42 protein-coding genes, 6 tRNA genes and 3 pseudogenes are annotated in these 57,671 nt (G+C 51.0%); 20 read left to right on the top strand and 31 right to left on the bottom strand.

Annotated features, from left to right (window positions below):
• The first annotated feature begins 263 nt into the window (after positions 1–263).
• The 3 genes from GGR07_RS09300 to GGR07_RS09290 all read left to right on the top strand — a co-directional run bounded on the left by GGR07_RS09300 (position 264) and on the right by GGR07_RS09290 (position 2,145).
• The gene (locus GGR07_RS09300) at positions 264–701 is read left to right on the top strand and encodes a hypothetical protein (RefSeq protein ID WP_147298145.1); all 438 of its coding nucleotides are present in this window, start codon (positions 264–266) and stop codon (positions 699–701) included.
• Between the two features lie 80 nt (positions 702–781).
• Positions 782–1,474 (top strand): HesA/MoeB/ThiF family protein, encoded by a 693-nt coding sequence (locus GGR07_RS09295; protein WP_034543853.1) that lies wholly within the window; start codon positions 782–784, stop codon positions 1,472–1,474.
• Positions 1,475–1,536: 62 nt separating this feature from the next.
• A complete protein-coding gene (locus tag GGR07_RS09290; protein ID WP_021646502.1) occupies positions 1,537–2,145 on the top strand; it encodes a thiamine phosphate synthase in 609 nt (202 codons plus the stop codon).
• A 955-nt stretch (positions 2,146–3,100) separates the two neighbouring features.
• Here GGR07_RS09290 and GGR07_RS09285 read toward each other — a convergent pair.
• From GGR07_RS09285 to ppdK, 3 genes are all read right to left on the bottom strand, one after another.
• The gene (locus GGR07_RS09285; protein ID WP_021646504.1) at positions 3,101–3,814 is read right to left on the bottom strand and encodes a porin family protein; all 714 of its coding nucleotides are present in this window, start codon (positions 3,812–3,814) and stop codon (positions 3,101–3,103) included.
• A gap of 279 nt (positions 3,815–4,093) precedes the next feature.
• Complete coding sequence (locus GGR07_RS09280) at positions 4,094–4,618, bottom strand: outer membrane beta-barrel protein (protein ID WP_021646505.1); 525 nt, start codon at positions 4,616–4,618, stop codon at positions 4,094–4,096.
• A gap of 678 nt (positions 4,619–5,296) precedes the next feature.
• A complete protein-coding gene (gene ppdK / locus GGR07_RS09275; RefSeq protein ID WP_122056580.1) occupies positions 5,297–8,017 on the bottom strand; it encodes a pyruvate, phosphate dikinase in 2,721 nt (906 codons plus the stop codon).
• A 198-nt stretch (positions 8,018–8,215) separates the two neighbouring features.
• Here ppdK and rlmD point away from each other — a divergent pair, with 198 nt between their 5' ends.
• Positions 8,216–9,634, top strand: a complete 1,419-nt coding sequence (gene rlmD / locus GGR07_RS09270) for a 23S rRNA (uracil(1939)-C(5))-methyltransferase RlmD (protein ID WP_122056579.1) — start codon at positions 8,216–8,218, stop codon at positions 9,632–9,634.
• 62 nt (positions 9,635–9,696) lie between these two features.
• Positions 9,697–10,620 carry an RluA family pseudouridine synthase gene (locus GGR07_RS09265; protein ID WP_034543851.1) on the top strand — a complete coding sequence of 308 codons (924 nt, stop codon included), beginning with the start codon at positions 9,697–9,699 and terminating at the stop codon, positions 10,618–10,620.
• Between the two features lie 291 nt (positions 10,621–10,911).
• On the opposite strand, the gene GGR07_RS09260 is transcribed toward GGR07_RS09265, so the two are convergent.
• A complete protein-coding gene (locus GGR07_RS09260) occupies positions 10,912–11,757 on the bottom strand; it encodes a mechanosensitive ion channel family protein (protein WP_021646513.1) in 846 nt (281 codons plus the stop codon).
• A gap of 97 nt (positions 11,758–11,854) precedes the next feature.
• On the opposite strand from GGR07_RS09260, the gene GGR07_RS09255 reads away from it, so the two are divergent.
• Both GGR07_RS09255 and GGR07_RS09250 read left to right on the top strand, forming a co-directional pair.
• Entirely contained in the window at positions 11,855–13,510 is a 1,656-nt protein-coding gene (locus GGR07_RS09255) for a B12-binding domain-containing radical SAM protein (RefSeq protein WP_034543838.1), read from the top strand.
• Between the two features lie 367 nt (positions 13,511–13,877).
• Entirely contained in the window at positions 13,878–15,137 is a 1,260-nt protein-coding gene (locus GGR07_RS09250; protein ID WP_034543849.1) for a clostripain-related cysteine peptidase, read from the top strand.
• Positions 15,138–16,190: 1,053 nt separating this feature from the next.
• Here the strand turns inward: GGR07_RS09250 and GGR07_RS09245 are convergent.
• From GGR07_RS09245 to GGR07_RS09230, 4 genes are all read right to left on the bottom strand, one after another.
• The gene (locus GGR07_RS09245) at positions 16,191–17,072 is read right to left on the bottom strand and encodes a DUF3078 domain-containing protein (RefSeq protein WP_034543847.1); all 882 of its coding nucleotides are present in this window, start codon (positions 17,070–17,072) and stop codon (positions 16,191–16,193) included.
• Between the two features lie 366 nt (positions 17,073–17,438).
• Complete coding sequence (locus GGR07_RS09240; RefSeq protein ID WP_122056578.1) at positions 17,439–18,785, bottom strand: methylated-DNA--[protein]-cysteine S-methyltransferase; 1,347 nt, start codon at positions 18,783–18,785, stop codon at positions 17,439–17,441.
• Between the two features lie 82 nt (positions 18,786–18,867).
• Positions 18,868–20,106 carry an acyloxyacyl hydrolase gene (locus tag GGR07_RS09235; RefSeq protein WP_034543739.1) on the bottom strand — a complete coding sequence of 413 codons (1,239 nt, stop codon included), beginning with the start codon at positions 20,104–20,106 and terminating at the stop codon, positions 18,868–18,870.
• A gap of 14 nt (positions 20,107–20,120) precedes the next feature.
• Positions 20,121–21,638 carry a DUF4301 family protein gene (locus GGR07_RS09230; RefSeq protein ID WP_122056577.1) on the bottom strand — a complete coding sequence of 506 codons (1,518 nt, stop codon included), beginning with the start codon at positions 21,636–21,638 and terminating at the stop codon, positions 20,121–20,123.
• 116 nt (positions 21,639–21,754) lie between these two features.
• On the opposite strand from GGR07_RS09230, the gene GGR07_RS09225 reads away from it, so the two are divergent.
• Complete coding sequence (locus tag GGR07_RS09225) at positions 21,755–23,971, top strand: RelA/SpoT family protein (protein ID WP_034543738.1); 2,217 nt, start codon at positions 21,755–21,757, stop codon at positions 23,969–23,971.
• 30 nt (positions 23,972–24,001) lie between these two features.
• Here GGR07_RS09225 and GGR07_RS09220 read toward each other — a convergent pair whose 3' ends face one another.
• The 4 genes from GGR07_RS09220 to GGR07_RS09205 all read right to left on the bottom strand — a co-directional run bounded on the left by GGR07_RS09220 (position 24,002) and on the right by GGR07_RS09205 (position 27,036).
• Entirely contained in the window at positions 24,002–24,139 is a 138-nt protein-coding gene (locus tag GGR07_RS09220; RefSeq protein ID WP_183200487.1) for a hypothetical protein, read from the bottom strand.
• A complete protein-coding gene (locus tag GGR07_RS09215; protein WP_034543737.1) occupies positions 24,140–25,291 on the bottom strand; it encodes an MFS transporter in 1,152 nt (383 codons plus the stop codon). It lies immediately after the preceding gene.
• 8 nt (positions 25,292–25,299) lie between these two features.
• Positions 25,300–26,121, bottom strand: coding sequence for a 3-methyl-2-oxobutanoate hydroxymethyltransferase (panB, locus tag GGR07_RS09210; protein ID WP_021646523.1), 822 nt, complete (start codon positions 26,119–26,121; stop codon positions 25,300–25,302).
• 108 nt (positions 26,122–26,229) lie between these two features.
• On the bottom strand, positions 26,230–27,036 hold the full coding sequence (locus tag GGR07_RS09205) for an HAD family hydrolase (protein ID WP_081724056.1): 807 nt from the start codon (positions 27,034–27,036) through the stop codon (positions 26,230–26,232).
• Positions 27,037–27,185: 149 nt separating this feature from the next.
• Here GGR07_RS09205 and GGR07_RS09200 point away from each other — a divergent pair, with 149 nt between their 5' ends.
• Entirely contained in the window at positions 27,186–28,550 is a 1,365-nt protein-coding gene (locus tag GGR07_RS09200) for an MATE family efflux transporter (RefSeq protein ID WP_122056576.1), read from the top strand.
• A 23-nt stretch (positions 28,551–28,573) separates the two neighbouring features.
• Here GGR07_RS09200 and GGR07_RS09195 read toward each other — a convergent pair whose 3' ends face one another.
• From GGR07_RS09195 to GGR07_RS09175, 5 genes are all read right to left on the bottom strand, one after another.
• Positions 28,574–30,889, bottom strand: a complete 2,316-nt coding sequence (locus GGR07_RS09195; RefSeq protein WP_034543736.1) for an ABC transporter permease — start codon at positions 30,887–30,889, stop codon at positions 28,574–28,576.
• Between the two features lie 13 nt (positions 30,890–30,902).
• Positions 30,903–31,577, bottom strand: a complete 675-nt coding sequence (locus GGR07_RS09190) for an ABC transporter ATP-binding protein (RefSeq protein WP_034543735.1) — start codon at positions 31,575–31,577, stop codon at positions 30,903–30,905.
• 56 nt (positions 31,578–31,633) lie between these two features.
• The gene (locus tag GGR07_RS09185; RefSeq protein WP_122056707.1) at positions 31,634–33,940 is read right to left on the bottom strand and encodes an FtsX-like permease family protein; all 2,307 of its coding nucleotides are present in this window, start codon (positions 33,938–33,940) and stop codon (positions 31,634–31,636) included.
• A 139-nt stretch (positions 33,941–34,079) separates the two neighbouring features.
• Positions 34,080–34,322 carry a hypothetical protein gene (locus GGR07_RS09180; RefSeq protein ID WP_147298144.1) on the bottom strand — a complete coding sequence of 81 codons (243 nt, stop codon included), beginning with the start codon at positions 34,320–34,322 and terminating at the stop codon, positions 34,080–34,082.
• Positions 34,323–34,493: 171 nt separating this feature from the next.
• Positions 34,494–35,393 (bottom strand): Abi family protein, encoded by a 900-nt coding sequence (locus tag GGR07_RS09175; RefSeq protein WP_034543743.1) that lies wholly within the window; start codon positions 35,391–35,393, stop codon positions 34,494–34,496.
• Positions 35,394–36,565: 1,172 nt separating this feature from the next.
• Between GGR07_RS09175 and GGR07_RS09170 the strand changes: the two genes are divergently transcribed.
• Positions 36,566–37,354: a metallophosphoesterase family protein gene (locus GGR07_RS09170; RefSeq protein ID WP_034543742.1), complete on the top strand. Its 789-nt coding sequence runs from the start codon at positions 36,566–36,568 to the stop codon at positions 37,352–37,354.
• 34 nt (positions 37,355–37,388) lie between these two features.
• On the opposite strand, the gene GGR07_RS14170 is transcribed toward GGR07_RS09170, so the two are convergent.
• Positions 37,389–38,009 (bottom strand): hypothetical protein, encoded by a 621-nt coding sequence (locus GGR07_RS14170; RefSeq protein WP_183200488.1) that lies wholly within the window; start codon positions 38,007–38,009, stop codon positions 37,389–37,391.
• Here GGR07_RS14170 and GGR07_RS09160 point away from each other — a divergent pair.
• The 5 genes and pseudogenes from GGR07_RS09160 to hcp form a co-directional block, all read left to right on the top strand.
• A pseudogene (locus tag GGR07_RS09160) lies at positions 37,947–38,510 on the top strand (hypothetical protein); the annotation flags it as partial. The gene GGR07_RS14170 and the pseudogene GGR07_RS09160 overlap by 63 nt on opposite strands.
• A 43-nt stretch (positions 38,511–38,553) precedes the next feature.
• The gene (locus GGR07_RS09155; RefSeq protein WP_122056575.1) at positions 38,554–39,900 is read left to right on the top strand and encodes a sigma-54-dependent transcriptional regulator; all 1,347 of its coding nucleotides are present in this window, start codon (positions 38,554–38,556) and stop codon (positions 39,898–39,900) included.
• Positions 39,897–41,210, top strand: coding sequence for a sensor histidine kinase (locus tag GGR07_RS09150; RefSeq protein ID WP_122056574.1), 1,314 nt, complete (start codon positions 39,897–39,899; stop codon positions 41,208–41,210). The genes GGR07_RS09155 and GGR07_RS09150 overlap by 4 nt, the downstream gene beginning before the upstream one ends.
• A 19-nt stretch (positions 41,211–41,229) precedes the next feature.
• Positions 41,230–41,898 carry a Crp/Fnr family transcriptional regulator gene (locus tag GGR07_RS09145; RefSeq protein ID WP_021646538.1) on the top strand — a complete coding sequence of 223 codons (669 nt, stop codon included), beginning with the start codon at positions 41,230–41,232 and terminating at the stop codon, positions 41,896–41,898.
• Positions 41,899–42,112: 214 nt separating this feature from the next.
• The gene (gene hcp, locus GGR07_RS09140) at positions 42,113–43,744 is read left to right on the top strand and encodes a hydroxylamine reductase (RefSeq protein WP_172545189.1); all 1,632 of its coding nucleotides are present in this window, start codon (positions 42,113–42,115) and stop codon (positions 43,742–43,744) included.
• Positions 43,745–44,016: 272 nt separating this feature from the next.
• Here hcp and GGR07_RS09135 read toward each other — a convergent pair whose 3' ends face one another.
• Positions 44,017–45,201: a uracil-xanthine permease family protein gene (locus GGR07_RS09135; RefSeq protein WP_034543732.1), complete on the bottom strand. Its 1,185-nt coding sequence runs from the start codon at positions 45,199–45,201 to the stop codon at positions 44,017–44,019.
• 440 nt (positions 45,202–45,641) lie between these two features.
• On the opposite strand from GGR07_RS09135, the gene GGR07_RS09130 reads away from it, so the two are divergent.
• Both GGR07_RS09130 and GGR07_RS09125 read left to right on the top strand, forming a co-directional pair.
• A complete protein-coding gene (locus GGR07_RS09130; protein ID WP_034543731.1) occupies positions 45,642–47,105 on the top strand; it encodes a potassium/proton antiporter in 1,464 nt (487 codons plus the stop codon).
• 462 nt (positions 47,106–47,567) lie between these two features.
• Complete coding sequence (locus GGR07_RS09125) at positions 47,568–49,232, top strand: long-chain fatty acid--CoA ligase (RefSeq protein ID WP_122056572.1); 1,665 nt, start codon at positions 47,568–47,570, stop codon at positions 49,230–49,232.
• Positions 49,233–49,459: 227 nt separating this feature from the next.
• On the opposite strand, the gene GGR07_RS09120 is transcribed toward GGR07_RS09125, so the two are convergent.
• Positions 49,460–49,855, bottom strand: coding sequence for a hypothetical protein (locus tag GGR07_RS09120; RefSeq protein WP_034543730.1), 396 nt, complete (start codon positions 49,853–49,855; stop codon positions 49,460–49,462).
• Positions 49,856–49,992: 137 nt separating this feature from the next.
• Between GGR07_RS09120 and GGR07_RS09115 the strand changes: the two genes are divergently transcribed.
• Positions 49,993–50,355 (top strand): thioredoxin family protein, encoded by a 363-nt coding sequence (locus GGR07_RS09115; RefSeq protein WP_021646545.1) that lies wholly within the window; start codon positions 49,993–49,995, stop codon positions 50,353–50,355.
• A 289-nt stretch (positions 50,356–50,644) separates the two neighbouring features.
• On the opposite strand, the gene GGR07_RS09110 is transcribed toward GGR07_RS09115, so the two are convergent.
• The 7 genes from GGR07_RS09110 to nspC all read right to left on the bottom strand — a co-directional run bounded on the left by GGR07_RS09110 (position 50,645) and on the right by nspC (position 52,539).
• Positions 50,645–50,717: transfer RNA gene (locus GGR07_RS09110), tRNA-Gly, on the bottom strand.
• 69 nt (positions 50,718–50,786) lie between these two features.
• Positions 50,787–50,868 (bottom strand) — tRNA-Leu (locus GGR07_RS09105).
• Positions 50,869–50,898: 30 nt separating this feature from the next.
• Positions 50,899–50,974 (bottom strand) — tRNA-Gly (locus GGR07_RS09100).
• 18 nt (positions 50,975–50,992) lie between these two features.
• Positions 50,993–51,076: transfer RNA gene (locus tag GGR07_RS09095), tRNA-Leu, on the bottom strand.
• Between the two features lie 25 nt (positions 51,077–51,101).
• Positions 51,102–51,183: transfer RNA gene (locus GGR07_RS09090), tRNA-Leu, on the bottom strand.
• A 30-nt stretch (positions 51,184–51,213) separates the two neighbouring features.
• A tRNA-Gly gene (locus GGR07_RS09085) sits at positions 51,214–51,289 on the bottom strand.
• Between the two features lie 110 nt (positions 51,290–51,399).
• The gene (gene nspC, locus GGR07_RS09080; RefSeq protein ID WP_034544031.1) at positions 51,400–52,539 is read right to left on the bottom strand and encodes a carboxynorspermidine decarboxylase; all 1,140 of its coding nucleotides are present in this window, start codon (positions 52,537–52,539) and stop codon (positions 51,400–51,402) included.
• A 455-nt stretch (positions 52,540–52,994) separates the two neighbouring features.
• On the opposite strand from nspC, the gene GGR07_RS09075 reads away from it, so the two are divergent.
• On the top strand, positions 52,995–53,402 hold the full coding sequence (locus tag GGR07_RS09075; protein ID WP_021646551.1) for a hypothetical protein: 408 nt from the start codon (positions 52,995–52,997) through the stop codon (positions 53,400–53,402).
• On the opposite strand, the gene GGR07_RS09070 is transcribed toward GGR07_RS09075, so the two are convergent.
• The 3 genes and pseudogenes from GGR07_RS09070 to GGR07_RS09065 form a co-directional block, all read right to left on the bottom strand.
• Complete coding sequence (locus tag GGR07_RS09070) at positions 53,399–54,067, bottom strand: glycine zipper domain-containing protein (protein ID WP_034544034.1); 669 nt, start codon at positions 54,065–54,067, stop codon at positions 53,399–53,401. The two genes, GGR07_RS09075 and GGR07_RS09070, sit on opposite strands and share 4 nt — an antisense overlap.
• Before the next feature lie 22 nt (positions 54,068–54,089).
• A pseudogene (locus tag GGR07_RS14165) lies at positions 54,090–54,251 on the bottom strand (hypothetical protein); the annotation flags it as partial.
• 212 nt (positions 54,252–54,463) lie between these two features.
• A pseudogene (locus GGR07_RS09065) lies at positions 54,464–56,426 on the bottom strand (ATP-dependent helicase); the annotation flags it as partial.
• Positions 56,427–56,623: 197 nt separating this feature from the next.
• Here GGR07_RS09065 and GGR07_RS09060 point away from each other — a divergent pair.
• A complete protein-coding gene (locus GGR07_RS09060; RefSeq protein ID WP_021646554.1) occupies positions 56,624–57,241 on the top strand; it encodes a superoxide dismutase in 618 nt (205 codons plus the stop codon).
• 231 nt (positions 57,242–57,472) lie between these two features.
• Here the strand turns inward: GGR07_RS09060 and GGR07_RS09055 are convergent.
• Positions 57,473–57,671 (bottom strand): hypothetical protein (locus GGR07_RS09055; RefSeq protein WP_183200484.1); only part of this gene is annotated, 199 nt, incomplete at its 5' end.

Below are 57,671 nucleotides of genomic sequence, written 5' to 3'. Positions count from 1 at the left end.
TTTTCTATTTATTTAAAGGCTATTTCACTAATTATCCGAAAAAAGCGAGGCCGCTTATCTCAGTGCACTAACACCGGAAACTGCCTCAAAAGAAGTTCCGCCGGAGTATTTTCCGGTTCACAGTCGCACGGCAACCCCCTGCTCCGCCGAGCGAAAACATCGCACTGCCACGAAGATGCGGACAGCGTGCCTGCGTCTCCTTTCTTCCTCTGTGGTGAAACAGAGACTCTGTCGCAAGGAAACGAAAGCTTCGTTCCGACCGGATGGAAGCTCCGTTTCGACCGCACAAAGGCTCTGTTCCGGACAGTCGAAAGTCCTGTGGCGATGAAGCTCCCAAAACGTTTTACAACGTAGAGCCGCCGCAGCGACAAGACAGCAAGCCTACACCGGAAAACCAAAAACCCGGCGTTGATGAAGCCAAGCCCCGCCTCTGTGAAACGGAGCCGCAGCAGCGACAGGACAACAAGCCTACACCGGAAAACCAAAAACCCGGCGTTGATGAAGCCAAGCCCCGCCTCTGTGAAACGGAGCCGCAGCAGCGACAGGACAACAAGCCTACACCGGAAAACCAAAAACCCGGCGTTGATGAAGCCAAGCCCCGCCTCTGTGAAACGAGGCCGTCGCAGCGACAAAAGAGGTACTGCCGGCAGGCTTCCCGACTCTGCATACATCCGGCATTAAGCAATGCTTCATTTGGGTGATGAACGATATTTCCTTATATTTGCGCACCGGACGGGACGGCGCCAGAATAAGCGCACCCCCTGCGGAAAACAGAACAATTATGCGATACGACAGACAAATCATCCTCCCCGAGATAGGAGAAGCGGGGCAAGAAAGAATCGGAAAAGCGAAAGTGCTCATCGTGGGTGTGGGAGGGTTGGGCTCTCCCATCTCATTATATCTTGCGGGAGCGGGCGTAGGAACCATCGGACTGGCAGACGACGACACGGTGGGCATCAGCAATCTGCAACGCCAGATTCTCTATACGGAACACGATGAGGGAAAACCGAAAGCGGTCTGTGCCGCCGAACGGCTGTCGCAACTGAACAGCGAATCGGTTTTCCGTCCCCACCCCGTGCGGCTTACGCAAGAAAATGCCGAAGAGATGATCCGCCCATACGACATCGTGGTAGACGGATGCGATAACTTCGCCACCCGCTACCTCATAGACGATGTTTGCAAAAAACAGGGAAAGCCGTACGTGTACGGAGCCATTTGCGGGTTCGAAGGGCAAGTTTCGGTGTTTCATTACGGAGAGGCGAAACGGAGCTACCGCGACCTCTATCCCGACGAAGAGGAGATGAGACGCATGCCTTCCCCATTCAAAGGAGTGATGGGAGTCACCCCCGCCATAGTGGGAAGTGCGGAAGCAAATGAGGCGCTGAAAATCATTTGCGGATTCGGCGAAGTGCTGGCAGGCAAGTTATGGTGCATCGACCTGCGCACGTTGGAAACTAACAAATTTTCACTATAAACACTCGTTTGCGGAACGGTTAATTATTAATTTTACCGCACAGTATCATTCAACCCGAAAAGATGAAACTAATCGTAGTCACCCCTCCGGCCTTCTTTGTAGAAGAAGATCAGATCCTTACCGCCCTTTTCGAAGAGGGACTGGACATTCTCCACCTTCGGAAACCCGAAACTCCCGCCATGTATTCGGAACGTTTGCTGACACTGATTCCCGAAAAATACCGCAAGCGCATCGTCACACACGAGCATTTCTACCTCAAGGAAGAGTTCGGACTGATGGGCATTCACCTCAACAAACGCAATCCGGACGAACCTCACGACTACGACGGGCATGTGAGTTGTTCGTGCCACTCCATAGAAGAGGTGAAGAACAAGAAGCACTTCTACGACTACGTATTCATGAGCCCCATCTACAACAGCATCTCCAAAGAGAATTACTGCTCGGCATACACAGCCGAAGAGTTGCGGGAAGCGCAACGGGAGAGGATTATCGACTCGAAAGTAATGGCTCTGGGAGGCGTCACTGCCGACAATCTGCTGGAGATAAAAGACTTCGGATTCGGAGGCGCTGCGGTTCTGGGCGATCTCTGGACCAAATTCGACCCTTGCACCGACCTCGATTATCTCTCCATAATCCGCCATTTCAAAAGGCTCAAAGATTTGGCAGACTAAGCGGAAAATCAGCTCTGCAAGCCTCTATCGAAAGAAAACATCCGATGGAAAATGCAAAAGAAGTTCGGCAGCCGCAAGATTTGTAAGCTCCTCTCATCGCGCTCCCTTATCGCATGACGGAAACATCTACATTTCACGAAGCGTCTTTCAAATGCATCTGTCATCGGCTTCATTATTGCATGGCGGAGCCATCGACATTTTGCGAAGCGTCTTTCAAATGAACTTGCCTTCGGGAGCATTACTGCATGGCGGAGCCATCAGTATTTTGCGAAGCGTCTTTCAAATGAACTTGCCTTCGGGAGCATTACTGCATGGCGGAGTCATCAGCTTTCTCAACTTTAAACTTCGGTTGCTCCGCCCCACCTTATCTTATAACGCACGAAACGTTAATCGGCAGTCCGCCGCTACTCTTTACTTCCTCATGCCATGCTTGGGTTATAACGAAGACAACATCCAACGGAAGTCTGCTGTTACTCTTTACTTACCCAGGTCATGCTTGTGCTATAACGAAGACAACACCCAACGGAAGTCCGCCGTTACTCTTTACTTACCCAGGTCACCCTTGTGCTATAACGAAGACAACACCCAACGGAAGTCCGCCGTTACTCTTTACTTACCCAGGCCATGCTTGGGTTATAAAGGGAAAACAACTTTTACAATCGCTGTGAAACTTGTATCTCTTCAGGAACCTCTCTCTCCGGAAAGAATCCCGCTTTGCGAAATAAAACCAAAAGCAGAGGAAAGACCGGATAGAGAACAGAAAAACAAAGAGATCTTACTTATACTTTGCCGATTGGAAAATGGGAATCCCCTTGTTCCGACTCTCGTTTGCAACGATGCAAAGCCGGAATAAGGGAACTTATATTAAAGAACTTTCAATCGGCAAGAATTTCAATCATCAAAAAACGCTTTAAGACACTTGCCTCGCCGCATCAGTCCTGCCGAAATTTTCTATTTAGAATTTATATCCTACGCTAACCGCATAATTCAGATTCTTAGGTCCTTCATTACCCAATTCCGTCAACCCGAATTGTCCGTCGAAGCCGACAATGAAGCGATTGAACTCCAGCGCAAGACCGACTCCCAAGCCAAAATCGAAACGGTTTAAGAACTTGTTATCCTTTTTATCAAGTTCGATATCGCCGAAATTACCGATAAGCTCGCTCAAACGCACGTCCTGAGTCTTACCGCCTTGCTCGATGGTTACTTTATCAACCTTGCCGAAAGAGTTGAATTTCATTTTAGCCTTTTCGTCATTCACTCTCAGATCAATCTTCGTTTTGCCGCCAATACCGTATCCCGCATAAGGACCTGCCGTAACAACCAGATTGGTTTTGTCAGCTACATTGAAACGGGCTGCCAGCATCACGGGCAGTTCCAGATACATCTGATTCACTGTCACCTTAGCTTTTCCCCTTACATCCTCCAGTTCACCTTCGCTATCCGCCTTACATCCTTTAAGCGAAAAGAACAAAGAAGGCTGCAATGACAAAATATTGCTGAACATATATTCTGTTCCCACACCGGCTCTGAAACCAAGTTTGGTGTCCACCTCATCTTGAGTCCAAGTGCTCAGGTTCATGCCGACTTTGGCATTCCAGCCGTTAAACTGAGAGAAACCTGCAACCGAAAACATTGCAAACAGAACAAACAAAATACTCTTCTTCATATTTTTAAAAGTTTTAATTTATAGATAAGGAGGCCCGAAAAGACTGTTTTTATATCTTTATCCCGCCGTAAATAGACTATGGAAGAGGTAAACTCTATTTACTTCGGCTTCCGGAGCAACCTTTTTTATTATACTCGGCAAATGTATCATCGTTCTCCGAACGGAACAAATTTTTCATCAAGAAATCTTTAAAAAATAGGAATTGTACATAAAAAAAGGGAATTCCCTATTTAAAGAAATTCCCTTGATTTATTTATAATGATGTCTATCGCTCTCCGGTTAGAATGTGTAGTAAACACCGAACGCCAAATCTTCACCGCTCAACGAGAACCCATAGCCGTCCATACCGTAGGCGTAATCGTCTCTATACCCCAAAAATCCGCATTTGGCAACCAGGCTGAAACGCTTGTTCAGATTGATGGCAATTCCCGGTTTGAAGCCCAATTCAAAACCGCCTTCGGAATCATGGTGTTTCACTTTTGTCGACGACAAACCGATCGTCCCGTCTACAAAAAGGCGGACCACCTTATTTTCATAGAAAGAGTAACGGACGTAGGGAGCAAAGAACGCAGTCCGCCGATAGAGCGACAAATCCTCTTTATCCCAACTGCGACGTGCAAAACCGAACGCTGCGCCGACAGTCCATTCATTGTTCAGGTTGTAACCGATTTCGGGAGCAATCGCATAATACGTTTCATCGGCATCGTCATTGTGCCACAACGAAGTCGTTCCGCCGACATAGACCTGTGCTTTTACCGATAAGGCAGCAGCAACCATAAAGAATAAAATTAGAATCTTTTTCATACATTTTCAGTTTTAGTTAAACAATACGGATGTATCACATCCGGCTATATTTCATTTTACAAGCGACAAAAGTATGCACATTTATCGAAAACAACAACAAATAAGTTGATTTGTTTGAAATCGGCAAAAGGACGGCATTGTTCTAAACAACCTTTTTCGAATGAAAAAAAAACAAGCCAAACGGTCGTACGACTTGCCGCCATGGCAGAATAAAGAATATTCTATTTCAATCCTACTCAAGCAAAAGCTATCGGTTTTTACGTTGTTACAAAAGAAAAAAACTCTATTATTCCAGCTCTATATTAAGCGAAGGATGCCGATTTTGCGTTGTTATAAAAAAAAGAAATCCTCCTATTTTACCTTCTTGTTGAATGCAGCAGGCCGACCGACCTCTGTTATCATTAAAAAAACTCCCTCTATCTCAGCTATTTACAACATGTAGGGATCGGACCATCCACCGTTATGACAAAAGAAATCCCCTCATTTCAGTCTTGTTCCATGAATAGGAAAGGAGAAATAAGGGGATTCTATGGAATCAGGTTTCCGCCTTACAGGGTCTTCGTCCCGACTCTATCAATCCGAACGTATTCCTCGAATGCTCTCTGTCCGGCATTTATGATCCGATTGCAGCTGCATCGTAAAATGCGTAGTGATAATCAAACCGTCCTCTACCGACATTTATTCCTCGATCGCTGCCTGCGCCGCCGCTAACCGTGCAATAGGAACTCTGAACGGAGAACAGCTTACGTAGTTCAATCCGACCCTGTGGCAGAATTTCACGGATGAAGGTTCACCGCCATGCTCTCCACAGATTCCGCACTTAAGATCTGGGCGAATGGCGCGTCCTTTCTCAGTAGCCATACTTACAAGTTGGCCTACGCCTTTCTGATCGAGTACCTGGAACGGGTCTACCTTCAAAATTTTCTTTTCCAGATAAACCGGCAAGAAAGAGGCGATGTCATCGCGGGAATAACCGAAAGTCATCTGCGTCAAGTCGTTCGTTCCGAATGAGAAGAACTCGGCGGAAGAAGCGATTCGGTCGGCAGTCAAAGCTGCACGCGGAATCTCGATCATCGTACCTACCTTGAAATCGATTCTGTCACCCATTTCGGCAAACAGTTCTTCAGCCTCTTCGCGGATGACTTTCTCCTGTTCTTTAAACTCATACAGAATACCTGTGAGTGGAACCATGATTTCAGGATGCGTTTCCACTCCTTCTTTCTTCAATTCCAAAGCTGCGCCCAGAATAGCGCGCGTCTGCATCTGGGTAATTTCGGGGTACGTATTTCCCAAACGGCAACCACGGTGACCCAACATCGGGTTATGTTCACACAGCGATTCTACCCTTTGCTGGATATATTGCAGGCTTACGCCCATTGTATCGGCCATCTCCTGTTGCCCCTTCATATCGTGCGGAACGAACTCATGCAAAGGAGGGTCGAGCAGACGCACCGTAACCGGGAATCCCGCCATGGCCTTGAAAATTCCTTTGAAGTCTGCCTGCTGGTAAGGAAGTATCTTTGCCAGTGCTTTACGACGCCCTTCGGAGTTTTCCGACAAAATCATTTCTCGCATCGCCTTAATCTTTTCTCCTTCGAAGAACATATGTTCCGTGCGGCAAAGACCGATTCCCACAGCACCGAAGTTACGAGCTACGGCAGCATCGTGAGGGGTATCGGCATTTGTACGCACTTGTAAGCGGGTATATTTGTCGGCCAGTTTCATCAAGTCGGAAAAATCGCCTGAAAGTTCGGCCGCTTTCGTTTGCACTTGTCCCTTATACACTTCTCCCGTACTTCCGTTCAAAGAGATATAATCGCCTTCTTTCAGAACGATGCCATCCACTTCTACCGTACGTGCCTTATAGTCGATATTCAATGCGCCGGCGCCCGACACACAGCATTTTCCCATACCGCGGGCAACCACAGCCGCATGCGAAGTCATACCGCCGCGAGCCGTAAGAATACCTTGTGCCACAGCCATACCTGCCAAGTCCTCAGGAGAAGTTTCAATACGAACCATCACGACTTTCTTTCCTGCGGCATCCCATTCGGCAGCATCTTCAGCAAAGAACACGATCTGTCCGGAAGCGGCGCCCGGAGAGGCCGGCAAACCACGGGTCAAAACTTTGGCTTGTTTCAAAGCATCTTTATCGAATACGGGATGAAGCAATTCGTCCAATTTGTTGGGTTCTACACGGAGCAAAGCGGTCTTTTCATCAATCATACCCTCGCGCAGCAAGTCCATCGCAATTTTCACCATGGCCGCGCCTGTACGCTTGCCGTTACGTGTCTGCAAGAACCAGAGCTTTCCTTCCTGTACGGTAAACTCCATATCCTGCATATCTTTATAATGGTTCTCCAGCTTGGTCTGCAAAGCATCCAATTCTTTATATATTTCCGGCATGGCCTCTTCCATCGACGGGAATTTTACGGCACGCAGCTCCTCTGTCACTCCTGCCAACTCGGCCCAACGTTGCGAACCTATCTTTGTAATCTGTTGCGGTGTGCGGATACCTGCCACTACGTCTTCACCCTGCGCGTTAATCAGGTATTCGCCGTTGAAAAGGTTTTCGCCCGTACCGGCGTCACGAGAGAAACACACGCCCGTAGCCGAAGTATCGCCCATATTGCCGAACACCATTGCCTGTACATTAACAGCAGTACCCCATTCATCGGGTATTCCTTCCATTTTGCGATACAGGATGGCTCGTTCGTTCATCCATGAATCGAATACGGCGCAGATAGCCCCCCAAAGTTGTTCGTACGCGCAAGTCGGGAAGTCTTTTCCTGTCCGGGCTTTTACGGCAGCTTTGAATTTAGTCACCAATTCTTTCAGGTCTTCTACAGCCAGCTCATTGTCGAGCTTCACGCCTTTCGCTTCTTTCACCTCTTCGATAATCGCTTCGAACGGATCGATGTCTTCCTTGTTCGTCGGTTTCATACCCAACACCACATCTCCGTACATCTGCACAAAGCGACGGTACGAATCCCATGCGAAACGAGGATTGTTCGTCTTGCGCACGATTCCCTCCACCACTTCGTCATTCAAACCGAGATTGAGAATGGTATCCATCATTCCCGGCATGGATGCGCGGGCTCCCGAACGAACCGAAACCAACAAGGGGTTGTCTATGTCGCCGAATTTCGATTTCATCAGCACTTCAAGGTGGGCAATGGCTTTTACTACTTCGTCTTTCAGCAGTTCCACCACTTTATCGCGTCCCAACTTGTTGTATTCCGTACATACATCAGTAGTTATTGTGAATCCCGGAGGCACAGGAATTCCGATAAGATTCATTTCGGCAAGGTTAGCGCCTTTACCTCCCAGAAGGTTTTTCATGTCGGCTCTTCCTTCCGCCTGACCGTTACCAAAGGTATAAACTCTTTTTTTGTCCATAATATTGTGTTTAAAGTTTCGCTATGTTTTCTTTCGGTCGCAAATCTAAGTATATTTCGCAAACCATAAAACTTTTCCATTAAAAACTTTCTTGCAAAATGCAATTTCGACTTTACAATTCCGAATATTTGTAAATACACGAAATATTTCCGGAAAAATATCTAATTTTGCGACCGAATTATTTAGACTGGTATAAAAGTGGCAAGAAAGAAAAAAGAGCTTCCCTTATTGGAGAAGGTTACAATTTTAGATGTGGCAGCCGAAGGGAAAGCCATCGCGAAAGTGAATGATCTGGTGATTTTTGTTCCCTATGTGGTGCCGGGCGATGTGGTAGACTTGCAAATCAAGCGTAAAAAAAACAAATATGCCGAAGCCGAGGCGGTGAAGTTTCATGAGTATTCCCCCAACCGGGCCGTTCCTTTCTGCCAACATTACGGAGTATGCGGCGGATGCAAGTGGCAAGTGCTGCCTTACTCCGAACAAATCAGATACAAACAGAAGCAGGTGGAAGACAACTTGCGGCGGATAGGAAAAATCGATCTTCCGGAAATTTCACCCATTCTGGGTTCCGAAAAAACCGAGTTCTATCGAAATAAGCTGGAATTCACGTTTTCCAACAAACGCTGGCTGACTACAGAAGAAGTCCGTCAGGATGTGAAATATGAACAGATGAATGCCGTAGGCTTCCACATTCCCGGCGCGTTCGACAAGGTGCTTGCCATCGAAAAGTGCTGGTTGCAGGATGACATTTCCAACCGGATACGCAACGCCATACGCGATTATGCCTACGAGCACGACTATTCGTTCATCAACCTGCGCACGCAGGAAGGAATGTTGCGCAACATGATCGTACGCACCTCTTCAACAGGTGAACTGATGGTGATTGTGATTTGCAAGATCACGGAGGAGCATGAAATGGAGCTTTTCAACCGACTGTTGCAGTTCGTGGCCGATTCGTTTCCGGAAATCAGCTCGCTATTATACATTATAAATAATAAGTGCAACGACACCATCAACGATCTCGACGTGCACGTGTATAAAGGAAACGACCATATCTTCGAGGAAATGGAAGGACTCCGTTTCAAAGTCGGGCCGAAGTCATTCTACCAGACAAATTCCGAACAGGCATACACTTTATATAAGGTGGCGAGAGACTTTGCCGGACTGACCGGAAACGAACTGGTGTACGACCTGTATACCGGAACGGGTACGATTGCCAATTTCGTGTCTCGTCGGGCACGACAGGTCATCGGTATCGAATATGTGCCCGAAGCGATTGAAGACGCCAAGGTCAACGCCGAAATCAACGGAATAGAAAACGCTTTGTTCTATGCCGGAGACATGAAAGACATACTGACGCAAGATTTCATCAACGAGCACGGAAGGCCGGACGTCATCATTACAGATCCTCCGCGTGCCGGCATGCATCAGGATGTGATCGACGTTATCCTGTTTGCCGAACCGAAGCGAATTGTTTACGTAAGCTGCAACCCCGCTACACAAGCGCGCGACTTGCAGTTGCTCGACGGGAAGTATAAGGTAACGGCCGTGCAACCGGTGGATATGTTCCCGCACACCCACCACGTAGAGAATGTCGTTTTGCTGGAATTGCGTTAATGCGTAAAAGCCTTGCACACCCATCGAAAGAAAAAGAATATACTGCCTCAAAGAATAAAAGAATGAAGAAAAGACCGAGAAGAACCCCTGCTGAGAAAGCACGTGCCCAATATACCGATTATTCGGTAAGCGAACCTATGGAGCTAATGGAGTTCCTTGCCGCCAAAATGCCGGATGCCAGCCGCACCAAACTGAAATCATTACTCAGCAAACGGGTGGTTTTGGTAGACAAAGTCATTACGACTCAATTCAACTTTCCGCTGAAGCCGGGAATGAAAGTGCAAATCAGCAAAGAAAAAGGGAAGAAAGAGTTTCACAACAGGCTGCTGAAAATCGTATACGAGGATCGGTATATTATTGTCGTCGAAAAGATGCAAGGACTTCTTTCGGTGAATACCGAATGGAAGAAAGAGCGCACGGCATACACCATACTGAACGAATATGTGCAACGTTCGGGACGTCAGTACCGGGTATATATTGTTCACCGCCTCGACAGAGATACTTCCGGACTGATGATGTTCGCCAAAGATGAAAAAACTCAACGCACGCTGCGCGACAACTGGCACGATATCGTGACCGACCGCCGTTATGTAGCGGTGGTGGAGGGAACAGTGGAGAAAGATTACGACACCATCGTGTCATGGCTCACGGACAAAACTATTTACGTGAGTTCCAGCCGATACGATGACGGAGGGGCCAAATCGATAACCCACTACAAAACAATCAAACGTGCCAACGGGTACTCCCTGATGGAACTCGATCTGGAAACCGGGCGAAAGAATCAGATACGCGTGCACATGCAAGATTTGGGACATCCCGTCATCGGCGACGGGAGGTATGGCGGAAAAGATGTGCCCAACCCCATCGCCCGTCTGGCGCTCCATGCCTTCAAACTCTGCTTTTACCATCCCGTAACAGGAGATCTGATGGAGTTTGAAACACCTTATCCTTCGGATTTCAAAAAGCTGTTCTTGAAAAAGCAATAAAAACCGCTTTAACTTTGTCCTGAAGAATTTATACCGTTCTTTGCCGAAAGCAGCGGACAGAAAAAAGAACGGCGTTGCTTTCGGGACAGGTTCCGAACAGCGAAATGTGCAGGGTCTGCAAGACCAGAGAAAAACCGCACCGCTTTCGGGACAGGTTACCGACAACGAAATGTGCAGGGCCCGCGAGACCAGAGAAGAACAGCGTTGCTCTTTCAGAACCTGCCGAAAGCAATCGGCAGAGAATAATGGTTTTGTAAAAACGGCCCAACGCGTTTCGGCATACGGATGCGGTCAATCTTCGGAAGCGTTCTCCTGAATGTGCACCACCCGCTGGGGAAAGGGAATCTTAATCCCTTGAAAACGAAACTCTTTCAATATCTTCCGCCGCACTTCGCTCTTTGTGTTTTCCACCCGGAACATGTTTGCACACCAAAAGTAAACAGAGAACTGCAAAGCATTTTCGCCGAAGTTGTTAAAACGAACAAAAGGTTTGGGCGTATCAAGTATTCCCGGTTCTTTTTCGCAGATTTCCTGCATAATATGGGTCACAAGGTCTATATCGGAATCGTAATCTACTCCCACCGTCACGTCGAACCGGGAAGAAGAAGTCGCATGCGTCCAGTTGATAAGTTCGTTTTTAGTCAGTTGCGTATTGGGAAGCAATATAAACTTGTCGTCGCGAGTCAATACAAGCGTGGTACGCAAGTTGATTGCTATCACCTGACAAACCAATCCGTTGACCTCTATCACGTCTCCTACCTTCACCGACGAATCGACCAATAAGATAATGCCCGAAACGAAGTCGCTGAACAAATTCTGCAAACCCAGACCGACGCCCACCAGCAAAGCTGCCGAGCCTGCCAGCAATATCTTAATATTGAATCCGAAAATCTCCAGTAAAAAGCAGAAAGCGATAATCGTAATCACATAGCGGATCAGGTTATAAAGAGCATATTTCTTGCCCAAGTCCAGACGAGAAACTCCATAAATACCTTTTTTGATCATGAGCAGCAGGAAAAAGGCTATCACAATCACAAGCACAATCTCAATCACCGATAATACATTGAGATCGAACCCTTCTCCCAATTTCAAAATAGAGAAATTGAGAATGTTTTCAATTTTATCAGATCCTTCCATGTTCGGCCTATTTATCGCAAAGATAACATTTTTCAGATTATGTTATAAAGCAAGGACACGTTTTTTTTCGTACTTTTGCCGCACAATTAACACCCGCATGAAACTTCTTTGGCTCGATTTAAACAGTTCGTACGCTCATTCCTCATTAGCATTGCCTGCCATTCACGCGCAAATAGCCTGCGACACATCTGTGGAATGGTGCGCCGTATCGGCTACGATCAACGAAAGTACCGGCAGTGTGGTGCAGCAGGTTTGCCGCCACCGCCCCGACATTCTTGCCGCCACCAACTGGCTGTTCAATCACGAGCAGCTGCTGCACATCACCTCACGTGTCAAAGCATTGCTGCCGCATTGCCGGATCGTGCTCGGAGGTCCCGAGTTTCTGGGCGATAACGAAGAGTTTCTCCGCAAGAACAGGTTTGTCACCGGAGTTTTCCGCGGAGAGGGCGAAGAATCGGTTCCCCGTTGGTTGCGGCTTTGGGACCGGTGCAGCAAGGAGTGGAAGGAAATAACGGGCTTCTGCTATCTCGACGAGCAGAACGAGTATCACGACAACGGTCTGGCACGTGTGGCGAACTTCGCCGGACTGACCGCTCCCGAAGAAAGCCGTTTTTTCAACTGGGACAAGCCTTTCGTTCAGTTAGAAACCACGCGCGGCTGTTTCAACACCTGCGCTTTCTGCGTGAGCGGCGGAGAAAAACCCGTGCGCACGCTTCCCGTCGAAGATGTGCGCAAACGCCTGCAAGTCATTCATCGGCACGGCATAAAGAATGTGCGCGTACTCGACCGCACGTTCAACTACAACCACCAAAGGGCCAAAGCCCTGCTGGGCCTGTTCGGCGAATTTCCGGACATGTGTTTCCACTTGGAGATTCATCCCGCCCTGCTGTCGGAAGAGTTAAAGCAATATCTCGCGGCCGCTCCTCCGGGACTGCTGCATCTGGAGACGGGCATTCAAAGCCTGCGCGAACCCGTGCTGCAACAAAGCCGGCGCATGGGAAAACTCGACGATGCGCTGGCAGGACTCCGTTATCTGTGCTCGCTGAAGAATATGGAAACACATGCCGACCTCATTGCCGGCCTGCCGCTTTACCGGCTATCGGAAATATTCGAAGACGTCCGCACGCTGGCGGGATACGGCGCGGGAGAAATCCAGCTGGAGTCTCTCAAGCTTCTTCCCGGCACCGAGATGCGCAGAAGAGCCGGCGAACTCGGCATACAATACTCTCCTCTCCCACCATACGAAGTGCTGCAAACCCGCGAAATCACCATCGAAGAGCTGCAAACGGCCCATCACCTGTCGCGGCTGTTGGACGGATTTTACAACGCTCCCATATGGAGAAGCATCACTCGCCTGCTGATTACGGAAAACGAACCGTTCCTGCACGACCTGCTACGGCATCTGGTCGAAACCGACGTGATAGACAGCCCGTTGAGCCTCGAACGGCGCGGACTGATTCTTTACGATTTCTGCAAAAAACATTATCCGTCTTATCTCACCCAAGTCAGCATTGCATGGATAGAAGCGGGCATGTCGCTCAAAAAAGCTCCTGCCGAGAAAGTGAAGACGAAACATCAGGTTCCGCCCCCGCAGTGGAATACGGTTTACGGTTCGTATCACGGAAACCTCCGCCTCTGTTTCCTGCCCGTCGACGAGGAAGGACACGGATATTGGTTCGGCTTCGAATCGGAGATCCAGAAGTCAACGCCTTCATTCAGGGGCGAATGGCTCTCCGGTTCCGACTGCATGTAAAAACAATTCATATTGATATGTCTGTCTCCCGCAAACGGGACTTATTTTGTATATAGTACAATCGGCCATCAGATGACAGATACATTCCTCAGACACCGATAAAGATAAATATCTCCGTCCCGATTTCCTTAATAAAAATAGAATTGGAGAAGAAAAATATTAATCAATGTTATAAAACACATCTTTCCGGCAGATATGCTTGCAGATTAGCAAAAAGTCCGTATCTTTGCAATGTGTTTTTCATAGTATTAGATTTAAGGTTAACAAAGGTTGGAGTACAGCGGTACTCCTTTTTTTTTACCTATACTTTAAAAACAACGTAAGAAAAACCGTTTCGGAAAGAAACATCAAACTGAAAAACAGATTCATGAAACGAAAGGAATATTGCGACCGGCTGAAATCAGCCGTCTTATTTTTAGTCTTATCATTCAGTGTGATTGCGTGTAAGAACGACGATCCCGATCCCGTAGAAACAGAGAGGCAGACCGTATTCATGTACATGCCTTGGTCGAACAATCTGCTGAACGCTTTCCATAAAAATATCGATGACATGGAAAAAGCCATATTGGAGCGGGGATTGAGCAACGAAAAAGTTCTTGTGTTTCTGGCCGAAAGCCCCACACGGGCCACTCTTTTCGAGTTCGTTTACAGCCGATCTCCCTTTTATCCGGAGCAACGACAGCGAGTCACCCGTAAAGTGTTGAAAGAATATCGCTTCTCCTCCACGCCCGAATACACCACTACGGCCGGAATAAGTTCCATTCTGAAAGATGTCCGGAGTTATGCCGAAGCCCCCCGATACGGAATGGTTATCGGATGTCACGGCATGGGATGGCTGCCTGTGTCGGCAAAAGAAAAAACGATACGCAGCAGCCGACAGGTAGGCAAACAAACGATTGAGACATACAAAGATCATTGGGAGCACACCGACAGACCAATGACACGTTATTTCGGAGGAACCACCAGCCAATATCAGACGGAAATCAAGACACTTGCCGATGCGATTGCCGATGCCGGAATGAAAATGGAGTACATACTGTTCGACGATTGTTATATGGCAACCATCGAAGTAGCCTATGAGTTAAGAAAGGCCACCGGTCACCTGATCGGCTCCACCTGTGAAATCATGGAACACGGCATGCCGTACGACATCATAGGGAAGCATCTGTTAGGAAATGTAAATTACAGAGGAATTACAGAAGGGTTCTACTCTTTCTATTCAAACTATAAATACCCCTACGGAACGATAAGTGTCACCAAATGTTCGGAGTTGGACGATCTGGCCTCCATCATGAGAGACATCAACCAACGGTTTACGTTCGACGAGACGTTGCTCGGAACATTGCAAAAGCTGGACGGATATAACCCTGTGAAATTTTTCGATTGCGGCGACTATGCCGCCAAACTCTGCAAAGATCCCGCCTTGCTCGACCAGCTCAATAGGCAGCTTCAACGCACAGTTCCCTATAAGCGGCATACGGAATATTATTACTCTATGTCTCTTCCATACCCACCGGGGACAGAAAAGATTCATACTTTCTCCGGCATTACCATATCCGATCCGAGCATCCACCCCACCACCATTACAACGAAGACTGAAACTTCGTGGTACAAAGCCACCCATTAACAGATATTTTCAAAGTGCGGCTTTCGGAGAAGATAACTCTTAATAAAAATATAAACGAAAAACAGAAGCATTAATCAATGTTATAAAATACATCTTTCCGGCAGATATGCTTGCAGATTAGCGAAAAGTCCGTATCTTTGCAATGTGTTTTTCATAGTATTAGATTTAAGGTTAACAAAGGTTGGAGTACAGCGGTACTCCTTTTTTTTTGCCTGTACCCCGGCCATACCCATCGGAAAGCCTGTACAAGAGGGACGCGCGAAGCTTATGCCTTGCAATTATCCGGCAGCCATACCCGCAGGCAGGCCTGCACAAGGAAGAGCCGCAAGATATGCTGAGCCAGTGTCTTATGTCCGGCAGCTAACGGGAAGGCGCACACAAGGAAGGGCCGTAAGGCCCCTTTTTTGCTTTCCGCAGAAGGAGAAAGAAGCGGAGTTAATGCAAGTGGGCGAACGCCGATTCCGTGCCGGATGGATTAATCCTTTGCACGAATCGGCGTTCGCCCGTTTCAGATTATAAGGTATGACGACAAGTCTCACCGAATAGGACGGTACATCTCATGGGATATATCAACACAGTCTCACGACGGTTATTCACAATTATTCATGATGCTCGAGATTGTCTCATGGGATATGGCAACACGTCTCACCGGATAAGGACGACACGTCTCACCGGATAGGACGACACGTCTCACCGGATAGGACGACACGTCTCACCGGATAGGCCGGCAGCGCCTTGCCACATCGTTTTGCGTATCGCGATCATTTTGCACGTTCAAGCCATTCGTCATTTTCAAAGAGTGTGTCGAAGCCAAACAGAACGAAGATAAAACTTCAGGACTGATGACCGACGAAATGAACCTCGAAGTCCAAGCTCAAACAGAACGAAGATGAAGCCTCCAATCTGAAACCCCACTATCATGAGTTGCCGTAAAAATAGCCCTATCAGTACCTCAAAATGAGGCTTGATAGGGCTATTTGATGATTGTCCGTTACAATCCGCAACTTTTTCGGGCACTCTTTAGTTTTGAGACACCCTCTAACCGTTGCCTGATTAGAAATTGTATGCCAGACCGATGCCGAGCACTTCCTTGAATTGTACTTTCGGTCCGCGTTTTTGTCCGTTATCGTCAAACGTCGGTACGTCGTCGTCGTACTTCAGTGTCGTATTAATCGTTGCCGAAAGGAATTTGTTCACCTTCATGCTGAGCAGCACATCCCAGTTCACGTCCACATTGCCGAAATTCTTGCTGTACGGAGTAAAGAAGTCGGCGGTGGAAATCATCTTCACGTTTTCCATCAGATCCATTTCCGCTCTTGCCTTCAGATAGGCTCCGGCCTCAATCTTGAAACGCTTTCCGGGATCGACGCCGAAAGCTCCCAGTCCCGACAGATAATCATCTTCCACGAAAGTCATCTTGGTGGATATGGGCGAGAGGAAAACGGAGTAGTTGCTCTTCGGGCGGTACTCTATACCTAAGGCAATGTTAGAGTAGGCCGGTGCGAAGAATTTCGAGATGTAATACTCTTTGTCGGGATAATTGTATCCTTTGGCAAATTGAGTGTTCAAATCGCCCATAATCGTATAAAACCATATATTATCGGTGGTGTATCCCAGTTGGGTGGACAGATTTATTTTATCGGTATTCTTTCTCAGTCCCTGCGATTTGGTTTTCGACAACCCGTAATCGAGAACAAGATTGGTAACCCAAAGCCAGTTTCCTTTCTTGTGTGTCAGCGAGCCGTTCAGGTAAGCATTTCCGGCAACGGAGTTCTCACCTCCGGCAGCCCAGTTTGTCATTGCCGTTTGAGAAAGGTTCACTCCTGTCACTCCCTTCAATACCCATTTTCCTTCTTCATAGCCTTTGTCATCAGTCTGGCTGTACGCTATTGCCGACAAAGCTGCGAACAGCATCATTAAACATGTACGTTTCATACTAAATTTTGTTGTTTTTAGTTTATCAAAAATATTCTCAACACATAAACAAAACAAAGACTTCATTTGTTCGGGCTTTCCCGCAAAAAGATCGGGCTTCGCCCGTTTCGCACAAGCTTCCGCAGCCTCCGGCAGCTCAGCCGGTAATGATTTGCCGAAAGCTTTCGCTATTGCCGCTTTGCGGATTCCCGTATTCTCCGCACGGTACATTCAACGGTGCAAGTGTCAATGTAAGAGCATGAAACACAGCCTTCGGATAAGTCCGGAAGAGGCTCAGCCGACATGAAACGAAGCCTCTGTCTGCACAAAACAGAGGCCTCGTCCGTACCATATACTGCGCGCCGTTGAAGAATTTTCAGTACGCTCTCACCGCCCGGCAATCCGTTCGGCATTATCGCGCCAAGCTCTTTCCCACCCCAATATGCAGGCTTTCCGCTCGCTCTTCCAGCGGTACTCGCCCACCGCTCCTTCCTTCCGTATCACGCGGTGACAGGGAATGATAAGCCCTACGGGGTTTACCGCCACGGCGGAAGCAACCGCCCTGACGGCCTTTTCATGACGAATAATCGAAGATAAATCACTATAAGTCAACACACTGCCTGATGGTATTTCAAGCAAGGCTTTCCACACTTTCATCCGGAAAGGAGTACCCCTCAGGTGCAGGCGTAAGGGGGCGATGCCGCCGGAGAAGACTTGCCGCACCACTGCGGCAGCCATTTCATCATTCTGAACGTAATGCTCCGCCTGCCATTCGGCACGGAAAGAGGCAAGTACTTCGTCTCTCGCACCGTCTGCGAAACAAAGCCGGCAGACTCCGAGCGGAGTGGCTGCGATGAAACAAGAACCGAAAGGGGTTTCGGCAAAGCCATACTCTACGGGGAACAGTGTTGCAGCAGTTTTCCTGACGGGATTCGTTATTGTTCCGGCAAAATCACACGCTACGGCCGATGCTTTATGCCGATCTTGGGAATCTCCGCAAACATTTGCATCCCCAAAGCCATGCTCCGCAGCCGATGCTTTATACCGATCTTGAGAGTCTCCACAAACATTTGCATCCGAAAGACCATGCTCCCCAGCCGATGCTTTATGCCGATCTTGAGAGTCTCCGCAAACATTTGCATCCGAAAGACCATGCTCCCCAGCCGATGCTTTACAACAATCTTGAGAGCTTCCACAAACATTTGCATCTGCGGAACCATGCTCCGCAGTCGACTCCTTCCCCTCCTTGTAAAAGTTTGCGGCACAATCTCCTTCCCTATCCCAATTCCCCCATTCGCTTTCTACGAAGGCGTTGCAACAATCTTCCGGATGTTTTTCTTCCTTGTGCTTTACGGCAAATTTGCGTTCGAACGGAAGGTTGTAAAAGTCTACCACGTAATCTTCCTCCTTACCTCGGTTCCCCGGCTTGTCTTGTCCCGAAGCAACCGCCTTTATCCTGACCGTCGGGAAACAGTCCTCCAAACCGGAGGGAACCTCTGTAGCTTCCGCAGCTTCGATGAGTCGGTGCGTTCGCAGAATCTCTCTCTTCAACGATTCCGGCACAAGATATTCCACAAACTTCTCCGGAGTCACGCCCGCCCATTCGGCAAGCATCCGCCTGAAGTAAAGGGGACTGACGCCTGCAGCATGCGCAAGCTCGTCAGGAGAAAGCTCCTCCCGCCGGTGATCCATCAGGTATCTGACGGCCACAGAAATATGTTCATAATGATTCATACCATCCGTTATTTAGTTTTCATCCGGCCCGAACGGGGTTCCACAAAAAACGGATTCCCGGCCTTGCCCTCCCGCCTCGCCTCTAATGCCTGATTCGGGGATACTTGTTATGGAAACGGCATCCCATGCCGAGCATCAGGTAGTTGGGCGCCTTGAAGTCCTGAAGGTTATACCCGATGTGCAGGAAAGCGTTCCGGCTCATCTTTACTTTGAGCGCCAACACCTGATAAAGCCCTCTCATATCTCCTCTGGCTATCACGTTGGAGCCGATGCCTACGCCGATGGTGAAATAAGGCATGACATACTCCGTGCGTCCCGACACTCCCAAAGCCAACTGGCGATGAACGCCGGGTTTGAAAAACTCTTGGGGAGAAGGGGCATCACCGTAAGCGACAATAGCATCTTCGGTATAAACATTCGCGCTTCCGTCGTACACCCCGTCGAGCGATAGTCCGAAACGGAACTTATAACCCGCGTTATACATCGCGGCCAAATTAAGTCCTGCCACCGGATAGGCTTCGGGAGAGGCGTATTGCTTGTCGCCGAAAACGACGCCCTTTCGCCGCCACGAACCGAACAACACCAGGTCGTAACTGAAATGGCGCGGGAAAGGAGGAACGAAAGGCAGGTACGCGGGTTTCATAATATCTTGTCTTTCGCGGTTGAAGTTGTATGCGACTCCCAGTTTCAGCCCAGCAAGATTGATGCCTGCGTTGGGAAACTTGGTGTTCCCGTTGGAAAAATGAGTGAGATCTCCCCCAAGCATCAGGTCGAAGCACCGGGATACGGCCCAATTGAGCCAGATGCCTGCGTTGATATAGGCGTTCAAACGCGACCCCACCGCCCCGTTAAACGGATTGTCCACCTGATGATAGGGCTGCCATCCACCCGATATGCCGAAGTTCCACTCGTAATTGAGCGAAAGCCGCGGACTGAACGCGGCGATGCGCGCTCCTTGAAAAAGGTAGAGTGTATAAAGGTCGCCCAACTCTTTCCTGTTGCCCAGTGTGCAATATCCCGCTCCCACGCCCTGATATACGCCCCCGTACACCCGGTCGGCAAAAGTGTTGGGACGAAATTTAAACGAATATTTCAGGTCTGCCCCGCCTCCCCACTCAAGCGGTTTCTTTCTTTCATTCTCGCCTTTTACGAAAGGATTGGTGGGAAACACATACTGGGGGCGGGCTTCAACCCTCAATTGATGGATAAAAGCAGCGGATAAGCTGTCGCGCGGAGGTTCCTGCCCCTTGCCCGGTTCGGGCAAGAGCAACAAAAACGCACACCACACGAAAGCTTGCCACCGCAACCTAACAAATAGCATATTCAATCACACTTCTATTGATGTTGTTCACGAAGCAGGTCATTCACAGTCTTCACCGGATTGAAAGTGGTGAGCGGCACTTCCACAAAAACAGTGCTCCAGTCGCTCATCGCCCCGTTCCACAGTCCGGGAAGCTCAAGAGCTTTCAATTCCTTGCCGCTCTTCGACTTATGGGAGATAAATCCGGTCGACTTATCCACATGCTTCGTCAGGTCGAATTTCCGTCCTTTATAATCGCGCACGGCGCATACCAAATCGACGGGGTTGAAGTGTGTTCCCCGCTCGAACATGGCTTTCTTCTCCGGATCGTTCATGTCTATCTGCGAGCTTTCGAGTATTTGCAACGAAATGGTTCCATCGGCGTTGTATGCAAGGAAGGGGCCCCCGCCCGGCTCACCGACGTTCTTCACCATTCCGCACACACGCATCGGGCGGTTCAGTTTCTTCTTCAGATAGATTACCAGCTCGGAATCTTCGAGCAGTTTCACTTCGGGATTCTTGCAACAGAGTTCCTTTTGCAGGAATTGGAGGACTTCCATCACCTGCTCGTGGGTGTACCTGCCGCTCTCAAGCAGTTCGAGATAACGGAACGCCCGCTTCTGGAGCGACACCAGCACACCGGCTATCAGCTTCTTGTACGTATTGGTATCCTCTTTCAGCCTGTCGGGCACTACGTTGTCTATATTCTTAATAAAGATGATGTCGGCGTCGAGGTCGTTGAGGTTCTCGATAAGCGCGCCGTGCCCTCCCGGGCGGAAAAGCAGTTCACCGTTATCGCGGAACGGGCGGTTGTCCATATCCACCGCAAGCGTATCGGTGCTCGGTTTTTGCTCGGAGAACGTAATATCGTAGTCCACCTCGTACCGTTTCGCAAACCCGTCGCTCTTCTCCTCCACCAACTTTCGGAACAATTCCCTGTGTTCGGGAGAAACAGTGAAATGCACATGCACCTTTCCGCTCTTTCCGCATGCGTACATGGCTCCTTCCACCAGATGTTCCTCCAGCGGTGTGCGCATCTCCTCGGCATATTTATGGAACTTCAGAAGGCCTTTGGGCAAAGATCCGTAGTTCAGCCCGGCAACATCAAGCAAAGCCGACACCACTGCTTTATACTCTCCTGCCTCCGTCAGTTCCGGGATACCTTTCCCGTATATACGCTCGCAAGCAGTGTTCAGGTCGTCGTAGAAAGCGAAATTCTTTATCCCTTCGAAAAACGCCTTCTCGAACGCAGTGGAGGGTTCGTCGCGTTCCGCCGAAAGAAATTCGAAGAGGTCTTTGAACATGCGGCTTGCCGCGCCCGAGGCGGGGACAAACTTTATCACCTTTTTATCCGTACTCTTATATTCGTCCCACGCATTCAGATACGCTTTCTGCTCTTCGGATGCGGGGCTCAGTACCCCACTGCCTGCCGAAGCGGCGGAGTCTAATTTCAGAAACGGGAACCCCTTGCGGAAGCATTCCAATTGCTCGGCAATCTGCGTTTCCGTAATACCTTTTCGGGCCAGCTGTTCTTTGTCTTGTGCGGTCATCATAATATCTCAGTTTATTAATTGATTCCCAAAAATACAAAATGTTATTTACTTCTTACCGTATAACCGATAAAAAAAGCTATTTTTACGTCGAATAAGTCGGATAACAAAGATTAACTATGAATCATTTTTTCACATCGGAAGAGAAAAAGCAGCTTTTTTCACTCTATAAGCAGTTGCGCCGGTCTGCCGGAGACAGTATTTCGGGCCGCGACAGCCGCCAATTGAAGAAACATCTTACCGAAGCAGCGGAATGCAACAGGCTGCAACGCAACAGCTTCGGCATGAACCCGGTAATCAGGGATATGCAGACTGCCGTCATCGTGTCTGAAGAGATCGGGATGAAAGGATCGTGCCTCACCGGAATCATGCTCCACGAGATCGTAAAGGGGAGCATACTGAGCATCGAACAGGTGCGCGACGAGTTCGGGGAAGACGTGGCAAGCATCATCAAGGGATTGGTGAAAACCAACGAGCTGTATGCGAAAAGCCCCGCTATCGAATCGGAAAACTTCAGAAACCTGCTTCTCTCTTTTGCCGAAGACATGAGGGTGATACTCATCATGATCGCCGACCGTGTGAACATCATGCGCCGGATTAAAGATGCGGAAGAGAAAGAAGACCGGCTGAGGGTGGCAAACGAAGCGGCGTATCTTTACGCGCCTCTGGCCCATAAGCTGGGACTCTACAAGCTGAAGTCGGAACTGGAGGATTTGTCGCTGAAATACACGCAGCCCGATACCTACTACGTCATCAAGGAGAAGCTCAACGAGACAAAATCCTCGCGCGACAAGTACATTGCGGCATTCATCGAACCGATCAAAAAGAAGGTGACGGAGTCGGGACTGAAGTTCGACATCAAAGGGCGGACGAAATCCATCCACTCCATCTGGAACAAGATTCAGAAGCAGAAAACATCTTTCGAAGGGATATACGACTTGTTCGCCATCCGCATCATTATCGACTCCGCCCCCGATCCGGTGAAGGAGAAGCAGGAGTGCTGGCAGGCATACTCCATCGTCACCGATATGTACCAGCCCAACCCCAAGCGACTGCGCGACTGGCTTTCGATTCCGAAGAGCAACGGTTACGAGTCGCTCCACATCACCGTGATGGGCCCCGAAGGGAAATGGGTGGAAGTGCAGATACGCACGCGACGCATGGACGAGATAGCCGAAAGAGGACTCGCGGCGCACTGGCGCTACAAAGGCATAAAAGGAGAAAGCGGACTGGACGAATGGCTGGCTTCGGTGCGCGAAGCGTTGGAAAATGCGGACAGCGACTCGCTGAAAGTGATGGATCAGTTCAAGATGGATCTGTACGAAGACGAGGTGTTCGTATTCACTCCCAAAGGCGATCTGTTCAAACTGGGCAAAGGGGCGACGGTGCTCGACTTCGCCTTCCATATCCACACCAAGCTGGGAAGCAAATGCATAGGCGCGAAAGTAAACGGGAAGAACGTGCAACTGAAACAGAAGTTGAACAGCGGCGATCAGGTGGAGATCATGACATCCAACACGCAGACCCCGAAACAGGATTGGCTGAATATCGTAACCACCTCCAGAGCGCGCACCAAGATACGCCAGGCACTGAAAGAGATGGCAGCGGGACAACACGACTTTGCCAAAGAGACGCTGGAACGCAAGTTCAAGAACCGGAAGATAGAGTACGACGAACCTACCATGATGCGCCTTATCAAACGGATGGGGTACAAGAATGTCACGGAGTTCTACCAGCAGATAGCCGACGGGGCTCTCAACGCCAACGTCATTCTGGATAAATACATCGAACAGCAGAAGCGCGACAACGAGCCGCACGAAGAGATCACTTACCGCAGCGCGGAGGGATATAACCTGCAAATGGCTCAGGAAGAAGTCATGGGCAAGGAGGATGTGCTCGTCATCGACCAGAACCTGAAAGGGTTGGAATTCAAGTTGGCGAAATGCTGCAACCCCATTTACGGCGACGATGTGTTCGGCTTCGTCACAGTGACCGGAGGCATCAAGATACACCGCGCCGATTGCCCCAACGCGGCGCAAATGCGCGAACGCTTCGGATACCGGATCGTGAAAGCCCGGTGGGCGGGGAAATCGCAAGGCAGGCAATATCCCATCACCTTGCGGGTAGTGGGACACGACGATATCGGCATCGTGACCAATATCACCTCCATCATCTCGAAAGAGAACGATATCAACCTCCGCGCCATCGGCATCGACTCCAACGACGGTTTGTTCTCAGGCACGCTCACGGTAATGGTGGGCGATACGGGACGGCTGGAGGCTCTTATCAAAAAACTGAAAACCGTAAAAGGGGTGAAGCAGGTAAGCCGGAACTGACGGTCGAAGACCTCATTGTTCAAGCAGGCTCTATACATACGGGCAGGCAAACATGTGCCGGAACTGACGGTCGAGACCGTATCGTTCAAGCAGACTCCATACATACAGGCAGGCAAACGTGCGCCGGAACCGACGGTCGAAGACGTATCGTTCAAGCAGGCGGGGCAATCACCGGATTTTCTTCCTGCGGAAATAAGGATAGGCAACGAACACGAAAAACAGCATCGCAGCCACGGCAGCCACACGTGCCGCCGTCAGCAGCTCTCCCGCATCCATGCGACACGAAGCGGCAATCCCGATGAATGTACCCGCTTCGCTTGCCAACAGGTGGGTAGTGTTTGCCGTCCCTCGCTGGCAATGCTCAGACAGCTTGACGAACATCAGCAGGAACTCCGGCATCACAAACCCCAGTCCCAGCCCCAGAAGAACGGCAGGAACGGCAATGCATCCATGCGTATCGAGCAGAAAGACGGCGAGAATCTCCAAGCCGATGCCTCCGACTATCAGCCGCAACATCCGTTCCCTAAGGAAAGGAAGACGTCTCAACAGCATGGAAAGCAGACATCCCGCTCCCGTAAGGGCGAAGAAAGGCACAAACGCCTCCATGCCCCACCACGTCATATTGTTCAGGAAGGGATGGGCAAGCGAAACGAGCAATCCGGGGACAAACGTTATCAGAACGAGATTGACGGCGAGCACCCATCCGCGAAGCAGCATGAAGCGGTCGAAAGAACAGGTCTTAGTGACGATCGGCGCGCGGAAAGGTACATACACCCCCGCCACAACCAATATTCCGACGGCTCCCGTAACAGCCGAAACGAGCACCAGATCCTCGAACGGATAATACCGGTGGACGCAGACGCCTGCAACCACTCCGATAATCATCCCCAGACGCACGACCCAGGAAAAACTGATGTTGCCGACGCTGCGCAATGCCGAACCGGTAACGTCGATGGCAAGCGTGATACCCGACGAGGTGGCCATGCCGAACGCCATCCCGTGCCCGAGACTCAGCAACATCAGCTCCGTGACATCCGTTACGAAAGCATATCCCGCCGTAGCGGCTACCATTGCGGCTGAAGCGAACATATACACGTACTTGCGCTTATAAGCATCCACCAGATAAGCGTGGAAAGGACCGATAAGGAACATTCCCGCCATCAGGCAAAGAAAGATGCCTCCCGTTTGCGCCAAAGAGATGCCCGCACGGTCGCCCATTTCGATCGCGATCGCAGGAAACAGCATGTACAAAGACGCAAACAACAGCAAATTAGCTATACCTATCCGCATAAAATGAACCGTCCACAGTTTCACCGCCATATATCATATCAATATTGTTCCTTCTCGTTGGGAAAATAACAATTCTTCACGTCCGAGATGTAACGGCTGACGGCATCCGTCATCACCGTATACAGGTCGGCATACCGCCTCAGAAAGCGCGGACGGAATCCGTTGTTCATTCCCAGCATATCCTGAACCACCAGCACCTGTCCGTCCACATTTCCTCCGGCTCCGATGCCTATCACCGGGATCGTGAGTTCCGAAGCCACTTTCGCGGCCAGCGTCGCCGGAATCTTTTCGAGCACCAGAGCGAAGCAACCCGCGTCTTCGAGCAAGTGAGCGTCGCGCACCAGCTTCTCCGCCTCCGCCTCGTCTTTGGCGCGCACGGTATACGTTCCGTATTTGTTGATCGACTGCGGCATCAGCCCCAGATGTCCCATCACCGGGATGCCCGCGCTCAGGATACGCTTCACCGTGTCGATCACTTCCTCGCCGCCTTCGAGCTTCAGCGCATCGGCATGGCTTTCCTTCATGATGCGGATTGCCGACGCCAGTCCTTCCATCTCGTTACCCTGATACGAACCGAAAGGCATGTCGACCACTACCATCGCGCGCTTCACTCCGCGCACCACCGATTTGCCGTGATAGATCATCTGATCGAGCGTGATGGGCAGTGTCGTCACATTCCCCGCCATTACGTTAGAGGCCGAGTCGCCTACCAGAATAACATCCATTCCCGCGCCGTCCACAATCTGCGCCATCGTGTAATCGTATGCAGTAAGCATCGATATTTTTTCGCCTCTCTGTTTCATTTCTATCAGGCGATGAGTAGTTACTTTCCGTGTATCATCAGCTATATAACCGGCCATATTTTCCAAAATTTAAGAATTAAAATAATGTTGAAGTTTTCAAAAATCGGATGCAAAGTTATAACATTTAATTCATAACGGACAAGGAAAAAAGGAAAATCCTTTCCGCTACGCCCCGCAAGAAAGCTCCCGGCATACCGCTGTCATCCGCTCGTACGTCATCTCGGTGAAGTCGTCTATCACATCATGCGTCTTTCCGGCTATGGCTTCGCGCGGATTTGTGGTGGCCAGCCCGATGACGGTAGCTCCGGAAGATATTCCCGCCTGAATCCCGTGGAAAGAATCCTCGAACACGTAAGTCTGCCCGGGAGTCGCTCCAAACTGCTTCATACCCAGCAAAAAACAATCGGGAGCCGGTTTGGAACGGGGAAACATCTCCCCGGTGAGGATACAGTCGACCATCCCTTTCAATTCGGGATGCACCTTATACACACGCTGCATCTTCACTTCGTTCGAGCTGGTCACGATGCCCGTCTTCACTCCCCGCTTGCGGAGTTCTTTCATAAACCGCGCCGCGCCGGGAACGTAAACGTACGACATTTGCTCTTCGAATGCGTTCAGCGCAGCCATAATCTGCTTCTGCACCTCTTCCGCTCCCATAAAATAGTTGTGATAAATCTGCGTCAAAGTCTGTCCTTTGATACGGGGTCCGAAATCTTCTTCACCCAGATGCAACTTTCCCTGCCGGTTCCAGAAAACCGTGTACTGAGGTTCCGTATCCATAATCACTCCGTCGAAATCGAACAAGACCACTACTTTCCCCGCTCTATCGGACCTATCTGTTCTATCTGCTCTATCCGACCTATCTGCCGTATCCGACCTATCCGCTCTATCCGACCTATCCGCCGTATACCCCTTCTTATTCCCGAACTCCGGCGAACCATTTCCCGGATTTTTCTCTTTTCCATTCGCCATATAAACCTCGCTTGTCTCTGTTGAGTTTAAACTTTCCGTATTCGTTACGCAAAGTTCCGAATAATCTTCGAATAAGCCAAATAATTCGTACCTTTGGCACACGAAATCAAGATGCCGTTTATTTTCACCCAACCAACCCTCTGTAGCGAATGAGCAAAAACGACCCGCATATATTAGGCTCCGAGCCTGTGGGAAAGCTGCTGTTGCAGTACTCCATCCCCGCCATCATCGGCATGACCGTCACTTCGCTGTACAACATCATCGACAGCATCTTCATCGGGCACGGCGTAGGCGCCATGGCCATCGCCGGACTGGCGGTGAGCTTCCCCATGATGAACCTTGTCATCGCTTTCTGCACCCTGGTTTCGGCGGGCGGCTCCACCATCGCCTCCATCCGTCTGGGGCAGAAAGACCACGAAGGAGCCACCGAAATCCTCTCGCACACCCTGATGCTTTGCATCACCAACTCGGTTTTCTTCAGCGTCGTGTCGTTCGTTTTTCTCGATCGCATACTCCTGTTTTTCGGCGCCAGCGGAGAGACGCTGCCTTACGCCCGCAGCTTCATGCAGGTGATTCTGCTGGGAACGCCCGTGTCCTACACCATGATCGGGCTGAACAACGTGATGCGCGCCACGGGATACCCGAAGAAGGCGATGCTCACGTCTATGGTGACGGTATTCGCCAACCTCATCCTCGCTCCCCTCTTCATCTTCCGGTTCGGATGGGGAATGCGCGGAGCGGCCACGGCAACCGTCATATCGCAATTCATCGGGATGGTATGGGTGGTGAGTCATTTCCTCGACAAAGAGAGTACGGTGCACTTCGAAGGGAGGGTATGGAGGATGAAACGGCGCATCGTTTCCAACATCTTCTCCATCGGCATGTCGCCGTTCCTGATCAACGTATGCGCCTGCGTCATCGTCATCATCATCAACAACAGCCTGCAAGCGCACGGGGGCGATATGGCCATCGGCGCGTACGGCATCATCAACCGCCTGCTGACGCTGTATGTGATGATTGTGCTCGGACTCACCATGGGCATGCAACCCATCATCGGCTACAACTACGGGGCGGGGAAAACAGACCGGGTGAAGCATACGCTTCGTCTGGGAGTTTTTTCGGGCGTTGCCATCACCAGCACCGGCTTCCTTGTCTGCGAACTCTTTCCCCGTGCGGTTTCTGCCCTTTTCACCGACAGCGAGGAGCTTATCGGGCTGGCGGCGGAGGGTGTGCGCCTCGCCGTGATGATGTTCCCGCTGGTAGGCGCGCAAATCGTCATCGGCAACTTCTTCCAAAGCATCGGCAAAGCCAAGATAAGCATTTTCCTTTCGCTCACCCGCCAACTGCTCTACCTGCTTCCCTGTCTGCTCCTCTTCCCGCAATGGTGGGGACTGAAAGGCATCTGGATAAGCATGCCTGTGTCCGACGCGCTGGCGTTTGTCACGGCCATCGTCAGTCTGGCGGTATTCCATAAAAAACGCCTTGCGGCATACACCGATGCCGCCAAGCGTTAAGAATCATACAGGTATGCGGCGAATCACTCCGCCTTGATGCTGTTTACCGGGTTTTCGCGGGCGATGCGCCATGCCTTCAGCACCACGCACACCACCGCAAGCAGCAGGATGAAGAGGGCCGTTCCGGCAAACAGGAGCGGATGCAGGCGGATATGCTCCGCAAACTGGCTGAGCCATGCCTTCCCCACAACATAAGAAGCAACCGTGCCGATGAGGACGGCAAAGACGGAGACGTACAGGATGTCGCGCACGAGCAGGCGAAGCACGTCGCCCACTTCGGCCCCGTTCACTTTCCGCACGGCGATCTCCTTGCTCCGGCGCCGGGTTTCATCGCTCACATATCCGATAAGCCCCATGACAATGATGAGCAGAATAAATCCCGAAGTGATCCAGACCGAATTTCGGAAACGGTAGACAGGCTTATAAATGTCTTTCAGCATGCTGTCGACCGACGTAAAATTCAGCCCCGCAAGCGGATAAGTTTCTTCCATATACCGGTTCAGCCGCCTCAGGTTCTCGTCGTAAGGCTCTTTCAGCCGGACATTGAACACCAGACTCGCTTTTTCACTGGCTATCAGGGCAATCGGCGACTGGCCGCCGTAGAAGCTCTCGTTACGGATGTCGCGGAACACGCCCGTTATCGTCCCGTTCAAACCGTTCAACTTCTTGCCCACAGCCCCGTCGGTCCACCTCATGAGGCGCACCAACTCTTCATTCACCAAGATGTCTTCCTCCTTCCGGAAAGAGGTTCCCTCCACGATCCCGATACCCATCACCTCCGGATAGTTGAACCGACAATAGTTGAAGTTGAGCGTAGCGAGCCGCCTTCCGTCGTTGCTCATCAGTCCCCGCGTCCAATACTGTCCCAGCACGCTGTGCGTGGATACGGTCACCCCCTCTGCCATCGGCTGGCGGGCGAGAGCCTCTTTCACGTTCTCCGCCATCTCTTCCGGTATGTTGTTGCCGGCTTCCATCAGCCCCGGCACGTCGATTCCCATGTCGCGGCTCATCAGGTGTCGGTATTGCGAAATAGCCACAAGAAGCAGCCCCATGACGAACGAAGCGCCCATAAACTGCACGAACAGCAGCGACCGCTTCCATCCTTTTTTCCCGTCAGTATGGCGACGGAACACCTGCGTGACCGGAATGCGCGAAAACAAATGCCCCGGCACACACCCCGCCAGCACGAAAAGAGTCACGACGACAAGCGCGGGAACCCACATCGTCTCCCACGTGAACAGCGAAGAAAGCTTCACCGACAGCAGGTCTTCAATAAGCGTCCGGGCATTGTAGATGCACAGGAAGCTCAGCAGTACGGACACCAGTACCAGAACGCCCGTCTCCGCAAGAAACATGCCGAAGATGTCCGCCGATCCGGCTCCGCTGCACTTGTACACGCCCACGCTCTTCGCCCTGCGGCTCAGGGCGGATACGGATATGAGAATGTAGTTCATGATGGCGGTAAAGAAGATGGAGAATCCGAGGAAACCGTAGATGAAAAGACGTTTCCGCACGGAAGCATCCTCCAGATGGAGCTTCACGATGGGAGTGACGCCGAAATCCATCTTCCAGTCGGCGTACTGTCCCGGCGTATATCTTTCTATCGCGCTCTGGATGCGCGCATTCAGCCGATCGATGTCGGAAGCGCTACGCAGCCTCAGAAAAGCGTTAAATACATCGTTTCCCTTCCAGCCGTTTCCATACATATACCCGCCGTCCCGGTGAACGCTCACGACAAAATCGTGGGTAAGAATCGTGTTTTCCGGCACGTCTTTATACACTCCGCGCACGGTCAGCTCGATCTTTCTTCCCATAGAGAGCGTTTTCCCCACAGGGTCGGCGTCTCCGAATACCTCCCGGGCGAAACGCTCCGAGACAAAAACGCTGCCCGGCATGATGAGGTCTTTCTCGTTCCCTTTCAGCACCGGTATGCCCATCGTGCGGAAAAAGCAAGTATCCGCAAAGATATAACCGGCATCTTTCAAAAGCCTGTCTTCATAATACACGTTCCTTTCCTGAATGGTGCACACGCAGGAAGCATGCTCCACCAGCTCCGGGAGGTCTTGCGCCAGAGCCGCCGCTATAGGAGCGAAAACCGTGTAGTCCATACCACTGTCTCCGTGTCTTACCACCTCCCCCGTGCTGAGGTTGGTCGTTCTGCATCCCACGAGCGCGAGGCGTTCCGCATCCGGGTAACCCCTCTCGTAGCTCAGTTCGAAAGCGATCTGCGAGAAAAGCAAGATGCCGACGATGAGTCCCAGCGAAAGCGAAATCACTTTGGTGACGTTCGCCCCCATTTCGCGCGGAAGTACCCGCAACGCATAGTATATGTGCTTCATCCGTCCCTCCCCTTTATGCAGTGATATTCGCCATAATGCTTCCGTCGAAAAGATGCACCGTGCGATGCGCGAACGACGCGTCGTGCTGCGAGTGCGTCACCATCACGATGGTCGTCCCCTCCTTGTTCAGCTCGGTGAGCAGGTTCATCACCTCCGCCCCGTTTTTAGAATCGAGGTTGCCCGTAGGCTCGTCGGCAAGAATCAGCTTCGGAGCGGCTACAACGGCACGGGCTATCGCCACACGTTGCTGCTGCCCGCCCGAAAGCTGCTGCGGGAAGTGCTTGGCGCGGTGGCCGATATTCATTCTTCTCAGCATTGCCTCCACCATCTCCCTGCGTTCGGACGCCTTGATGTCGAGGTACGTCAGGGGCAGTTCCACGTTTTCGTAAACGTTGAGCTCGTCTATGAGGTTGAAGCTCTGGAACACAAATCCCAGCTTCCCCTTCCGCACCCGTGTGCGCTGCTTCTCTTTCAGCCCCGCCACTTCCTCGCCTATGAGGCGGTAAGACCCTTCGGTCGGACTGTCGAGCAGTCCGAGGATATTGAGCAACGTAGATTTTCCGCAGCCCGACGGTCCCATCACCGCCACGAATTCTCCTTCGTTCACTTCGAGGTTCACCCGGTTCAACGCCACCGTCTCCACTTCCGAAGTACGGAAAACCTTGCTGATGTTTTCAAGTTTAATCATAGCTTTACTATTTTGTTTTTAATATATTAATTATCAATTTATTATCATAAACACGATTACTCCATCCGAATGCTTCTTACCGGATCGTCCGAAGCGATGCGCCCCGCCCTTATCAGCACACATCCGGTAATCGCCGCCCATATCCCCAACGCCACATACACCAATGCCCGGACATCGGGATAGGCATACTCGTTGAATTGCTCCAGCCACTTCGCTCCTACCGCCCAAGAGGCGGCAATCCCGATGCAAAGCGCGGGAACGGCCACTCGCCACACCTCTTTCGCAAGCATCGCCAGCACTTCCGACGCTTGCGCCCCGTTCACCTTGCGGATGGCAATCTCCTTGCTTCGCAGCCGTATTTCGTCATTCACATAGCCCAACAACCCCATCAAGGCAATCAGCAGGATAGACACCGACGCCAGCCATACGGCGTTGCGGAAACGGGCGATGCCGGAGTATTGCCTGTCGAGCCTCCCGCGCAGAGAAACGAACACCGCATCATCGGCGGGAAACGCCTCTTTCATCACTTCGTTGAGCTTGCGCAGGTTCTCGTCAAAAGGCTCTTTCAGCCTCAGATAATGATGCATCGACCCTCGCGCGGCTATCAGCATGATGGGCAGCTGCGACTCGTACGCGCTGCGGATGGAGTAATCGGGCACTACGCCCGCCACCGTCATTTTACTGCCGTCGTAATAAGACACTTGCCGGCCTATGGGGTCACCTGTCCAGCCTGCCTGCCTCACGAACTCCTCACTCACCAGTATTTCGCCTTCGGCGGCGACGTCTCTTCCTTTCAGCAGCCTGATTCCCATCATGGACACGAAACCGGGATCCACCCATTCGATGCGCGTATCCACCTTGCGGTTGTCGCCCGCGTCGAACGTATCGCCGCTATACCCCGAACAAATCAGCTGGTTGGCGGCCCCGTAGCTCTCTACCATGGGCAGGTTGCGGAAAAAGGCTGCGGCATTGTCGTGCCCGCCTCCGAACTTGAACCAGCACGTCACCACCCTGTCGGGGTTGTAGCCCACGTCTTTCGTCATCACCATGCGGTACTGCCAGAGCACGAACACCAGAAAGCCCGAAACGAACGCCATCCCCGCAAACTGAATGAAAAGCAGCGGACGCTTCCACGAAGTTTTCCGTTCGGAATACCGCTTGAAGACCTGCGTCACAGGGACGGAGGCAAACAGTAGCGCGGGAAGCACGCCTGCCAAGGCGAAAACCAGCCCCACCGCCAGAGCGGGCGCCCATACCGTCTGCCACGTAAAGAGCGAGCTCAGGCGGGCGGAAGCCATGTCTTCGATGAAGTCGCGAAACTGCCACATCAGCAGCGCGACAAGCCCCAACGAGACGAGCAGAATGAGAAACGCCTCCATCAGAAACATCCTGAGCACATCGCCGTCGGTAGCTCCGCTGCATTTGTGCACTCCGATGGCTTTGGCCCGCTTTGCCAGCGAGGAGACCGATATGAGCACGTAGTTGAACGCCGCCACGAGCAAAATGCCGAAAGCCAGCACAGACATCACCACGATCATGGTGCGCACGGCGGAATTGTCGAAGTGCATCCGCTCCAAGGGATGAAACGCGAAGGTTATGTTTCTCCCGGTCTTCTTGCCGAAATCGGGGATATACCTCTTGAGCATATCGGGCAACCGCCCCTCTACCGCCTTCACCCCCGAAGAGGGGTTACGGAAACGGACAATCGAACGGTAGCTTATGTCGTAGCCCCATCCCCCGCGTCCGGCGTTCCACAGCACAGCCATGGGAATAACCGCATCGAAGGCTATGTCGGTATTATCGCCCATATCCTCGAAGACACCCCGTATGTTGAACGGCGTTTTGCGGTCGGCATACAGCACTTTGCCCACAGCATCCGCCGGATTGCCCGAACCCGCCACTTTCGACGCCAGCGCGCGCGAAACGAAAATCGCGTTCGGATCCGAGAGTTCTCCCGGTTTGCCCGCCAGCACGCCGATTCCCAGCGTCGGGAACAAATGTTCGTCGGCATACACCGTTCGTTCCGACAGGCGCGTGTCGCCGCAGTAATATACCGATTCCCCCTTCTCCCTCAGTATCGTGGCGTCTTCCACCTCTTCGGGAAAATTCTCGCGCACAGCCGCAGAGAAAGGGCCGAACGTGTAGGGAGCGCCTTTCCCCTCACTCATCTCTTCAAATCCGCTCAGGTACGCCACATAAAGCTCGGCGGGGCGGCGCAGGAAATTGTAATAGCTCAGTTCGAACGCCACGCGGGCAAACAGCAGGATACCGACAAAAAGCCCCAGCGTGAGTGAAACCGTCTTGATGACGTTCGAGCCTCGTCCGCGCAGCAAAGTCTGAATGACATAGTAAATCTGTTTCATGGTTTGTCTCATTTTTTTCGGGCATAAACAGCCGCTTTCTATAAAGCAGAAAGCGTGCCAAAACACATAAGGCATTGATAACCAGTATAAACATCCGGTTGCTGCTCTGCCCCACTGTCTAATAATCATACACCGGCGTCTAAAATTCATACAGGCAAGCCGTGTGCCCGCAAAGCTGCATCGCCGGGCCTTCTTTTGCAGGAGACTTACAACGGAAAAAACAGAGGTTCCAATCAAAGAAAACGGTATCGACACAGATGAAACCTTTATGATGTCGTTCATTTTCTTCTATTTGTTTGTCAAAACGTTTTTGTTCTATTGATTTATAATCATTTGCAACAAAATCTTCAAGTAAAGGAAGTGGATAAGTAATTTTATTCACATATTTCTCTAAATAGTTCACCAAATCAATATACACCTTATGTTCCGCATTTGTCAGTCTTGACCTCAAATGATAATGTTTGTATCTTGATGAAATGTTCTTGTTCAAGTTCCTCTATGAAATATAAGAAATCAGCTACTTGAAAATAGTATTTACTTAAACCCATAAACTTTATTTCCATGCTTCCTCATTTTTCCAATCGTGGGTAAATCCCATTGCAGCTATATCTACTGAAAGAAAATCCGCCAATAATCCCGAAAGTTTTTCGTTGAAGTTATTATTGGGAGAAACCGAAAAGAGGAAATATCGGATTATGCACAAGCGATAGTAAATCCGTTTTTTATCAACTTTTGAGGTATCAATCCATGCATTTTTAGTCTTTTTGGGTTCGGCAGGATTCAACATAAAATCCCTGTTCCATACTCTCGCATGGTGACAACACATATTGCGGAGGTTGGCAAGCACCGTCAGCCACGAGATAAAAACCTGTGGTTTCAGACCGAAATAATCGGCAATGCGCTTCATCAGTTGGTTGCTGGCTATATTGGAATAGATGTAGTTCAAGTTACCGAAAGACAAAACTTCCGTTATCATCCATGCAGGAGGATAACTTTCGATATAGTTACGCCTAAAATCTTCAATGTAGTCTTCTTTGCTTGATGCCAATTCCTTTTCTATGATTGTCAAAGTCTGGTTGAACTTTTCCTGATTGGCAAAACATTCCGGTTTCGTTATCCAATACCTGTCATTCAGTTCCTGGCATCCGATATTTGCTAATACGCTGCGAATGGCTACTTCTATTTTCTCTATTTCGTTGAAAAGTAGAATACGTAATTTCTTGTCAAAGCGATAGAGCGTCAAGACTTGTTCAAAAGTAGTTCCCTCTTTTAGCAGCAAATCCCTTTTGGGAGTTTTATAAAAAGGATAGATGTATGCTGAAAGACGATGATAACCGATATTCATCAGATATTTTTCTACCTTATGCTCATCTTTTATGAGCATTCCTCTTGATTTTAGTATTTGAACAATTTGTTTCGGAGAAGAATATGGTTTGGCGAAACTTGTTTTCATAGTATGTATAATAAAAAAAAACGACCCGCCGATTTGAGCATTGTGAAGAGGCTTGGCAGGTTCTAATGATGCAAAGGTAGTAAAATTGTTTGGAATAGCCAAATAATCTGTAATATAATGCTCAAAAAACATGAAAAACAGGTTGAATGGCTATATCTTCACAAAATAATTCAATATTCGACGGAGCATAAGTCGGGATTTTAATGTAATTATCACAAAGGCTAAATAGTGATGCTAAAATGGTACTGAATTATAAAATCACCTTTTTATAATGCTTACAAAATACATAATATCAATGTATTGCAAATTTTATATCTTGTCTATCACCGGCGTCTAAAATTCATACAGGCGGGCCGTGCTCCCGCAAAGCTGCATCGCCGGGCAGAGTGTCAACGGAGGGAATCGGAAAAACAAGCCGATTCGAACCCAAGCAGGGCGATTTGAAATAAACCAGACAGCGTTTCCATACAACTGCCGGGAAAGCCCCGCCGGGCAAGCAAAAAACGAAACCGGGGCAAACAAAGGCTCCGTCGGAAGAAAACGGAGTCGCCAATCACGAAAGAGAGAGATTCTGTTTTTCCGAAAAACGGACTTTCCCGCAGCCCGGAAAACAGTCCGTCGCCCTCCCCGAAAACAGGCTCAAAAGTGGAACGCCAAACGGAACGCTTTTTCGCGCTCGTAATCATCTGCATGACTGACCATTACGAGAGTTTCGTAATTTAGGGTGAAACGCTTTCTGGAACACTTAATAATATAAAGAAATAATAATAATATATTTTATTAAAAATATATTCTGATCGATTTTCGTATTTTCACTTATTTTCGCTCCACGCCAAACCGGAGAAAAAATATGCCGAACGGGTGAAAAAAAATAGGTAAAAAGATTGACATCGCCCGTAAAAAAACGTATATTTGCACATAGAAAATCACTACTGAAACCGACTATGAAAAAACCTCTGCACACACTTTTCCGCCGCGCCGACATACAGCCGGCAACCGGACAAAGAACCCTGCACACACTTCTCCACTACCCCGACACACAGCCCACAGCCGGGCAAAGAACACAGCACACACTCTTCCGCTACCCCGGCACACAGCCGGCAACCGGACGAAGAATACGGCGCACACCTCTCCGCTACCCCGACACACAGCCGACTACCGGGCGAAGAGTCCTGCTCGTACTCCTCTGCTGCATCCTGCTTGCGGGATGCGACCTGATAGACTATCACCCCTACGACGTCCGCATCACCGGCGAAAGAGACGTGAACGCCCGCAACGCCGCACGGATAGAAGCTGCGTGCAAGGGCAAGAAAACCATACGATTCGTCGCCATGGGCGATTCGCAGCGGTGGTATGACGAGACGGAGAAATTCGTGAAAGAGATAAACAAGAGAGACGACATCGACTTCGTAATACACGGGGGAGACATAAGCGACTTCGGGCTGACGAAGGAATTTCTGTGGCAACGCGACATCATGAACGGACTGAAAGTGCCCTACGTTGTCCTGATCGGCAACCACGACTGTCTGGGCACGGGCGAAGAGGCGTACCGCCGGATATTCGGCCCCACGAATTTCGCTTTCATCGCCGGAAACGTGAAGTTCGTATGCCTGAACACCAACGCGCTGGAATACGACTATTCGGAGCCGATACCCGACTTCGACTTCATGGAGAAGGAATGGACGAACCGGAAGGGGGAGTTCGAAAAGACGGTGGTAAGCATGCACGTGCACCCCTACTCGGACGTGTTCAACAACAACGTGGCGAAGGTGTTTCAATACTACGTCACACAATATCCCGGCCTGCAATTCTGCACGGCCGCCCACAACCACAGCTTCAGCGACAAGGTTCCGTTCGACGACGGAGTGCACTACATCGTGAGCGACTGCATGAAAAACCGCAGTTACCTTGTTTTTACCATCACCCCCGAAACATACGAGTATGAATTGGTTAAGTTCTGACAATACGCTCCGCCTGTGCGGCATCGCCCTGCTGTTATTTTCTACCTGCTGCCGCAACCTTCCCGCGCAGCCCGTTCCCGCCGAGAATGCCCGCTCTGTCGGCACGATAAAGCCAAGTCAGGCGCCCATCGCAGAAAACGCCTCCGAAAGCTCCCCCTGCACTGCCGGCACGATAAAGCCGAGTCAGACTCCCACCGCAGAGAGCACCTGCGACAGCGCCGTCTTCGATTCCGACACGATAAAGCCAAGTCAGGCGCCCATCGCAGAGAGCACCTGCGACAGCGCCGTCTTCGATTCCGACACGATAAATCCGAATCAGGCGCCCACCGCAGAAAACGCCTCCGGAAGCTCCCCCTACATTGCCGGCACGATAAAGCCGAGTCAGACTCCCACCGCAGAGAGCACCTGCGACAGCGCCGTCTTCGATTCCGACACGATAAAGCCAAGTCAGGCGCCCATCGCAGAGAGCACCTGCGACAGCGCCGTCTTCGATTCCGACACGATAAATCCGAATCAGGCGCCCACCGCAGAAAACGCCTCCGGAAGCTCCCCCTGCATTGCCGACACGGTGATGCCGAACCCCGAACCGCAGAACCGATACGACCGCCGCGTGCACCGCTTCCGCCGGAAATGGCAACAGCTCATACCGACGCACTCCAAAGTGCAGTTCGCGGGAAACATGGGGCTGCTCTCCTACGGCATGGGATGGGACTATGGCAAACGGAGCCAGTGGGAGACCGACCTGCTGCTGGGCTTCATCCCCAAGCATTCGTCGAAAAGAGCCAAACTGACCATGACGCTCAAGCAAAACTATATGCCGTGGAGCGTGGGGCTGGGGGAAAGATTCTCCGTCGAGCCGCTGGCGTGCGGGCTTTACATGAACACGGTGTTCGGACACGAATTCTGGGTGAGAGAACCCGAACGCTATCCGAAAGGCTACTACGGCTTCTCGAGCAAAATCCGCTTCCACATCTTCGTCGGGCAGCGGCTGACATACGACATCGACCCGCAGTGGAGGTTTATGGCGAAATCGGTCACTTTCTTCTACGAGATCAGCACCTGCGACCTCTATCTGGTGAGCGCCGCGACCAACAGTTACCTCCGTCCGCGCGACTACCTGAGCCTCTCTTTCGGACTGAAATTCCAGTGGCTATGAAATATTTTCGTACTTTTGTGCCTAATCCATATTTTTACCTGACATGACCCGACCCGGAACCATCGTCGTAGTAGACGACAACAAAGGCGTGCTGACCGCACTGCAAATGCTTCTGAAAGACCGATTCCGCAAAATCGTACTTCTCTCTTCGCCCGCTTCGCTCACGGCGACCATACGCGAGGAGAAGCCCGACGTATTGCTGCTCGACATGAATTTCTCCACAGGAATCAACACGGGCAACGAGGGGCTTTTCTGGCTGCGCGAGGTGAAGAAACAGCAGCCGGAGCTTCCGGTGGTGCTGTTCACGGCATACGCGGACATCGACCTCGCCGTGAGGGGAATCAAGGAAGGAGCGGCGGACTTCATCGTAAAGCCGTGGGAGAACGCCAAGCTGGTGAAAACGCTGGAAGACGCCGTGACATCTGCCCGTACCCGGAAGGGGAAAAAGAAAAACATGGCGCATGCCGCCGCAACGCCGGGAATGTACTGGGGAGAGAGCGAAGAGATGAAGCAGCTGCGCGCGCTCATCGGCAAGGTGGCGGCAACCGATGCCAATGTGCTGATTACGGGCGAGAACGGAACGGGAAAAGAGGTGCTGGCGCGCGAGATACACCTGCTGTCGGGACGCAGGGAAAGGGAAATGGTGGCGGTGGATATGGGGGCGATTGCCGAACCGCTGTTCGAAAGCGAACTGTTCGGGCACGTGAAAGGTGCGTTCACCGACGCTTACGCCGACCGTGCGGGAAAGTTCGAAACGGCGGACAAGAGCACGTTGTTTCTGGACGAGATAGGCAACCTGCCGTGCCACCTGCAAGCCAAACTGCTGACCGCCATTCAGCGCAGAAGCGTGGTGAGGGTGGGAAGCAACACGCCCGTGCCGGTGGACATACGGTTGATATGCGCCACCAACCGCAACTTGCAGGAGATGGTGGACAGGAAAGAGTTCAGGGAGGACTTGCTCTACCGCATCAACACCATTCACGTGGAACTGCCTCCCCTGCGCCGCAGGAAAGAGGACATCGTGCCGCTCGCCCGGCTGTTCGCGGCAAGGTTCTGCAAGCAGTACGGCAAAGAGCCGGTGGAGTTCACCCGCGATGCCGAAGAGAAGCTGGAGGCATACCCGTGGCACGGTAACATCCGCGAACTGGAGCACGCCATCGAAAAGGCGGTGATCATCAGCGACGGAACGCAGATTCCCGCCGAGCTGTTCCGGCTCTCCGCCCGCCCGGCGGAACAACCGGAGAAGGCGGCTTCCACACTCGAAGAGATGGAAAGGCGGATGATACGCAAAGCCATAGGAACCTGCAACGGCAACCTCTCGGCAGTGGCGGCGCAACTGGGCATCACGCGGCAGACGTTATACAACAAAATGAAAAAATTCGGGCTATGAACGCACTATTCCGAAAAATGTCGGGGCACTGCCTCGTAGGCATACTGCTCACCGTCGGCCTCTGCTTCGCAACGGCGGCGGCAGCCTTCGGGGGCGAATACGCGGGGGCGGCCCTCCTCGCCGTCCTGCTGGCGCTGAGCATGGCATGGCAGATACGCATGTACCGCAGGCATACGCGCGAGGTGCTCTTCATGCTCGACGCGCTGGAGAACAACGACAACAGCTTCCGGTTCGACGAAACATCGGGCACGGGAGAAAGCCGCGCCGTACACGAGGCGTTGAACCGTGTGGCGCAGATACTGTACCGCGTGAAGACGGAAACGGCGGAACAGGAGAAGTATTACGAACTGATACTCGACTTCGTGGATACGGGGGTGCTGGTGCTCAACGACAACGGGGCTGTGTACCGGAAGAACAGGGAGGCGATGCGGCTGCTGGGACTGACGGTGTTCACGCACGTCAGGCAGTTGCGCAACACAGACAGCCTGCTGGCGGAACAGTTGGAGGCGTGCCGGGCGGGCGACCGTATGCAGGCGACGCTCCACAACGAGCGGGGAACGGTGAATCTGGTGATCCGCGTGTCGGACATAACGGTACGGGGAGAGCACTTGCGCATCCTCGCGCTAAGCGACATCAACACCGAGCTGGACGAGAAAGAGGCGGAATCGTGGATACGGCTGACAAGGGTGCTGACGCACGAAATCATGAACTCAATCACTCCCCTCACCTCCATCAGCGATACGCTTCTGTCGGCTCCGGAAGGCAAAGACGCCGAAACAATCCGGGGCTTGCAGGCCATCAGCGCCACGGGCAAGGGGTTGCTCGCCTTCACCGATTCTTACCGCCGCCTCACGCGCATCCCTCCGCCCGAACCGGTGTTGTTCGACGTCAAGCCGTTCATCGAACGAATGATCGCCCTCGCCCGCCATCAGTATCCGTGCGGGCACATCCGTTTCGAAACGGAGATATGCCCCGAAGAGCTGATTCTGTATGCCGACGAGAACTTGGTGTCGCAGGTGGTCGTGAACATACTGAAGAACGCCATTCAGGCCATCGGCGACCGGGCAGACGGACGGATAGACATCAAAGCCTCGTGCAACGACAAGGAGGAAGTATGGATAGAGGTAGGCAACAACGGGCCCGCCATTCCTCCCGAAGCGGCGGAGCACATCTTCATCCCGTTCTTCACCACCAAGGAAGGGGGAAGCGGCGTGGGGCTGAGCGTTTCGCGCCGGATCATGCGGCTTTCGGGCGGCAACCTCGTGCTGCTGCCGGGCAAGGAAACCCGGTTCAGAATGAACTTTAAATGAAAACCAAACCGTATCCGATATGTATTCGACACTCATAGACAATCCGCTGTTCAGGGGCATTGCGCCCGAAACACTCTCGTCGGCTCTGGCAGAGGTCAACTTCCGCATGCGCTCATACAGGAAAGGAGAAGTTCTGGCAAGGCAGGGCGATGTGTGCAACCGCCTCGTGATTCTCGCCAAAGGGAGCGTGCGGGGCGAGATGATCGACTATTCGGGACGGCTCGTGAAGGTGGAGGACATCGCCGCTCCGCGGGCTTTGGCCCCGTTATTCCTCTTCGGCGATGAAAACCGCTATCCGGTGGAGGTGACTGCCAATGAGCCGACGGAAACGATCGAAATACCGAAATCGGGCGTATTGGAACTGTTTCGCCGGAACGAACGCTTTCTGGAAAATTACATGAATCTTTCCGCCAATTACGCCCGCACGCTATCGGACAAGCTGTTCTTCATGTCGTTCAAAACCATCCGGCAGAAGATCGCCTCGTATCTGCTGCGATTGCACAGGCAGCAGGGGCAGTCCCGCGTCAGGCTCGACCGCTCGCAACAGGCGCTGAGCGACTACTTTGGCGTATCTCGCCCCTCGCTAGCACGCGAACTGGCACGCATGCAGGAAGACGGCCTGATAGCGGTCGACCGCAAGCTGGTGACCATCCTGCGGACAGATGCCCTCACGCAACTGATACGGTAACAGACGGAGAACGGCGCACGCAAGCCGGTGAGCACCTTGCAGGCAGACGCCCCATCCAACTGCTACGGCAAAGCTGCCACCTGCATCCCCTTTCCCCTCCCGATCGGAAGCGAACCGAAAAAACGAGCCGTTGTAACATTGGTTACAAAACCGCCCGGCACTTCTCCCCTATCTTTGCACTCATAATGAAGAAACCAACTAAAACGTAGAAATTATGAGTATGTTCTGTTATCAATGTCAAGAAACCGCCATGGGCACAGGCTGCATCCTGAAAGGGGTATGCGGCAAAACATCCGAAGTATCGAACCTGCAAGACCTTTTGCTCTTCGTAGTGCGCGGAATCGCAGTCTACAACGAACGTCTGAGCGAAGCGGGAACACCTTGCGAAGAGGCCGACAAATTTATATACGACTCACTATTCGTCACCATAACGAATGCCAATTTCAGCCGTGAGAATATCACCGAAAAGATAAAGACGGGGTTGCAACTGAAAAGGGAGTTGGGCAAGAGAGTTGCGGTGGACAACGCTCCCGACGAATGTCTATGGGACGGAACGGAGGAAGAATTTGCAGAGAAAGCGGCGACGGTGGGCGTGCTACGCACCGCCGACGAAGACATCCGCTCGCTGAAGGAGCTGGTGCACTACGGACTGAAGGGAATGGCGGCCTATGCCGAACACGCCGGCAATCTGGGACACAAGTCGGCGGAGATTTTCGCTTTCATGCAGCATGCGCTGGTGCAGCTCACACGCACGGACATCGGCGTGGAGGAACTCATCGGGCTGACGCTGGAAACGGGAAGGCACGGCGTGACAGCGATGGCTATGCTCGACGCCGCCAACACGGGCGCATACGGCAACCCGGAGATTTCGGAAGTGAACATCGGAGTGCGCAACAATCCGGGTATCCTCATCAGCGGGCACGACCTGAAAGACCTCGAAGAGCTGCTTCAGCAGACGGAAGGCACGGGAGTGGACGTGTACACGCACAGCGAGATGCTGCCTGCGCACTACTACCCGCAGTTGAAAAAGCACAAACATCTGGCGGGCAATTACGGCAATGCGTGGTGGAAGCAGAAAGAGGAGTTCGAGAGTTTCAACGGTCCCATCCTGTTTACGAGCAACTGCATCGTTCCTCCCCGCTCCAACGCCTCATACAAAGACCGCATCTACGTGACGGGCGCATGCGGGCTCGACGGTGCGTTCTACATCCCCGAACGGAAAGACGGGCAACCGAAAGATTTCTCCGCCATCATCGCCCATGCCAAACGATGCCTGCCCCCTGTCGCCATCGAAAGCGGGACGATTACGGGAGGCTTTGCCCATGCACAGGTGACGGCGCTGGCGGATAAGGTGGTGGAAGCGGTGAAAAGCGGGGCGATACGTAAGTTCTTCGTGATGGCGGGTTGCGACGGACGGATGAAAAGCCGCGACTACTACACCGAGTTTGCCCGCAGGTTGCCCGCAGACACGGTAATCCTGACGGCAGGGTGCGCGAAGTATCGCTACAACAAGCTCGAGCTGGGCGACATCAACGGCATCCCCCGCGTGCTCGACGCCGGACAGTGCAACGACAGCTATTCGCTTGCTGTCATCGCCCTGAAGCTGAAAGAGGCGTTCGGACTCGACGACATCAACCGCCTCCCGATTGTCTACAACATCGCATGGTACGAGCAGAAGGCGGTCATCGTACTGCTGGCGTTGCTTTCTCTGGGTGTGAAACAGATTCATCTCGGGCCTACCCTTCCCGCTTTCCTTTCACCGAACGTCACGAAAGTGTTGGTGGAGCAATTCGGCATCGGAGGTATCAGTTCGGTAGACGAAGACTTGGTGAAGTTTCTGGCCTAAAGGGAATGCAGCGGGAACGAAGCTGCCTCATCACAGGATTTCGGGGCGGAGTACTTGAAGCAAAGAGAAGATGAAGCGATCACTTTTGCATTTTGTAGTTATTTTGAAGTAGCACGCTTAAAGTAAAGCGAGGACAGAGCAATCGCTTTTGGGCTTTGTTGCTATTTCGGGGCAGCCGATTTGAAGCTAAGCAAACACAGAACAATCGCTTTCGGGTTTTGTATTACTTCGGGGCAACCCGCTTACAAGTAAAGCGGGGCTGCCCCGAAATTTTACGCCTCTTTAGGTAAAATCAGGTTGAGCAACACTCCCACCAGTGCCGCCAGTCCGATGCCCGACAGAGAGAAGTTTCCCCAGCTCAGCACCGCACCGCCGATGCCGACCGTCAACGTCAGCGAAACAATCACGATGTTTCTCGTACGGCTCAAATCCACGCAGTTGTTCAACAGACTCCCGATACCGGCACAGGCAATGGTTCCGAAAAGCAACAGCATGATTCCGCCCAGCACTGCGGCGGGAATGGACTTCAGCAACGCACTGACTTTACCGATCACCGAAAACAGGATGGCGGTGACTGCGGCAATGCGAATCACTTGCGGGTTGGTGATTTTGGTCAGCGACATGGCGCCCGTAACTTCGGAGTAGGTGGTCACGGGGGGGCCTCCCACCAGTCCGGCGAAGAAACAAGCCAGACCGTCGCCCAATAACGTGCGGTGCAATCCGGGGTCTTTCACGAAATCTTTACCCGCAACGGTGTTCACCACATACACGTCTCCGATATGTTCTATCACCGGGGCAATGGCAACGGGAATCATGAACAGGACAGGCTCCCACGAGAAAGAGGGGAAAACGAATCGGGGAAGACCGATCCAAGCAGCGTCTCTCACTCCCGAAAGGTCGAGCCCGTAGAACAGCCAGGCTGCAAGATAACCGACTATGATTCCGCAGAAGATAGGAATCAGCTTCAGAAGCCCTTTCGCCTTCATGGAGACCACTACCGCCGTCAGCAGCGAAAGGAGCGCCAGCACCCAGTTTTCTTTCGCCATATCGACTCCAGCGCCCGCCAGAGACAATCCAATGAGAATAATCACCGGCCCGATGACGACGGGAGGAAACAGACGTTCGATCACTCTGCCCCCCTGCCACTTGACGAGGACGCTCATCAGGAAATAGACGAAAGCGACGCCGACCATGCCCGAAAGCGTGCCGGGCAACCCGTAAAGTTCGGTAGCCTTGATGATGGGAGCGATAAAAGCAAAGCTGCTTCCCAAGAAGATGGGAACTTTCCCACGGGTCACCGCATGGAAAATAAGCGTGCCGATACCGGCAGTGAATAACGCAGTGGAAGGGTCGAGCCCCACTAATAACGGCACAAGTACGGTAGCCCCGAATGCGACAAACAGGAATTGTACTCCTACCACCCCTTTCCGGAAAGGAGTAAGATTGTTTGAGTCCATAAAAGTGTAATATCGATTTATTTCGCACAAAATTAATCTTTTCAAATAAAATGACAGCTTTTTTGGGGAAAAATAATCGCGATTGCCGGAAGGCAGCCATTCAATCGGAGCGTATCCGTGAGAAAGCTACCGTCGTCTACAATCACCTTCGACGGAAGACAGCCATTGAAACGGAAAAAATCATCCGGAATTTTTGTCTAAGAAAAAGTACGTTTGCCTAAGAGGAAAAACAGATTCAAACAAACGGAAATATCTTTTCAGGCAAAGGCCGATTTTTACTCAGGCCAATGAAAATGTTTATGTAGACAAAAGCGGAAATCTTTTCAGGCGGGAAACAAATATCCTCCGAAGAGATTTTATTTGTTTTCAAATAATGCGTACCTTCGCGCAAAATATAAAACTGACAAACGAACGATTACTTTACAACCATCTGATTTATTATGGCATTTACAGCAGAAAACATCATATTGGTAGGCTCGGTCTTACTATTTGCCAGCATTGTTGCCGGAAAAACCGGCTATCGCTTTGGCGTACCCGCGTTGCTATTGTTCCTCTTAGTGGGTATGCTGTTCGGAAGCGACGGATTCGGATTGGAATTCCACAATGCCAAAGAAGCGCAGTTTATCGGCATGGTCGCCCTGAGCGTCATTCTGTTCTCAGGCGGAATGGACACGAAATTCAGGGAAATAAAACCGGTGATGGCGCCGGGCGTCGTACTGTCGACGATAGGGGTCTTGCTCACAGCTCTCTTTACGGGTATCTTTATCTGGTGGCTGTCGGGCATGAGCTGGACCAACATCCACTTGCCCCTGACCACTTCACTGCTGCTCGCCGCCACCATGTCGTCTACCGATTCGGCATCGGTGTTCGCCATTCTCCGCTCGCAAAAGATGAACCTGAAGCACAACCTTCGCCCCATGCTCGAACTCGAAAGCGGAAGCAACGACCCGATGGCCTATATGCTTACCATCATCCTGATACAGTTTATCCAGTCGGCGGGGATGGGTATAGGCACGATGATCTCTTCTTTCGCAGTACAGTTCATCGTGGGAGGAGCGTTGGGATACCTGCTCGGCAAACTCGCCATCCGCAAGGTGAACATGTTCAACATCGACAATCAGGCACTGTATCCCATCCTGCTACTCTCGTTCGTTTTCTTCACCTTCTCCGTCACCACGCTGCTGAAAGGGAACGGCTATCTGGCGGTTTATATCGCCGGAATGATCGTAGGAAACAATAAGATTACCAACCGGAAAGAGATTTATACCTTCATGGACGGGCTTTCGTGGCTGTTTCAGATCATCATGTTCCTGTGTCTGGGATTGCTGGTGAATCCGCACGAAATGCTCGAAGTAGCCATAGTAGCTTCGCTGATCGGCATCTTCATGATCCTCGTTAGCCGTCCGCTGAGCGTATTCATATCGCTTCTCCCTTTCCGCGGCATCACCTGCAAGTCGCGCCTGTTCGTCTCTTGGGTAGGACTGCGCGGAGCAGTGCCCATCATCTTCGCCACCTATCCGGTAGTGGCAGGCATAGAGGAATCGAACCTTATTTTCAATATCGTATTCTTTATCACAATCCTCTCGCTGGTGATACAAGGCACTACCGTGTCGGCCGCAGCCCGCTTCCTGCAACTCTCCACCCCGCTGGAGAAAACGGGCAACGAATTCGGCGTGGAACTACCCGAAGAGATAGATACCGACCTGAAAGATATGACCATCACCGCAGAAATGCTCGAAAAAGCCGATACGCTGAAAGATATGAATCTGCCCAAAGGTACGTTGGTGATGATAGTGAAACGGGACGACGAATTCCTGATCCCCAACGGAAGTCTGAAACTGCATGAAGGGGACAAGCTGCTGCTTATCTCCGAAAAGCCGAAAGAAGCAGCAACGAAGGAATAGAAAACTTGCCTTTCACACACGCTTCTCCGACATTCATGCAGAGAACTATCCGACACATGCTTTCGATGACGTTTATGCAGGGAATTAGGCAACACAATGCTTTTCGATGACGTTCGTCCGGAGAAGTATCAACACACCCTTTCGATGACGTTTACGCAGAGAATTATGCAACACAATGCTTTCGATGACGTTTATGCAGGGAATTATGCAACACAACGCTTTCAATGACGATTGTCGAAGGAATTTCAGCTCCCGCCGCAAAGTCCGTTGCAAAGACTTCGCATACGCACGGTTTTGATGGCTCACGGATGGTTTATCGTCTCAATGCCGGCCGCACATGAGAGAGAACGGGAACAGAGTCCCTGTCCCGTTAATTTACCGTAAAAGTGAAATACAAAGTAGAGTTAATGTTAATGAAGTATTATTTTTGCGCAGTTTTAAACCAAATGTGCAAAAAAACTTATGAAACAAGGATATGAATTCATCGACTATATCGAACAAAGTATTATCGGCAACTGGGACAGAGACGCCCTGACAGACTATAAAGGAGTCACGTTTCAATATAAAGATGTAGCCCGAAAGATAGCCAAGTTTCACATCGTGCTGGAGAGTGCAGGCATCCGTCCGGGCGACAAGATTGCGGTATGCGGACGCAACAGCGCCAACTGGGCTGTAAGTTTTCTCGCCACGATGACCTATGGCGCAGTGATTGTACCGATATTGCACGAGTTTAAAGCCGACAACATACACAACATCGTCAACCATTCCGAAGCCAAAATACTACTTGTGGGCGACCAGATTTGGGAGAATCTGAACGAAGAGTGCATGCCTTTGCTGGAAGGGATTGTATCGCTTGCCGACTTCTCTCCTCTGATTCTGCGGAACGAACAACTGAGTTACGCGCTCGACCACCTGAACGAGATTTACGGGCAACGCTACCCGAAAAACTTCCGGCCGGAACATATCCGCTACCGGAAAGACCGCCCGGAGGAGCTGGCTATCATCAATTACACGTCGGGCACTACGGGCTATTCGAAAGGAGTGATGCTGCCCTACCGGAGCATTTGGTCGAATGTGGCTTATTGCCATGAGATGCGTCGCGTGAATCCGGGCGACCACATCGTTTCCATGCTTCCGCTGGGACATGTGTTCGGCATGGTGTACGACTTCCTCTACGGCTTCTCGGCAGGCGCGCACATCTACTTCCTCACCCGCATGCCCTCTCCGAAGATCATCGCACAATCGTTTGCCGAAATCAAGCCGAAGCTCATCTCGTGCGTGCCGCTCATCGTAGAAAAGATCATCAAGAAAGATATTCTGCCGAAAGTAGACGGCAAGATAGGAAAACTGCTGTTGAAAGTCCCCATAGTGAACGACAGGCTCAAAGCATCGGCACGGCAGGCTGCCATGGAGATATTCGGCGGAAACTTCGACGAGATCATCATCGGGGGCGCTCCTTTCAATGCCGAAGTGGAAATGTTCTTAAAGAAGATAGGCTTCCCCTACACCATCGCCTACGGCATGACGGAGTGCGGACCTATCATCTGTTCGAGCCGGTGGGATATGCTGAAGACGGCTTCGTGCGGGAAAGCGGCAAGCCGGATGGAGGTGCGCATCGATTCGCCCGACCCGCGCAACCAAGCCGGAGAGATTGTATGCAAGGGCATCAACCTGATGCTCGGTTATTATAAGAACCCGGAAGCTACGGCACAGATTATCGATGCCGACGGATGGCTGCACACGGGCGACCTCGCCACGATGGACGAAAAGGGGTACATCACGGTGAGAGGACGCAGCAAGAACCTGCTCCTGACCTCTGCCGGACAGAACATCTACCCCGAAGAGATCGAAAGCAAGCTGAACAACCTACCCTTTGTAGCCGAGTCGCTCATCGTGCTGCAGCACGACAAACTGGTGGCATTGATCTACCCTGATTTCGAGGATGCTTTTGCCCACGGTCTCCAACAGCCGGACATTGAAAAGGCGATGGAGGAAAACCGTGTCGAGCTGAACCGACAACTTCCCGGATACAGCCAGATCGCGAAAGTAAAGATACACTTCGAGGAGTTTGAGAAAACAGCCAAAAAATCCATCAAACGCTTCATGTATCAGGAAATAAAAGAATAAAAAACGCTAATGCAAACAAGGACATTGAATAAAGTGTCCAATATTCAGATAGATTGAACGGTTCAATCTCAATATTAATCTATATAGACCAAAAACTTAAAAATCCATATTATATGGCATAAAAACTCAGGGAGACGTACTTTATTTATAATCTACAAGCAAAGCGACAAAGGCTCTCACGAAACGGGAACTTTTTCAGCGCCCTTAATGTCAACAAAGCTTTCCACTTATAAGCCCTTATCCATCAGCAAGTGAAAAGGCAGAAATAGCTCAACGGGCACAAGCTTCTTCACTTCGAGACCCTTATCTCTCAGCAAGTGAAAAGGTAGAAATGGCTCAATGGGCACAGGCTTCTTCACTTCGAAGCCCTCATCTCTCAGCGAGTAAAAGGGCAGAAATAGCTCAACGAGCACAGGCTTCTTCACTTCGAGACCCTTATCTCTCAGCAAGTGAAAAGGCAGAAATGGCTCAATGGGCACAGGCTTCTTCACTTCGAAACCCTCATCTCTCAGCAAGTGAAAAGGCAGAAATAGCTCGACGAGCACAGGCTTCTTCACTTCGAGCCCCTTATCTCTCAGCAAGTGAAAAGGTAGAAATGGCTCAATGGGCACAGGCTTCTTCACTTCGAAGCCCTCATCTCTCAGCGAGTAAAAGGGCAGAAACGGCTCGCAACTAATTTTCTTCGAAACATTTTCGGGTGCATAGTTGTATTATACAAAGAAATATTTCATTTCTCACAACATCTAAAAAACGAAAATGTATGAAGACCATAGGCTTGACCCAAAAGAGTTTTATAGAAAAAGTAGGAGATTATTCGACTTATCCCGGCAATTGGCAATTTAAAGGCGACAAGCCTTGCATTGTCGACTTCCATGCTCCTTGGTGCGTGTATTGCAAGAATCTCGACCCGATTCTGGAACAATTGGCCAACGAATATAACGGAAAAATAGACATCTACAAAGTGGATATCGACCAAGAGCCGGAACTGGAAAAGGCATTCAACATCCGCACTATACCCAACTTGCTGCTTTGCAACACGGATGGAAAGACGATGATGAAACTCGGCACGTTAAATAAGGCTCAACTGAAGAAGCTGATCGAGCAAACGTTTTTTACCCGTTGAGCCGCAAAAAGAATGATGTCCGAAAGCGAAAAACACGGGAAATAGTTCGCGCCTAAGGCCTCCGGGTTTATAAAGAATGTGTAAAAACAAAAAGAGACCTCACACCGAAACCGCAAGTGAGCTGATAACGTGTCTATAAACAATACGTAAAAACAAAAAGCCGTCGCAACTTGAAATCATCCGGCTGCGACGGCTTTTGATGTTCTAATAAAGAAGCAATAAAAAAACAAACTGCAGATGAAATTACCTGCAATTTGTTTCGATCGCCCTCAAATCTTCTTCTGTTCTGAGCGGAAAACGAGACTCGAACTCGCGACCCTAACCTTGGCAAGGTTATGCTCTACCAACTGAGCTATTTCCGCAACAAAAAACCTTTAAATCATTGTAAAGATATGAACTATTGAACTCCCGCGACATCACTGTCGCACTTGTGCCCAGAACAGGACTCGAACCTGCATGCCTCTCGACACACGCACCTGAAACGTGCGCGTCTACCAATTCCGCCACCTGGGCAAAAGATTTATTCCAATATATCAAAGATGTTGGAGCGGAAAACGAGACTCGAACTCGCGACCCTAACCTTGGCAAGGTTATGCTCTACCAACTGAGCTATTTCCGCATACACCTTAATTTGTTGTGAAGAGAAGGAGACTCGAACTCCCACGACATTGCTGTCACTACCCCCTCAAAGTAGCGCGTCTACCAATTCCGCCACCTCTCCATTAGTAATTAAAGCTCAATCTTTGTGCCCAGAACAGGACTCGAACCTGCATGCCTCTCGACACACGCACCTGAAACGTGCGCGTCTACCAATTCCGCCACCTGGGCAAAAGATTTATTCCAATATATCAAAGATGTTGGAGCGGAAAACGAGACTCGAACTCGCGACCCTAACCTTGGCAAGGTTATGCTCTACCAACTGAGCTATTTCCGCATTTGCGGTTGCAAAGGTAGCCATTTTCTGTAAATTTGCAAACATTCCATCATCTTTTTTACAAGATTCTAACAGCAGCCTGAGCACCGTAAAAACAATTGTTTTGATAATCAACTCATTCTGTCGCGATAGTCTTCATAAGAAAAACGTTTGTATATCTGTGCCTTTCCCTCTTTCGTCCATAAAGCGATGGCAGGATGATGGATACCGTTGAACATTGTGGTTTTCACCATTGTATAGTGAATCATGTCTTCGAATATGATGCGTTCGCCCGTTTGCAGTTCGTGGTCGAAACTCCAAAACCCCATGTAGTCGCCGCTCAGACAGGAGTTGCCTCCCAAGCGGTAGATGTATTTTCCTTCATTTCCCGCTTCGGCTCCACGCACTGCCGGCTGATAGGGCATTTCGAGGCAGTCGGGCATGTGGCAGGTAAAGCTCACATTCAGAATAGCCGTTTTAATGCCTCGATTTTCTACAATATCCACCACTTCGGATGTCAGCACTCCCGTTTGCCAGGTAAAGGCCGATCCGGGCTCGAGGATAATCCGCAGATGAGGATAGCGCGACTTCAACTCTTTCAGCAGACGGATCAAATGCTCTGTGTCGTAGTCTTTGCGGGTCATCAGATGCCCTCCTCCCAGATTCAGCCACTTTATCTGAGGGAACCAACGGGAGAACCTTTTTTCCAGGTGATGCAAGGTGCGTTCCAGTTCAAAAGACGAGGATTCGCAGTGGCAGTGGCAATGAAACCCTTCTATGCCATGCGGCAATACGTCGGGCAACAAGTCGGCCGTTACCCCGAAGCGGGTTCCGGGTGCACAGGGATTATAAAGCTCCGTCTCCACCTCCGAGTACTCCGGATTCACGCGAATGCCGCAGGAGATACGGTTGCCATCGGCCTCTATCATCGGGTAGAAACGCCGGAACTGACCGGGAGAGTTGAAAGTGATGTGGCTGCTGCAACGCATAATCTCGGGGAAATCCTCCTCCGTATACGCAGGCGAATAGGTATGCGCCTTGCTGCCGAACTCCTCGAAAGCCAAACAGGCTTCGTATACGGAGCTTGCGGTGGAATGATCTACATATTCGCGGAATATGGGGAAAGAGCGCCACATGGCAAATGACTTGAAAGCAAGAATAATCTCTACCCCCGCACGGTCGGCAACGCTTTTTATCAAACTCAAATTTCTTCTCAGAAGCTCCTCCTCCATGATGTAGCAAGGGGAAGGAAATTGTGTAAAATCTATCATAATTATATCGGTAAGATGATTGTGATTTCAAATTCACAGCCACTTTATCTGCATGAATTGAGTTGCAAACTTACAATAAAAAGTAAAACATTTGTTCCAAAACCCGAAATTAATTTGCCCGGGTTCGAGAGTTTGTTAACCTGAGTCCGAGTTGCCTGATAATACGCAGAAACGGAAAGTCGGTGATGTCCGAGAGTTTGTTAGTCCGAGTCCGGGAGTTTGTTCGGCCTGAGAGTTATCAATAACTCCCGCCAACTATAAATATCAGGAATCTCAAGGTTTATCAAACCATACAATCATCACTGCCGCAACAAGCTGCGAGCATGACGTTCACCGCAGGAAAACTGCTTTTAACATTGCCGTTGCGAACCTTTTCGGCAATTCCGAATATAGAATCGGCAGCCTCAAGAATTGATCGAACCACGCCGCTATCGCCTTTCCCGCAAACTGCGAGCATGACACGGACTCGCGAAGGCAACCTGAGCAAAGCGCAGCGCATACTATCGCCTTTCCCGCAAACTACGAGTACGGCACGGACAATATTACAGGCCCCTTCAGCTTTGCAACGGGCAATATTCACTACGCACAAGAATATAGCGTTCAATGCAGGAAAACTGCTTTTAGCATTACCACTGCGAACCTTTCCCGCAAACTGCGACCACAACACGGACAATATTACAGGCCTCTTCAGTTTTGCGCCGGGCAATATTCCCACCGAACAGGAATATAGCGTTCAACGCAGGAAGATCTGCGCAGACACTGCCGCCCCCCTATCAGCGGCAACAGGCAACCTGACGCCGATGTTCGTTCGCGGCGTAAACGAGAAAACAGATAATAAATGCCAGCGGCAGCAGGCAACCTAACGCCCCCGGGCAGGTAACGAAAACTCCTGAATGTCGCAAATCGCCCCATTCGCTTCCGCAACCGCCACACGGAATAACACCTCTCCGCTCTTCAGTTTTTTCCCGGCATAAACAGTAGCCGTGTACTTAATGCCTTCGCCCGGAAGAATCTCTTCGATCATCACCGTAGAGGAAATACCGATATGTCTGACCCTGCCTACCGTTTGCACCACCGGAACGATATTATAAGCAGGATGCTTCCCTTCGTTCATCACTTCGAAGATAATCTTGCAACTCTCACCGGCATCGATTGCCTGATTCCGGTTGTCGTCGATAAAACGAAGCTTGCTCAGTTTCAATTGCGAAACGGCATGTCGTGCCGAAGGGTATCGCTCCACCACCTCAGGGGTATAACCCCTCTCCTCTGTCTTCTCGCTTTTAGGGGCGGTCATCACATGCCCGATGGCGGCTCCGGCAACCGTACCCACAATCGTTCCGATGGCCGAACCGCGATATCCGCCTCTCCATCCCCCCTCGCTTTCTCCGATAATTCCGCCTACGGCGCCGCCGATATTTCCTCCGATAGACGCCCCCACACCGATGGCAGCAGGGCTTCCCATACGTCCGGACGCACATCCGCTCAGCAAAAGAGCGGCCAATAAAATGGATGTTAATTGTCTGTTCATCATATTCGTCGTTTTAATTGGTTCATTCGATTACTTTAAAGCGTGCAAAACGCAGCAACAGCTGTTTCTCGCCTACATTTTCGAAACGGATGGTGGCCTTTGCGTTATCGCCGCTTCCCTCTACTTTCAGCACATCTCCCGAACCGAAACGTTCGTGCTCTATCCTCTGTCCCGCCCGCAATCCATACATGTTTGCCGGATCCCCTTCCATCCCCGATGTGCCTTGCTCCATTCCTGCGGCCTGCAATCCATGCATGGATGCCGGATCCTGCGAAGCGGGAGAACGGTCGGCAAGCGCGGCGGTCACCTTCTTCAGTTTTCTCGGAAGCTCGGAGCCTGCAACCTCCTCTCGGTGATACAACCGTTCGGGCTGCCGGCTTACGGAATGAGCGGAGGAGAGTTTAAGGTAGCGGGTATCTATATCGCGCAAGAAGCGACTGGGAGTTCCGAATTCCATCTTTCCGTACCGAAAACGGGTTTTCGAGAAAGACAAGAAGCAATGCTCCTCGGCACGGGTGATGGCGACATAGAACAGCCGGCGCTCTTCTTCCAGCGCACGGGGAGAATCTCCCGCCATGCCGCTCGGAAACAGGTTTTCTTCCAGCCCCACCACGAAGACATTCTTGAACTCCAATCCCTTGGCGGAATGAACCGTCATCAGCGTCACTTTCTCCCCCTCATCCGTTTCGTCCGTGTCCAAGTCGGAGAACAGCGACACTTCAGACAAGAAATCGATCAGGGAGATATTCGGGTTGCCCTCTTCCTGCCGCAAGGCGCAAAAGTCATTCATCCCGTTCGCCAGCTCCTGAATGTTTTCCTGACGGCTCAGGTTCTCGGGCGAAGAGTCCTGATACAGCTCGTTCATGATGCCCGACCGTCGAATGATATCCGTTCCTGCCTCGTAAGCGTTCTTCTCGGATTGATCGGCGATAAAGCTCTCTATCAGCTCGCGGAAGCCTTGCAGCTTGGCATGCGTGCCTTTGTGAATCTCGAGCCCGTATGCCAGCGGCTCGCACACAACCTGCCAAAGGCTCACCCCATGAGCCGTGGCGGCCGATATGATTTTTCCCACGGTAGTCTCGCCGATTCCGCGCGCAGGGTAGTTGACCACCCGCTTAAACGCCTCCTCATCGTCAGGGTTCACCACCAGACGGAAGTAAGCTATCACATCCTTTATCTCTTTGCGCTGATAGAAAGAGAGTCCCCCGTAAATCTTATACGGTATGCCTCGCTTCCTCAACGCCTCTTCAAAGATACGGCTCTGGGCATTCGTGCGATACAATACGGCATAATCGCCGTATCCGTACGCATATTCGCGGCGCAGGCCGGCTATTTTGTTCACCACGATCTCCCCTTCTTCCACATCGCTGTATGCTTGAAACACGCCTATGGGTTCTCCCTTGTCTTTTTCGGAGAATACGGCTTTCGGTATCCGCCGCTCGTTCTTCTCGATCAGGCTGTTGGCAGCGCTCACGATCATCTGCGTGGAACGATAGTTCTGCTCCAGCTTAAAGACTTTGGTTTCGGGATATATCTTCGTGAAATAAAGAATATTATCGATGTCCGCGCCACGGAAAGAGTAGATGCTCTGGGCATCGTCGCCCACAACGCAAACCCGGCGGTTCGCTTCGGTAAGTTGCAGCACGATGGTATGCTGGGCGTAATTCGTGTCCTGATACTCGTCTACCAAGACATAACGGAACTGCTCGCGATAGCGTGCCAACACCTCCGGAAAGTCGCGGAACAGCATGTATGTGTACACCAGCAAGTCGTCGAAATCCATAGCCCCCGACTGTCGGCAACGCTCCCAGTACATCCTGTATATATCGCGTATTGCCGGAACCCTCGCCGCCCTGTCCGCTTCGTAAGCCTCCCTGTTGGCGGCATATCCCGCCGGAAGCACCAGATGATTCTTCGCGTTCGATATGCGCGCCTGCACAAGTCCGGGCTTGTACACCTTCTCATCCAGCCCCATCTCCTTGATAACAGACCGCAGGAGGCTTTTGGTGTCGGCAGCGTCATAGATGGTAAACCGCGAAGTGAACCCGATATGCTGCGCTTCCGCACGCAGGATGCGCGAAAAGATGGAGTGGAACGTGCCCATCCACAGGTAGCGCGCCTTCTCCGCACCTACCCGGCAGGCGATACGCTCTTTCATCTCGCGCGCGGCCTTGTTGGTGAAAGTCAGCGCGAGTATATTCCACGGCTGATATCCTTCCTCCAGCAGGTAAGCAATCTTATACGTCAGCACGCGCGTTTTTCCCGAACCGGCACCGGCTATCACCAGCGAGGGACCGTCGTTGTAAGCCACCGCAGCGTATTGGCCTTCATTCAATTCGTCTCTATATTTGGTATCCATGCTCATTGTCCTAAAATCGTCCCGACGGATGCGCTCCGTATGGCCGCATTGCCACGAAGAATCCGACAGGACAAAAATAAACTATTATTGCGAGAATAAAGGGGTTTTGTATTATTTTAAGGTTGTATTTCACAAACCGCGATGAACATTTTACAGACAAACACCGTTAGTATAATGAATCCCTAAAACAGAGATTTATGAACACTATATTAATGTCTTTAATAATGATGATTATGACTTATGAAATGCCAAAACTTCCATACGCGAACAATGCTTTGGAACCTGTAATCAGTCAGCAAACAATAGATTTCCACTACGGAAAGCACCTGCAAGCATACGTGAACAACCTCAACAACCTTGTTCCGGGAACAGAGTTCGAGGGCAAAACCGTAGAAGAGATAGTAGCTTCCGCCCCCGACGGCGCGATCTTCAATAACGCCGGACAAGTATTGAACCACAACCTGTACTTCCTTCAATTTGCACCGAAACCCTCGAAGAAGGAGCCGTGCGGAAAATTGGGAGAGGCGATCAAGCGCGATTTCGGAAGTTTCGAAAACTTCAAGAAAGAGTTCAACGCCGCCGCTGTCGGATTGTTCGGCTCGGGATGGGCATGGCTGTCGGCAGACAAGAACGGCAAGCTGCACATCACCAAAGAAGCGAACGGCAGCAACCCGGTGCGTGCAGGATTGAAACCGCTGCTCGGTTTCGACGTATGGGAACATTCGTACTATCTGGATTACCAGAACCGCCGCGCCGATCACGTCGAAGCTCTGTGGAGCATCATCGACTGGGAGGTAGTGGAAAAAAGATACTAACCGATAGGAAACAGAAAAAAGGCAGATGCTGCCTGACTATGACAAGGGGCTGTCCGGAGAAACGACAGCCCCTTATTTATTACCCGCAAACCACAAACGGAGCTTGACGTGCAACTGAAATTCGAAGAGCTTTTTTATGTGCAGTTGAATAGCAAACCACAAACGGGGCTTGACGTACATCCGCAGGCCGGGTGAATAAAACAAAAGCTTCGAGAAAAGGAAGCTTCCGTTTCACCGGATTCCGCAGAGCAGCACAGCTTCATCCTTCAGCTGTTTCATCACGGAAAGCCTTCGTTTGATTCTGCCAGCCCCTTTGTTCCACCGGATTTCGAAAAGCAGCACAGCTTCATCCTTCAGCTGTTTCATCACGGAAAGCCTTCGTTTGATTCTGCCAGCCCCTTTGTTCCACCAGATTTCGAAAAGCAGCACA

Source organism: Bacteroides pyogenes (assembly GCF_014196225.1).
Classification (GTDB): domain Bacteria; phylum Bacteroidota; class Bacteroidia; order Bacteroidales; family Bacteroidaceae; genus Bacteroides; species Bacteroides pyogenes_A.
Note: the sequence above shows the minus strand (reverse complement) of the source record. Positions and strands in the feature narration are given on the sequence as shown.

Excerpts from the sequence above, each read along its gene's own strand:
- GGR07_RS09300 (WP_147298145.1), top strand. The coding sequence starts at position 264 with ATGGAAGCTCCGTTTCGACCGCACAAAGGCTCTGTTCCGGACAGTCGA.
- GGR07_RS09295 (WP_034543853.1), top strand. The coding sequence starts at position 782 with ATGCGATACGACAGACAAATCATCCTCCCCGAGATAGGAGAAGCGGGG.
- GGR07_RS09290 (WP_021646502.1), top strand. The coding sequence starts at position 1,537 with ATGAAACTAATCGTAGTCACCCCTCCGGCCTTCTTTGTAGAAGAAGAT.
- GGR07_RS09285 (WP_021646504.1), bottom strand. The coding sequence starts at position 3,814 with ATGAAGAAGAGTATTTTGTTTGTTCTGTTTGCAATGTTTTCGGTTGCA.
- GGR07_RS09280 (WP_021646505.1), bottom strand. The coding sequence starts at position 4,618 with ATGAAAAAGATTCTAATTTTATTCTTTATGGTTGCTGCTGCCTTATCG.
- ppdK (WP_122056580.1), bottom strand. The coding sequence starts at position 8,017 with ATGGACAAAAAAAGAGTTTATACCTTTGGTAACGGTCAGGCGGAAGGA.
- GGR07_RS09265 (WP_034543851.1), top strand. The coding sequence starts at position 9,697 with ATGAAGAAAAGACCGAGAAGAACCCCTGCTGAGAAAGCACGTGCCCAA.
- GGR07_RS09260 (WP_021646513.1), bottom strand. The coding sequence starts at position 11,757 with ATGGAAGGATCTGATAAAATTGAAAACATTCTCAATTTCTCTATTTTG.
- GGR07_RS09255 (WP_034543838.1), top strand. The coding sequence starts at position 11,855 with ATGAAACTTCTTTGGCTCGATTTAAACAGTTCGTACGCTCATTCCTCA.
- GGR07_RS09250 (WP_034543849.1), top strand. The coding sequence starts at position 13,878 with ATGAAACGAAAGGAATATTGCGACCGGCTGAAATCAGCCGTCTTATTT.
- GGR07_RS09245 (WP_034543847.1), bottom strand. The coding sequence starts at position 17,072 with ATGAAACGTACATGTTTAATGATGCTGTTCGCAGCTTTGTCGGCAATA.
- GGR07_RS09240 (WP_122056578.1), bottom strand. The coding sequence starts at position 18,785 with ATGAATCATTATGAACATATTTCTGTGGCCGTCAGATACCTGATGGAT.
- GGR07_RS09235 (WP_034543739.1), bottom strand. The coding sequence starts at position 20,106 with ATGCTATTTGTTAGGTTGCGGTGGCAAGCTTTCGTGTGGTGTGCGTTT.
- GGR07_RS09230 (WP_122056577.1), bottom strand. The coding sequence starts at position 21,638 with ATGATGACCGCACAAGACAAAGAACAGCTGGCCCGAAAAGGTATTACG.
- GGR07_RS09225 (WP_034543738.1), top strand. The coding sequence starts at position 21,755 with ATGAATCATTTTTTCACATCGGAAGAGAAAAAGCAGCTTTTTTCACTC.
- GGR07_RS09215 (WP_034543737.1), bottom strand. The coding sequence starts at position 25,291 with ATGGCGGTGAAACTGTGGACGGTTCATTTTATGCGGATAGGTATAGCT.
- panB (WP_021646523.1), bottom strand. The coding sequence starts at position 26,121 with ATGGCCGGTTATATAGCTGATGATACACGGAAAGTAACTACTCATCGC.
- GGR07_RS09205 (WP_081724056.1), bottom strand. The coding sequence starts at position 27,036 with ATGGCGAATGGAAAAGAGAAAAATCCGGGAAATGGTTCGCCGGAGTTC.
- GGR07_RS09200 (WP_122056576.1), top strand. The coding sequence starts at position 27,186 with ATGAGCAAAAACGACCCGCATATATTAGGCTCCGAGCCTGTGGGAAAG.
- GGR07_RS09195 (WP_034543736.1), bottom strand. The coding sequence starts at position 30,889 with ATGAAGCACATATACTATGCGTTGCGGGTACTTCCGCGCGAAATGGGG.
- GGR07_RS09190 (WP_034543735.1), bottom strand. The coding sequence starts at position 31,577 with ATGATTAAACTTGAAAACATCAGCAAGGTTTTCCGTACTTCGGAAGTG.
- GGR07_RS09185 (WP_122056707.1), bottom strand. The coding sequence starts at position 33,940 with ATGAAACAGATTTACTATGTCATTCAGACTTTGCTGCGCGGACGAGGC.
- GGR07_RS09175 (WP_034543743.1), bottom strand. The coding sequence starts at position 35,393 with ATGAAAACAAGTTTCGCCAAACCATATTCTTCTCCGAAACAAATTGTT.
- GGR07_RS09155 (WP_122056575.1), top strand. The coding sequence starts at position 38,554 with ATGACCCGACCCGGAACCATCGTCGTAGTAGACGACAACAAAGGCGTG.
- GGR07_RS09150 (WP_122056574.1), top strand. The coding sequence starts at position 39,897 with ATGAACGCACTATTCCGAAAAATGTCGGGGCACTGCCTCGTAGGCATA.
- GGR07_RS09145 (WP_021646538.1), top strand. The coding sequence starts at position 41,230 with ATGTATTCGACACTCATAGACAATCCGCTGTTCAGGGGCATTGCGCCC.
- hcp (WP_172545189.1), top strand. The coding sequence starts at position 42,113 with ATGAGTATGTTCTGTTATCAATGTCAAGAAACCGCCATGGGCACAGGC.
- GGR07_RS09135 (WP_034543732.1), bottom strand. The coding sequence starts at position 45,201 with ATGGACTCAAACAATCTTACTCCTTTCCGGAAAGGGGTGGTAGGAGTA.
- GGR07_RS09130 (WP_034543731.1), top strand. The coding sequence starts at position 45,642 with ATGGCATTTACAGCAGAAAACATCATATTGGTAGGCTCGGTCTTACTA.
- GGR07_RS09125 (WP_122056572.1), top strand. The coding sequence starts at position 47,568 with ATGAAACAAGGATATGAATTCATCGACTATATCGAACAAAGTATTATC.
- GGR07_RS09115 (WP_021646545.1), top strand. The coding sequence starts at position 49,993 with ATGAAGACCATAGGCTTGACCCAAAAGAGTTTTATAGAAAAAGTAGGA.
- nspC (WP_034544031.1), bottom strand. The coding sequence starts at position 52,539 with ATGATAGATTTTACACAATTTCCTTCCCCTTGCTACATCATGGAGGAG.
- GGR07_RS09075 (WP_021646551.1), top strand. The coding sequence starts at position 52,995 with ATGACACGGACTCGCGAAGGCAACCTGAGCAAAGCGCAGCGCATACTA.
- GGR07_RS09070 (WP_034544034.1), bottom strand. The coding sequence starts at position 54,067 with ATGAACAGACAATTAACATCCATTTTATTGGCCGCTCTTTTGCTGAGC.
- GGR07_RS09060 (WP_021646554.1), top strand. The coding sequence starts at position 56,624 with ATGAACACTATATTAATGTCTTTAATAATGATGATTATGACTTATGAA.